Here is a 57,671-nt window from a genome sequence, read left to right as displayed (position 1 = left end):
CGCGCTGGCCAGCCGCTCGGCGGTCTCGCGCCGCGCCGCGGAGAGGCGGTCGGCGAGTTCCTGGTAGTGCGCCTGTCCAGCGGCGACGCGCGCGTCGAGCGCCGCCAGATCGGCAGCGTCACCGATCTCGGCCAGCCGCGCGCGGCCGCCGACCAGGAGCGCCGGCAGTTCCTCGGGCGCGACGCGGTACTTGCGTGCGCAGTCGAGGGTCGCCTCGATGCGCCGCTCGATCTCGGCCAGGCGCTGCGGGTCGAGGTCGATGCGGTCGGCGTAACGGCGCAGCTGCGAGGAGGCATCGGCCAGTTCTGCCTGCGCCGAGCGCAACAGACCGGCGATCTCGGCGAGCGCGGGATCGACCTCGACCAGCGCGTCGATGCGCTCGCTGGCGCGGTCGATCTGCCGCGTCGCTCCTTCGCCCGAGTCGTCGTCGGCGATCAGGGCGAGCGCGCCGCGCACGCCGTCGATCAGTCCGGTCGCGTGCGCGAGGCGCCGGTGTTCGTGGTTCAGTGCCTCCCACTCGTCGGCGGCGAAGCCGAGGCGTTCGAGTTCGCGCACCTGCCAGTCGAGCCGCTCGCGCTCGGCGATCAGCGCCTCGGCGTTTTCGAGCGCGGTCTGCCGCGCCGTGACCGCAGCGCGCCAGGCGCGATGCGCGGCAGCGACCTCGGCACGCAGCCCGTCGAGTCCGCCGTGCGCGTCGACCAGCGCGCGCTGCGCCTCGGCGCGCAGCAGCGACTGGTGCGCGTGCTGACCGTGGATGTCGACCAGCGATTCACCGACCTCGCGCAGTTGCTGCAGCGTCGCCGGCGAACCGTTGATGTAACCGCGCGAGCGACCGCCGGCGTCGATCAGGCGGCGCAGGAGCAGCGACTCGCCGACGTCGAAGTCGTTGGCGACGAGCCAGTCGGCGACTGGCGGCGAGAGGTCGAACTCGGCGCTGACCTCGGCGCGCTCGCAGCCGGAGCGGACGACGCCGCTGTCGACGCGCTCGCCGAGCGTGAACGCCAGCGCGTCGACCAGGATCGACTTGCCGGCGCCGGTCTCGCCGGTGAGCGCCCCGAAGCCCAGGTCGAATTCAAGGTCGAGCCTATCGACCAGGACAAAATCTCGAATCGTCAGACGATGCAGCATGATCTCGGCGAAGGATGAGAAGGTGGATCAGGAGTTCGGCGCCCGCCCCTGCGGGCTTTCGCTCCAGTGCAGCTTGGCGCGCAGCATCGCGAAATAGCTGTAGCCGGGCGGGTGCAGGAAACGGATCGAATGGCCGGAGCGGCGGATCAGCACGCGGTCGTCGGGCCGCAGATCGACGGTCAGCTGGGCGTCGAGGTGGGCGCGCGCCGACGAAGCCTGCGCGATGCGGATCGTGATCTCGGCGCTGTCGCCGATGATCACCGGCCGGTTGGTCAGCGCGTGCGGACAGAGCGGCACCAGTGCGATCCCGGAGACCTGCGGGTGCAGGATCGGACCGTTGGCCGACAGCGAATACGCGGTCGAACCGGTCGGCGTGGCGACGATCAGCCCGTCGGCGCGCAGGTTGTAGATGAACTCACCGTTGATGAACAACGCGAACTCGATCATGCGTCCGATCTCGCCCTTGTCCACCACGACCTCGTTGAGCGCGAGACCGCCGGCGACGCGCTCGCCGTCGCGCAGCACCTCGCACTCCAGCAACATGCGCGTCTCGGGGAGAAAGCGTCCGGCGAGCAGTTCGTCGATGCGCTCGATCATCTCGCTGCGCGCGATATCGGTCATGAAGCCGAGCCGGCCCTGGTTCACCCCGACCAGCGGCGTCGCGAAGGGCGCGAGCTCGCGCGCGGTGTGCAGCATCGTCCCGTCGCCGCCGAGGACGATCGCGAGGTCGGCTTCGGCGCCGATCGCGGTAAAATCGCGTTCCGGCCAGCCGGCAAGCTCGCCGCCGGCTGCCGAGCGCGCGGTGCCCGCCTCGACCAGGATCCTGATCCCGCGCGCTTCGAGGTAGCGGGCAAGGACCGCGAGCGAAGCCGAGGCTTCGGGAGTTGCAAACCTGCCGATCAGGGCGATGGTCTGCGGCGATTGGGGAGCGTCTGCGAGGGCTGAACCGGTTTCCATGCGCCGAATTAAACCACAAACGCATGCATGGGCCCCGCGGCAGGCACATTTTTTGTAGAATTCGGCCTCTATGCTCGACGATCGCTCGCGAATCCTTCTCAAAACGCTCATCGAGCGCTACATTGCCGACGGCCAGCCGGTCGGCTCGCGCGCGCTCTCGAAGTTCTCCGGGCTCGATCTTTCCGCGGCGACGGTGCGCAACGTGATGGCCGACCTCGAGGAGAGCGGCTTCATCGCCAGCCCGCACACCTCGGCCGGACGCGTGCCGACCGCGCGCGGTTACCGCTTCTTCGTCGACACCCTGCTCACCGTGCAGCCGCTCGAGCAGCACAAGATCGACGCCATCGAGGTCAAGCTGCACCCTTCGCCGCCGCAACAGCTGATCAGCAACGCCTCGCAGCTCCTCTCGGGACTCACCCACTTCGCCGGCATCGTCCTCGCGCCACGGCGCCTCTCGCCGCGCATCCGGCAGATCGAGTTCGTCAGCCTGTCCGAAAAGCGCATCTTGCTGATCCTCGTCACCGCCGACGGCGACGTGCAGAACCGCATCCTTTGCCCCGACCGTAGCTACTCGCAGGCCGAACTGGTCACCGCCGGCAATTACCTGAACCAGTATTTCGCCGGCCAGAACTTCGACGCGATCCGTAGCAAGATCAAGGACGAGATGCTGCAGCTGCGCGGCGACCTGCAGGGACTGATGGCTGCGGCACTGGCCGCTGGCGACGAGGCGCTCGCCGCCCCGGGTGGCGAGTACGTCCTCTCCGGCGAACGCAACCTGCTCGACGTCGAGGAATTCACCTCCAACATGAAGCGCCTGCGCGAGCTGTTCGACCTCTTCGAACAGCGCACGGCCTTGATGCAACTTCTCGATCTGTCGAGCCGTGCCGACGGCGTGCAGATCTTCATCAGCGGCGAGTCGGGCCTCGCACCGCTTGACGAATGCAGCGTCGTTACTGCACCCTATGAGGTTGACGGTCGTATCGTCGGCTCGGTCGGAGTCATCGGGCCAACCCGAATGGCATACGAGCGTGTCATTCCGATCGTCGATATCACGGCGCGGCTGCTGTCGTCCGCCCTTACACAACAGGCTTAAGCTGATGCCCCGCTACATGATCGAACCTCCCGCATGCCATGACGCACCGTCGAAGACGGCGGTCCTGCTGATCAACCTTGGCACGCCGGAAGCGCCCACGACCAAAGCGGTGCGCGTTTACCTTCGGGAATTCCTGTCCGACCCGCGCGTCGTCGAAACCTCGCGCCCGCTCTGGTTACTGATCCTGAACGGCATCGTCCTCAATCTGCGGCCGGCGCGTTCAGCCGTGAAGTACAAGGCGATCTGGACCGCACAGGGATCGCCGCTGCGCGTCCATACCGAGCAACAGACCCGGCTGCTCGGCGAGTTCTTCAAGGAACAGGGACTGAACGTACGCGTCGAACACGCGATGCGCTACGGTCGGCCGTCGATCGGCGACGCGCTGTCGAAGCTGAAGGCCGAGGGCTGCGACAAGATCCTGCTGCTGCCGCTCTATCCGCAGTACTCGGCGAGCACGACCGCGACCGCCTTCGACACCGCGTTTTCCTGGGCGCAGGCCTGCCGCAACCAGCCCGAACTGCGTACGGTGCGCAGCTACCCCGATCACCCCGGCTACATCGCCGCGCTCGCCGCGAACGTGCGCCGCCACTGGGCCAAACACGGCCGGCCCGAGAAAGGCTACCGCCTGGTGATGAGCTACCACGGCGTGCCGCGCTCGACGCTGGAAGTCGGCGACACGACCTTCTGCGAGTGCCACAAGACCAGCCGCCTGCTGGCCGAGGCACTCGGCCTCAGCAAGGACCAGTACGCAGTCTGCTTCCAGTCGCGCTTCGGCAGCGCGGCCTGGCTTGAGCCGTACACCACCGACACGCTGAAAGCGCTGGCGCATTCGAACGTGAAACGCGTCGACGTGATCTGCCCGGGCTTCGTCTCCGACTGCCTGGAAACCCTCGAGGAAATCTCGATCGAGGGCCGTGACGACTTCATCGGCGCCGGGGGCGAGGAGTTCCACTTCATCTCCTGCCTCAACGAGAGCGAGGACTGGATCCACGCGCTCGGCGAGATCGCCGCACGGCACCTGTCGGGCTGGCCGACCAAGGGCACCCAGTCGAGCGAGGAACTCGCCGAACGGCTGCGCCGCGCCCGCGAACTCGGCGCGGTGCGCTGACGAGCGTCCATTCGGGCCCTCCGGCCCTCCCACGAGAGCGGCCAGCCCGGGTTAACGTGAAGCTGCGAAGGGACGAGGTAAAGACGCGGCCCGGAGCAGCAGCCCGTCATCGCGAGCCCGCAGGGCGTGGCGATCCAGTGCCTAGGGCTGATATCGGCTCGCCCGTGGATAGCTGGAAAGGGCAAGGAGACAGAAGAACGAACTGGATTGCCACGGCGCTGCGCGCCTCGAAATGACGGGATGGCGACGCGTCATCGCGAGCCCGCAGGGCGTGGCGATCCAGGGCGTAGGTCTCGTTTCGGGTCGGCCGTGGAGGCGGCCAAGGGCGAGGAGACGGAGGAACGAACTGGATTGCCACGGCGCTGCGCGCCTCGCAATGACGGTAGCGAATGGCTGCGTTTCATGCTCAGGGGGGGCACGACTCGCCATGAGCGTCAGCGCAGCCTGACCCGACGCTTGAAGCGCGCGCGAATGCCCCGATATGCGGGCCATCCCCATCCGGAGCCCTGCCATGTCGAACGATTCGCTGCACCTCGTCTGCCCGCACTGCGCAGCCGTCAACCGTATTCCGTCGGCGCGACTGGCCGACACGCCGACTTGCGGCAAATGCAGACAGCCGCTGTTCACCGCCAAACCGCTCGAACTCGACGCTGCGAGCTTCGAACGCCACATCGGACGCAGCGACCTGCCCGTCCTGGTCGACTTCTGGGCACCGTGGTGCGCTCCCTGCCGGTCGATGGCGCCGGCCTTCGCCGCCGCAGCGGCGCAGCTCGAACCTGAGTTCCGCCTGGCGAAGCTCGACACCGAAGCGGAGCCCGCGATCGCTGCGCGCTTCGCCATCCGCAGCATCCCGACGCTGATCCTGTTCCGGGGCGGCCGAGAGATCGCGCGCCAGTCCGGCGCACTGGACACGGCCAGCATCGTGCGCTGGGCACGCAGCCAGCGCTGAAAAAAATATCGGCACGCCCCTTGAAAGCGGGTGGCCGCCCCCCATATTGCGCAAGTTCCTTTGGAGACCCGCTGACCATGCAAGAAAACGACACCCAGGACCCCACGCTCGCCACCCCTGCCGTCGACGAGACTCCGACCCAGCCCGCGGCTGAACCGACCGAGCCGGCGGAAACCACGCCGAGCCTCGAGGAATCGATCCGCCTCGCCGAACAGAAGGCCGCCGAGCACCACGACGCCTGGCTACGCGCCAAGGCCGAGACCGAGAACGTCCGCCGCCGCGCGCAGGAAGACATCGCCAAGGCCTCGCGCTACGCGATCGAGAAGTTTGCCGGCGAACTGCTGGCAGTGCGCGACAGCCTCGAAGCCGCGCTGGCGGTCGAGACGCCGAGCGTCGACAGCCTCAAGGAAGGCACCGAACTGACGCTGAAGCAACTCGCTGCCGCGTTCGAGAAGTCGGGCCTGCACCAGCTTGACCCCGTCGGCCAGAAGTTCGACCCACACCGCCATCAGGCGATCAGCATGCTCGAGTCCGAGCAGGAGCCGAACACGGTCATCACCGTGCTGCAGAAGGGCTACCTGATCGGCGATCGCGTGCTGCGTCCGGCGCTCGTCATCGTCGCCAAGGCCAAGGCTTGAAATCGGCCACGACCACCCCACATAACCGACAACGGTAAGCCACCGCTGACCAAACATCACAAGACATCACAAGGATTCTGAACATGGGCAAAATCATCGGCATCGACCTCGGCACCACCAACTCCTGCATCGCCATCATGGAAGGCGGCAAGACCAAGGTCATCGAAAACTCGGAAGGCGCGCGCACGACGCCGTCGATCGTCGCTTACGCCGACGACGGCGAGATCCTGTGCGGCGCACCGGCCAAGCGCCAGGCCGTCACCAACGCCAAGAACACGCTGTACGCGGTCAAGCGCCTGATCGGTCGCCGCTTCGAAGAGAAGGAAGTGCAGAAGGACATCGAACTGATGCCCTTCAAGATCGTCAAGGCCGACAACGGCGACGCCTGGGTCGAAGTGCGCGGTACCAAGACCGCACCGCAGCAGGTGTCGGCCGAAGTCCTGCGCAAGATGAAGAAGACTGCCGAAGACTACCTCGGCGAGGAAGTCACCGAAGCGGTCATCACCGTTCCGGCCTACTTCAACGACAGCCAGCGCCAGGCGACCAAGGACGCCGGCCGCATCGCCGGTCTCGAAGTCAAGCGCATCATCAACGAGCCGACCGCTGCCGCGCTCGCCTTCGGCATGGACAAGAAGCAGGGCGACAAGAAGATCGCCGTCTATGACCTGGGTGGCGGCACCTTCGACGTCTCGATCATCGAAATCGCCGAAATCGACGGCGAGCACCAGTTCGAAGTGCTGGCGACCAACGGCGACACCTTCCTCGGTGGCGAAGACTTCGACCAGCGCCTGATCGACTACATCATCGAAGAGTTCAAGAAGGAGTCGGGCGTCAACCTGAAGAACGACGTGCTCGCGCTGCAGCGCCTGAAGGAAGCTGCCGAAAAGGCGAAGATCGAGTTGTCCTCGGGCCAGCAGACCGAAATCAACCTGCCCTACATCACCGCCGACGCGACCGGTCCGAAGCACCTGGCGCTGAAGATCACGCGTGCCAAGTTCGAATCGCTGGTCGACGACCTGGTCGAGCGCACCATCGCCCCGTGCAAGATCGCGCTCAAGGACGCCGGCCTCAAGATCAGCGACATCGACGACGTGATCCTGGTCGGCGGCCAGACGCGCATGCCGAAGGTGCAGGACAAGGTCAAGGAATTCTTCGGCAAGGAACCGCGCAAGGACGTGAACCCCGATGAAGCCGTCGCCGTCGGCGCTGCCATCCAGGGCGGCGTGCTACAGGGCGAAGTCAAGGACGTGCTGCTGCTCGACGTGACCCCGCTGTCGCTCGGCATCGAAACGCTCGGCGGCGTCATGACCAAGCTGATCCAGAAGAACACGACGATCCCGACCAAGGCCTCGCAGGTCTTCTCGACCGCCGACGACAACCAGAGCGCGGTGACCATCCACGTGCTGCAGGGCGAGCGCGAAATGGCCTCGGGCAACAAGAGCCTCGGCCAGTTCAACCTGTCCGACATCCCGCCGGCGCCGCGCGGCATGCCGCAGATCGAAGTCACCTTCGACATCGACGCCAACGGCATCCTGCACGTCTCGGCCAAGGACAAGGCAACCGGCAAGGAAAACAAGATCAAGATCCAGGCGTCCTCCGGTCTGTCGGAGGAAGAAGTCCAGCGCATGGTCCGCGACGCGGAACTGCACGCCGAGGAAGACAAGAAGGCGCATGAACTCGCCGACGCGCGCAACCAGTGCGACTCGACCATCCACATGGTCAAGAAGTCGATGACCGAGTACGGCGCCGAACTGTCGGCCGACGAGAAGTCGGCGCTCGAAGCGGCGATCAAGGAAGCCGAAGACAGCATCCGCGGCAACGACATCGACGCCATCAAGGCGAAGATGGAAGCGCTCGGAACTGCGGCGCAGAAGCTCGGCGAGAAGGTCTACGCCAAGCAGCAGGCCGAAGCCGGTGCCGCCGGCGCGGCAGCTGGCGGCGAGGCGAAGAAGGACGACGGCGACGTCGTCGACGCCGAGTTCACCGAAGTCAAGGACAAGAAGTAAGAGCGGCCAGCGCGGGGCGGGACGTATAATCCCGCCCTTCGCCCCGACTGCACCATTTCCAACGGCTCACAATGGCTAAACGCGACTATTACCAGGTCCTCGGCGTCAACCGCGACGCCAGCGACGACGAGATCAAGAAGGCCTACCGCAAGCTGGCGATGAAGTACCATCCGGACCGCAATCCGGACAATCCCAAGGCCGAAGAGCAGTTCAAGGAAGCGAAGGAAGCCTACGAGATCCTCTCCGACGGTCAGAAGCGCGCGGCCTACGACCAGTACGGCCACGCTGGCGTCGACCAACAGGCCGGGATGGGCGGCGCCGGCATGGGCGGCTTCTCCGACGCCTTCGGCGGCATCTTCGACGAAATCTTCGGCGGCGGACGCGGTGGCGGCGGTCGTTCCAACATCTACCGCGGCGCCGACCTGCGCTACAACCTCGAGATCACCCTCGAACAGGCCGCTTTCGGCACCGAGACCAAGATCCGCATCCCAACCATGGAGGTGTGCGACTCCTGCGACGGATCCGGCGCCAAGAAGGGGACGCAGGCGAAAACCTGTCCGACCTGCCAGGGCAGCGGCCAGGTGCGCATGCAGCAAGGCTTCTTCTCGATCCAGCAGACCTGTCCGAAGTGCCACGGCACCGGCCGCTTCATTCCGGAGCCCTGCCCTTCGTGCCACGGCGCGGGTCGCATCAAGCAGCACAAGACCCTGTCAGTGAAGATTCCGGCGGGCGTCGACGAGGGCGATCGCATCCGGCTGTCCGGCGAAGGCGAGCACGGCATCAACGGCGGGCCTTCCGGCGACCTCTACGTACAGATCCACCTCAAGCCGCACGGTGTGTTCCAGCGCGAGCAGAACGACCTGCACTGCGAGATGCCGATCAGCTTCACCACGGCAGCGCTCGGCGGCGAGATCGAGATCCCGACGCTCGAAGGCGTCGCCAAGCTGAAGATTCCGGCCGAGACGCAATCGGGCAAGGTCTTCCGCCTGCGCGGCAAGGGCATCAAGGGCGTGCGCAGCAGCGGCTACGGCGACCTGCTCTGCCACGTCGTCGTCGAGACGCCGGTCAACCTGACCGAACGGCAGCGGGAACTGCTGCGCGAACTCGAGGAATCGAGCCAGGCCAACTCGAGCAAGCACAACCCACGCGCCAACTCGTGGATGGACCGGGTCAAGGACTTCTTCTCGACCAAGTAAGCTGGTCCGTACGCAGCGACAGGCGATGGCCGCAGAGGGATCTGCGGCCATTTTCTTTGTGCATTGCCCACGTCGCGCCCGCGCAGCTTCGTGGGTCGGGTTAACGTGAAACTACAACGGGCTGAGGGGAAGGCACCGTGCGCGACCAGCAGCTCGTCATCGCGAGCCCGCAGGGCGTGGTGATCCAGTGCGTGGGGCTCTTATCGGCTCGCCCGAGTTTGCGAGGCCGCGAAACTGGAAGAACGAACTGGATTGCCACGGCGCTGCGCGCCTCGCAATGACGGGATGGCGACTCGTCATCGCGAGCCCGCAGGGCGTGGCGATCCAGGGCGTGGGGCTCTTATCGGGTCGCCCGGGTTGGCGAGGCCGCGAAACTGGAAGAACGAACTCGATTGCCACGGCGCTGCGCGCCTCGCAATGGCGGGATGGCGATGCGTCATCGCGAGCCCGCAGGGCGTGGCGATCCAGTGCGTAGGGCTCTTATCGGCTCGCCCGAGTTGGCGAGGCCGCGAAACTGGAAGAACGAACTGGATTGCCACGGCGCTACGCGCCTCGCAATGACGGGATGGCGACTCGTCATCGCGATCCCGCAGGGCGTGGTGATCCAGTGCGTGGGGCTCTTATCGGCTCGCCCGAGTTGGCGAGGCCGCGAAACTGGAAGAACGAACTGGATTGCCACGGCGCTACGCGCCTCGCAATGACGGGATGGCGATGCGTCATCGCGAGACCGCAGGGCGTGGCGATCCAGTGCGTAGGGCTCTTATCGGCTCGCCCGAGTTGGAAAGGCTGCGCAACTGGAAGAACGAACTGGATTGCCACGGCGCTGCGCGCCTCGCAATGACGGATGGCGACTCGTCATCGCGAGCCCGCAGGGCGTGGCGATCCAGGGCGTGGGGCTCTTATCGGGTCGCCCGAGTTGGCGAGGCCGCGAAACTGGAAGAACGAACTGGATTGCCACGGCGCTACGCGCCTCGCAATGACGGGATAGCGATGCGTCATCGCGAGCCCGCAGGGCGTGGCGATCCAGTGCGTAGGGCTCTTATCGGCTCGCCCGAGTTGGAAAGGCTGCGCAACTGGAAGAACGAACTGGATTGCCACGGCGCTGCGCGCCTCGCAATGACGGGATGGCGATGCGTCATCGCGAGCCCGCAGGGCGTGGCGATCCAGGGCGTGGGGCTCTTATCGGGTCGCCCGAGTTGGCGAGGCCGCGAAACTGGAAGAACGAACTCGATTGCCGCGGCGCTACGCGCCTCGCAATGACGGGATGGCGATGTGTCATCGCGAGCCCGCAGGGCGTGGCGATCCAGGGCGTGGGGCTCTTATCGGGTCGCCCGGGTTGGCGAGGCCGCGCAACTGGAAGAAAGAACTCGATTGCCACGGCGCTGCGCGCCTCGCAATGGCGGAATGGCGATGCGCCATCGCGAGCCCGCAGGGCGTGGCGATCCAGTGCGTAGGGCTCTTATCGGCTCGCCCGAGTTGGCGAGGCCGCGAAACTGGAAGAAAGAACTCGATTGCCACGGCGCTGCGCGCCTTGCAATGACGGCAGCGAAGGGCTGCGTTTCATGCTCAGAGGTGACACGACTCGCCACGATCGTCAGCGCAGCGTAACCCGACCTGGCAGGATGCAGAGGCGGCGCCCTTCGGAGGGCTGTTATGATGAAGGGGAACGGCTGCGTAGCGAGCTTGCGCGACGCCACTTCCCGGAGCCCCAATGAAGCGCCTCTTCGTCGCCCTGCTCGTGCTTGTCTTCATCGGCGTTCCGCTTGCGCTGGGAACGGCCTTGTTCCTCGCGCTGCACGAGTCGCCCGCGGTACAGCGCAGCGCGCAATTCACGCCGGCCGATATCGAGCGCGCGAAGCGGATCCTGCAACAGAACGACCCACGGCTGGCGCCCGGCGAAACGGCTCCGGCCGAGGATCTGCGGACTCTCGTCCTGTCTGCCTCCGATCTCGACCTGCTCGTCAATTACTTCCTCAACCGCCTCGACCTCGGCAGTTCTCGCATCGCGCTGGAAGCGGGCAGGATCAGGATCGAGGCCACCATCACGCTGCCGGAAAACCCGCTGGCCCGCGTGGCGAACCTGCGCGCAGTGCTGCGCGAAAGCGCCGGCCTGCCCGAGATCGAGACGCTCAAGCTCGGTCGCCTTCCGCTGCCGGGCTGGCTGGCAAGGCTCGCCCTCAGGCGTGCGCAGCTGGCCATGATGGACAGCGACGAATACCGGCTGGCCGTCGATGCCATCCGCAGCGTCGCCATCACGCCGGATGGGCTGCGCATCACCTGGGCATGGAACGAAGACATCTCCGACCGCCTGCGCGCGCTGACACTGGGCGCGGCCGAGCGCGAGCGACTGCGCATCTACCATGAGCGGCTGGCACGACTGAGCGTCACCCTGCCGCCTACGGTGTCGCTGACCCGTCTGCTGCCACCGCTGATGGCCCTGGCTGGCGAACGCTCGACGCGTGGCGATGCTATCGCCGAGCAGCGGGCGCTGATCGCCGTACTCGCCTTCTACGTCAATGGCCGGCACTGGAGCGAGCTCATCCCCGAGGCCAGGATCTGGCGGCAGGCCGTGCCGCGACAGCTGACGCTGCGCGGGCGACACGATCTGGCACAGCACTTCAGCGTCTCGGCGCTGATCGCAGCCTTCGCCGGCAGCCCGCTGGCCGATGCCGTCGGCCTGCACAAGGAACTCGCAGACGCCCACGCCGGTAGCGGCTTCAGTTTCGCCGACCTTGCCGCCGATCGCGCCGGAACGCTGTTCGGGCAACGCGCAACCGGCCCCAACGCGCTCGCGCTTGTCGGCCGCGTCGCCGCCGGCATCGGCGAAGACGATCTCATCCCCGAAGTGTCCGACCTGCCGGAGTTCATGACCGAGTCCGAATTCAGGCAGCGCTTCGGCGGCGTCGGCGCACCGCGCTACGAGGAGATGATGCGCGAGATCGAGCAGCGCATCGCCGCCTGCGCGCTGTATCGGGAATGACTCGGATTTCGTCGGGTTACGCTACGCCAAATATCATGGCGACTCGTGCCACCTCTGTGCATGAAACGCAGCCATTCGCTATCCCGTCATTGCGACGCGCGTAGCGCCGTGGCAATCCAGATCGCTCTTCCAGTTGCGCAGCCTTTCCAACTCGGGCGCCCCAACAGCAAGCCCTACACACTGGATCGCCACGCCCTTCGGGCTCGCGATGACGCGTCGCTGTCCCGTCATTGCGAGGCGATTAGCGCCGTGGCAATCCAGATCGCTCTTCCAGTTGCGCAGCCTTTCCAACTCGGGCGACCCAACAGCAAGCCCTACGCACTGGATCGCCACGCCCTGCGGGCTCGCGATGACGCGTCGCTGTCCCGTCATTGCGAGGCGCTTAGCGCCGTGGTAATCCAGTTCGTTCTTCCAGTTGCGCGACCTTTCCAACTCGGGCGCGCCAACAGCAAGCCCTACGCACTGGATCGCCACGCCCTTCGGGCTCGCGATGACGCGTCGCTGTCCCGTCATTGCGAGGCGCGTAGCGCCGTGGCAATCCAGTTCGTTCTTCCAGTTTCGCGACCTTTACAACTCGAGCGACCCAACAGCAAGCCCTACGCACTGGATCGCCACGCCCTGCGGGCTCGCGATGACGCGTCGCTGTCCCGTCATTGCGAGGCGCTTAGCGCCGTGGCAATCCAGTTCGTTCTTCCAGTTGCGCGGCCTTTCCAACTCGGGCGCGCCAACAGCAAGCCCTACGCACTGGATCGCCACGCCCTGCGGGCTCGCGATGACGCGTCGCTGTCCCGTCATTGCGAGGCGCTTAGCGCCGTGGCAATCCAGTTCGTTCTTCCAGTTGCGCGGCCTTTCCAACTCGAGCGACCTGACAGCAAGCCCTACGCACTGGATCGCCACGCCCTTCGGGCTCGCGATGACGGGCTGCTGATCGCGTTCAGGGCTTCAGTGACTTCTTCGGATAGACGTCAAAACGGCTCGACTTGCCTTCGAGCGCGTAGCCCGGGGTCGCGCCGGCGACGCAGGGGGCCTTGCGCGGGCGCTTGACGACGACCCGGTGCGTCGCCAGTGCCAGCGCCGCTTCGAGGAGCGCGGGCGCGTCGTCGTCGCCGCCGACCAGCGCGCGGAAGACGCGCATTTCCTTCTTGACCAGCGCCGACTTGTCGCGGTGCGGGAACATCGGGTCGAGATAGATGACCTGCGGCGGCTCTTCCGGCCAGGCGCGCATCAGGCCGATTGCATCGCCAGGCAGGAGGCGCATACGCCCGATGATCAGTGCGACATCGGCGTCGAGCAGGCCGCGGCACAGACCGTCCGCGAGCAGGGCGGCCATCAGCGGCTGCCGCTCGATCAAGGTCAGCGAGCAGCCGAGCTGCGCCAGGACGAAGGCGTCGCGGCCGAGGCCGGCGGTCGCGTCGAGGATGCTCGGGCGGACGCCGGGCTGGATGCCGACCGCCTTGGCGATCATCTGCCCGCTGCCGCCGCCGTAGAGACGCCGGTGCGCCGCCGCACCGCCGACGAAATCGACACGCACTGCGCCGCCGGCCCCCGGCTCAAGGTCCTGGCACTGCAGACCGAGCGGGCCGAGCTGCAGCGCGAAGTCGGCGTCCCCGCCCTGCGGCAGGGACAATTCGGCGGCGAGGCGCCGCGCGTCTTCGGCGAACTCGTCGGCCAGCGCTTCGACGCGAACTCTGGTGTCGGACATCATCGCTTTTCAGCCGGTGAAAACGCGCAGGGGCGTCGGAGAATCAGGTGAGGAACTTTCAACCTTAAAACCTCTTTTCAGCCACGAAAGTCACGAAATAAAACATGAGCTTATAGTCGTTTGGCGGGTAACCCGACAGGTCATGGGTGCTCAGCCGCGAAGACTACGAATGATTTCGTGTTTTTTCGTGCATTTCGTGGCCAACTACTTTTTTCAGGTTCAAGGGCAGCACGGGAAGGAAGCGATCGAGAAAGTTTGCCATGCCGGACTATAGCCCAGTGCCGACATCCCGGGTATGGCCCAAGCGACTTCCCGCTCGCACCTGCAGGAGGTCGGTAAATTGTTCTCTGCCGGGCGCACGAAAAAAAGGCAAGGCGCTGAACACGCCTTGCCGGGTCAAGCTGAGCTCCGGGGAGAAACCCCTCCCCGGAAGCGTGGGTGACGATCAAGCCGCCGCCGGCCGGGCGAGCAGGATCGACACGTTCGGGTGATGACGGATCACCTGCTCGGCGACGCTGGCACGCAAGCCATGGCTGCCGAGGAATTCGTGTTCGAGGATCAGCAGGTCGACATCGTCGCTCTGCGCCCGCGCCAGGACCACGTCGGCAACGTCGTGCTCGGTCGCGCTCACCAGTTCGCCGTGCGCATCGACGCCGGCTGCGGCCAGCCGATCGACGACGTTCTGAACGAGGCTGCGGTCGATGCCTTCGACGTCCTCATCGGCGGTGGGAACGCCGAGCGAGGCGCCGGCGATGATGCTCCCGGGGACGACGTGCCCGTGCTGCACGAAGAGGACGTTCACCCGGCTCTTGCTCATCAGGCCGAACTGTTCGATCCGCTGCAGCGTCGACTCGCGGCTCTCGGACTGCGTCGCGTCGAGTGCGACCAGGATGCGCCGGTACATCGCGGGGGCTCCGGCTGCGACCGGGCGCGCGGGCTCGATCAGCGTCGTCTTCACTTCCATCGTCTTCGAGGCAGGGACCAGCAGCGTGATCACCACACCGATCACTGCGATGGCAGCGAGGATGTAGAAGATGGTTTCGAGGGCAAAACCGCCGCCCGCCAGGAAACCGCCGAGGATCGGGCCGACGACGCCGCCGATGCGACCGAAGCCGGCACACCAGGCGACACCCGCACCGCGAACGTTGGTGCGGTAGTAGTTGGCGACGAGGCCGTAGATCAGCACCTGCGTGCCACTGGTGCCGAGACCGACGACGGCGACGATGGCCAGCAGCGCCGCCAGCGGCAGGCTCAGCGTCAGCGCCGCGATCGACAGCGCGCCGATGGCGAAGCAGGCAGCGACGACCATCTTGGCTCCGAAGCGGTCGGCGAACTTCGACGCCGACAGTGCACCGATGATCGCACCGCCGTTGAGCACCATCAGGAAGGACAGCGATCCCTTGGCGTTGAAACCGGCACGCATCATCAGTTCGGGCAGCCAGGTGTTGAGCGAGTAGACCAGCATCAGACCGAGCGCGCTCATCATGCCAAGCAGCAGGGTCGCCAGCGGATAGGACTTGAACAGTCCCACGAAACCGGCCTTGTCTTCGGCAGTTTCCTTCGCCTTGTCGACGGGGACGATCTCGGGAATGTCGAAACCGGTCTGCTCGGCAACCCGGCGTGCCTCCTCCATGCGACCGCGTGCGGCCAGCCAGGACACGGACTCGGGCATCTTGAAGTAGGCCAGCGGCAGCAGCGTGACCAGCGGCAGCGCACCGATCATGAACAGTCCGCGCCAGCCGATGTCCGTGAGCAGCAGGATCGCCAGCAGGGCGGCCATCAGGCTACCGATCATGATCCCCGAGTAGACGACCGCGTTGAGCAGGTTTTTCTTGCCCTTCGGCGCATACTCGGAGACCAGCGCACCAGTTGTCGCCACCAAGGCGCCGACACCGAGGCCGGTGATGAAGCGCATGATGCCGAAGGCCGTCGTCGTCTCGGTCATCGCCGTGATCGCCATGCCGGCGGCGAACCAGGCGTAGGCAGTGAGCATGACCTTGCGCCGGCCGAGGATGTCGCCGACACTGCCGGCGAGCAACGCACCGACGAGAACGCCGAACAGCGCGTAACTGCCGAGCGCGCCGGCGATGGCCGGCGTCACCTCGCCGAGTTGGGTCGGATCACGCAGGAAGGTCGACACGCAAGCGCCGTAGACCACGAGATCGTAACCGTCGAAGATCAAGCCGAACAGCGAAAGCGAGGCGACCCACAGGACCGTCTTCCACTGTTTTGCTTCACGGGCGGCGTCGCTCGTTAGCGGCGAACCCATCGTCATTGTTGCTGCCATTGTTGTCTCCTCCGTCCCCGGAGCCGCTCTTCAGCAAGAAGAATCGGCCTTGACGGTGTTCATTGTGTGGAAAGGTGGGGATGGGCACGGCCCTTGTTGTTTTCACTGCTTCCCCGGTTGAAAACTTTGTTGCGCTTGCCGCTCACCCGGCACAGCCCTACTCGGGCGGACCGATGCCGAGATTGATCTCACCGACCCGCTCGATGTGCCCGGTGATGCGGTCGCCGACTTTCAGCGAGCCTATACCTTCGGGAGTGCCGGTCATGATCAGGTCGCCGGGCCGCAGGTGATAGAACCGGGACAGGTCGGCGATCAGTTCAGGGACCTCCCAGATCATCTTGTCGAGCCTGGAACTCTGCCGGGTGATGCCATTCACCTGCAGCTCGATCGCCCCGCTCTTGAGGACGCCGAGGTCGCCACGTGGAACGATCGGCGCAAACACCGCCGAGTTCTCGAAGTTCTTCCCGAGCTCCCACGGACGTCCGCTATCGCGGGCGATCAAGTGCAGGTCACGTCGCGTCATGTCGAGGCCGGCGCAGTAACCGTAGATCAGCTGCTCGGCGTCTGCCTCCTCGACGCGGAAGCCGTGGCCGCCGATGGCTACGACGAGTTCCATCTCGTAGTGGTAATCCTTGGTCCCCGGCGGATAGCCGACGGTGGCCCCCGACTCGACCACGGTCGAAGCGTCCTTGATGAAGTAGAAGGGGCGCATCGTCGCCTTGTCCACCGGACTGTTCAAGGCGATCGCGAGGGCGTGGTAGTTGCGACCGACGCAGAAAATTCGCCCGACCGGGAAACGCGCGTCACTGCCGATGATCGGCAGCGAACGGACTGCAGCGGGTTCGAAAACGTATCGCGTCACGGTGGACTCCTTCCGGATCAGCACGCAACTTCGACGACGAGGAGTCTGCGGCGGCGACTGATCTGCCCGGCGCTGAACGCGTCGATGTGAAACGCCGGCTCCTCTCCCTGGACTTCCCTGATCTCCAGCCAGCGTTTTGCACTGGCCGGGTCAGGCAATTGCGCTTTGTCGGCGCACGGCAATCTTAGGAGGCGCAGGCATTGCTGCAAAGACAAGGGATTTCATGTACCGTATTCGAAATTCGAATAGAACTTTCCGTCATGGCATCGATCGACACCCGCCTCCTCTCGGTGTTCGATGAAATCTATCGAACCCGCAGCGTCTCGGCCGCCGCCGAAGGGCTCGGACTCGGGCAGCCCGCAGTCAGTGTCGCGCTCTCGAAGCTGCGCCAGCATTTCGGCGATCCGCTCTTCGTGCGTACCTCGAGCGGCATGGAGCCGACGCCCTTCGCCGAAGGCCTGGCAGGCGGGGTGCGGACAGCTCTCGAAGCGGTGACCGCGGTTCTCGATCACACCAGCGAATTCGACCCGGCGACATCGGGACGTGCCTTCCGCGTCTGCATGACCGACATCAGCCAACTGGTCGTGCTACCCGGCCTCTGGAACCTGCTGCGTCTTTCGGCGCCGAACGTCCGCATCGAGGTCATGCCGATCTCCGCCGACACACCGCGAGCGCTCGAGAGCGGCGAGGCCGATCTGGCACTCGGCTACATGCCCAAACTGGAAGCCGGATTCTTCCAGCAGCTCCTGTTCAACCAGACCTTCGTGTGTGTGGTGAGCGCGAAGCACCCGCGCATCGGCGACAGTCTCGACATCGCGCAGTACCAGTCCGAGAAACACCTCGTCGTCCGTTCGTCGGGTTCTGCGCCGGCATTGGTCGACCACGAAATCGTCCGTCAAGGAATTCGGCGGCAGATCGGTCTGCACATCCCCACCTTCGTCGGCGCGGTCTTCATCGCCGCCAACACCGACCTGATCCTCACCGTTCCCAAGCTGCTCGGTGACCTGCTCGCCACCCGCGGCGAGCTGAAGACCTTCCCCGTGCCGTTCCCGCTACCCCAATACTCGGTGAGGCAGCACTGGCACCAACGCTTCCATCACGACCAGGGCAATCGCTGGCTGCGACAGACCATCTTCGAAATGCTGTCGGGCTGAGCTGGCCGGAACCACGCGCGAGTGCGCCCTGCCGGGCGCACAAAAAAAACGGCCTGACAAGAGTCAGACCGTTTTTCTGGAACCGGCAGCGCGGAGGGAACCGCGTTCGCCGCTTCGCTCTTGCAAGCCGCCGATCAGGCAGCCTGGATGTTGCTGGCTTGCTTGCCCTTCGGGCCGGTGGTGACGTCGAACGTCACACGCTGGCCTTCGGCCAGGCTCTTGAAGCCGGTGCCCTGGATTGCGGAAAAGTGAGCGAAGAGGTCTTCGCCGCCTTGATCCGGGGTGATGAAACCGAAACCTTTAGCGTCGTTGAACCACTTGACGGTACCTGCTGCCATGTCTTGAATCTCCGAAAAAAAATGACAAGGGGATTATCCCCTGGGTGGGACGATTGTCAAGACGGCGAGGTAAATCTGGGGGAATTGAGCCGCGGAGCGGCAACGCAACCAACAAAAAACAGCAGTGCTTGAAAAACGCCTGAACGCACTATGCCCGTGATCGGCGCGAATAGCAAATTTATTTTTGCGTTGCCAAGCCCGGCGCGTGCAAGGCCGGGCTCGGGGAGAGAGGGACGAGCGTCGCAAAAAGGCGACGCCGCCTCAGTTGCGGCGCCAGCGCGTTCCCTGCGGACCGTCTTCGAGGACGATGCCGGCAGCGAGCAGGTCGGCACGGATGCGATCGGCTGCAGCAAAGTCGCGCTCGCGCTTGGCGGTGGCGCGCGCGACGATCATCGCCTCGATCGCCTCCGGCGTGAGGCCCGCCTCCGCTTCGTCGCCCCCCGCCGGTACCGCCTGCAGGAAGGCTTCGGCGTCGCGCGCGAGCAGGCCGAGCACGCCGCCGAGCGAGCGCAGTTGCCGGGCCGCAGCAGGCGACTTGCCGCGGTTCACCTCGGCGGCGAGTTCGAAGAGGACGGCGCAGGCGGCGGGGGTATTGAAGTCGTCATCCATCGCCTGCCGGAAACGCTGCGCGTGTGCCTCGTTCCAGTCGGGATCGGCGACCTCGCCCGGCGGCAAGCCGCGCAGGGCGGTGTACAGCCGCGAAAGACCCTGGCGCGCGTCGTCCAGCGTCGAATCGGCGTAGTTGAGCGGGCTGCGGTAGTGCGCGCGCAGGATGAAGAAGCGGATGACTTCGCCGTCGTACTTCTGCAGCAGGTCGCGGATGGTGAGGAAGTTGCCGAGCGACTTCGACATCTTTTCCTCGTCGATGCGCACGAAGCCGTTGTGCATCCAGTAATTGACGAACTGGCAGCCGTGCGCGCCTTCCGACTGGGCGATCTCGTTCTCATGGTGCGGGAACTGCAGGTCCTGGCCGCCGCCGTGGATGTCGAAGTGCTTGCCGAGCAGATCCGAACTCATCGCCGAGCATTCGATGTGCCAGCCGGGACGCCCCTCGCCCCAGGGCGAAGGCCATGCCGGCTCGCCCGGCTTGGCGCGCTTCCAGAGGACGAAGTCGAGCGGGTCACGCTTGGCGGTATCGACCTCGACGCGCTCGCCGGCGCGCAGGTCGTCGAGCGACTTGCCCGACAGCTTGCCGTAGCCCGGGAAATCGCGGACCGCGAAATTGACGTCGCCGTCGGCCGCCTGATAAGCGAGCCCACGCCGCTCGAGTTCGCCGATCATCGCGATCATCTTGTCCACATAGCCGGTGGCGCGCGGCTCGAAGTCGGGCGCTTCGACGCCGAGCGCCGCGGAGTCCTCGTGCATGAAGTCGATGAAGCGCTGCGTCAGCTCGCCGATCGACTCGCCGTTCTCGGCCGCTCGACGGATGATCTTGTCGTCGATGTCGGTGATGTTGCGCACGTAGCTGACGTCGAAGCCACTCGCCTTCAGCCAGCGCCGCACCGCGTCGAAGACGACGAGGACGCGCGCGTGTCCGAGGTGGCAGTAGTCATAGACGGTCATGCCGCAGACGTACATGCGCGCGACGCCGGGCTCGATCGGGACAAATTCCTGCTTCTCCCGGGTGAGGGAGTTGTAAATCTTCAGCATTTCGAAACACTCGAGAGAACTCCGGAACGCCGCCCGGAGCGTGGGAATACTTGGGATTGGACGCGCTTCTTGCTAGAATCATGCGCCTTGAGCGCGTCCTCCGGATGTCTTTCGACTGCTCATGCGTCGTTCGCCAGTGCCCGGAGAGACCCCGGAACGAGCTTGTGCAGCCGCTTCTTTACCGCCCGTGCCTGATTTTTGCGCGATTTTGCCGTAGCCCATCCGCTTACCGGCTTGTTTTCTAGGCAAAGTATACCATACCGATGCACCCCGCCTCCCCGAAGCCGCGCCCGGCGCGCCCACTGGCCCTGTCCTCCCTCCTCGTCTGTCTCTGCCTCGCCGTCGCTGCCCCGATCGCGCAGGCCGACGACCTGTCGGATGCGCAGAAGCTGGTCAGACAGAAGCAGTTGCCGCAGGCGCTGGCCAAGATCGACGCCTACCTGGCGGTGAAGCCCAAGGATGCGCAGGGACGCTTCACGCGCGGGGTGATCCTCACCGAAATGGGCCGCAGCGCCGATGCGATCACGGTCTTCCAGCGCCTGACCGAGGACTACCCGGAACTGCCCGAGCCGTACAACAACCTCGCCGTCCTCTACGCGCAGCAGAAGCAGTACGAGAAGGCACGCACCGCGCTCGAGATGGCGATCCGCACCAACCCCAGTTACTCGGTCGCGCACGAGAACCTCGCCGACGTCTACGCCAAGCTGGCCAGTCAGGCCTACGGCAAGGCGCTGCAACTCGAATCGTCGAACCCCGGCACGCCGTCGCAGCTGGCGATGCTGCGCGATCTGAACGGCGCCACGGCAAAGCCGGCGGCCGCTGCGCCGGCCCAGCCTGCCCAGCCAGCGCAGGCGCCGGCCGCCAGCTCGATCACGCAGCCGGTCGTTGCCGGTCGCAGCGCCAGCGGTCCGGTGCGCGTCGCGGCCGGCGAAGTCGCGAGCCCGCCGCCGGTCGCGGAAAAACCCGCGGCCAAGGCGCCGCTCGCCGAGCCGGCCAAGACCGAGTCGGTGAAGACCGAAGCGACCAGGACCGAGTCGGCGAAGGCCGGTGACAAGGCAGCAGAAAAGAAGGAAGACAAGGCAGCGGACAAGTCGGGCAAGGTCGAAGCCGACATCGAACGCGCGCTGCGCAACTGGGCTGCCGCCTGGTCGCGCAAGGACGTGCGCGCCTACCTCGCCAGCTACGCGCCCGACTTCCAGACGCCGCGCGGTGTCTCGCGCAAGGCCTGGGAGGCCGAGCGCACGCAGCGCATCGACAAACCGGGCAAGATCGAGGTCATGGTCGAAGACGTCAGGATTTCGCTCAATGGCGACAAAGCGACCGTGCGCTTCCGGCAGTCCTACAAGTCGGCCACGATGAAGTCCTCGACCGGCAAGACACTCGTCTTCGTCCGCTCCGGTGGCGCGTGGCTGATCCAGCAGGAACGCGTCGGCTGATGCAGCGCAGCGGGCGGCACCTGCCGCGGCTTCCCTTCCTCGCCTTGGCGTTGTCCGGCGCACTGGCCCTGTCCACGCTGACCGCGACTGCCTCCGCGCAGACGGCGGGCGATGCAGGCCCGGAGGCGCAACTGAAGCAGGTCTTCAGCGACATCGAAGCGAGCCGTCTCGACAGCGCCCTGCAGAAGACCGAGGCGCTACTGCGCCAGTATCCGAACTTCCGTCTGGCACACCTGATCAAGGGCGACCTGCTGCTCGCGCGCGGCAAACCGATCAGGACCTTCGGTGCCGCCGAGAACGCGCCTGAGGACAGGATCGCCGACCTGCGCGCGGAGGCGATCGCCCGGCTGCGCGCCTACGACGACAAACCGTCGCCGAATGCGGTGCCGCGCTACCTGCTGCAGATGCCGGCCGACCAGCGCCATGCGATCGTCGTCGACACGCAGAAGTCACGCCTGTACCTCTACCAGAACGACACCCGCGACGGGCGGCCGCGTTTCGTCGCCGACTACTACGTCACGCACGGCAAGCTCGGGGCGGAGAAACTGCGCGAAGGCGACAAGAAGACCCCGATCGGTGTCTATCGCATCACCGCGAGCCTGCCGGCCAAGAAGCTCGGCGACCTCTACGGAAACGGCGCCTATCCGCTCGACTACCCGAACGAATGGGACCGCCGCCAGGGCCGCGGCGGCCACGGCATCTGGCTGCACGGAACGCCGTCGAACACCTACTCGCGACCGCCGCGGGCTTCCGACGGCTGCGTCGTCCTCGCCAACGCCGACCTCAGCGAGCTGTCGAAGAACCTGCAGATCGGGGTGACGCCGGTAATCATCAGCAACTCGGTCGAATGGCTGTCGCTCGACGACTGGCAGGCTGAGCGCAGCGCGCTCAACCGCAAGATCGAGGAATGGCGCGCCGACTGGGAGAGCCGTGACCTGCAGCGCTTCCTGCGCCACTACTCGAAGCATTTCGAGGCCGGCGGCCAGAAGTTCGAGCAGTTCGCGCGGCAGAAGCGCCAGGTCATTGCCGACAAGGAATGGATCAAGGTCAAGCTGTCCAACCAGTCGGTGTTCCGCAATCCGGGCAAGGAAGAATTCGTCGTCGTCAGTTTCGACCAAGACTACCGCAGCAACACCACGAGCAACCAGATGCGCAAGCGCCAGTACTGGATCCGCGAGGACGGCACCTGGAAAATCATCTACGAAGGGAGCGCATGATGCTACGCAAACTCGGCACCCTCGCCGCCGGACTGCTGCTCGCCGGCGCCGTCTGGGCAGGCCCACAGGTCGAACTGCAGACCAGCGAAGGCCGCATCGTCGTCGAACTCGACGACAAGCGCGCGCCGGCGACCGTAGACAACTTCGTCGGCTACGCCCGCTCCGGCTTCTACGACGGAACGATCTTCCACCGCGTCATCGCGGGCTTCATGATCCAGGGCGGCGGCTTTGCGCCCGGCATGAAGGAGAAGGAAACGCGCGCGCCGATCAGGAACGAGGCCGACAACGGCCTGAAGAACGAGAAGTACACGATCGCCATGGCGCGCACCAGCGACCCGCATTCGGCGAGCGCGCAGTTCTTCATCAACGTCGCCGACAACGCTTTCCTCAACCACCGCGCGCCGACCTCCTCGGGCTGGGGCTACGCCGTCTTCGGCAAGGTCGTCGAAGGCCGCGAGGTGGTCGACCGCATCGCCAGGGTGGCCACCGGCCGCTCGGGCTTCCACCAGGACGTGCCGAAGGAAGATGTCGTGATCCGCTCGGCCAAGATCCTCCCTGAAAAAAAGTAAGGACACACTCATGATCAAGCTGCACACCAACTTCGGCGTCATCGCCCTCGAACTCGACGCCGCCAAGGCGCCGGAAACCGTCGCCAACTTCATCGCCTACGTCGAAGCCGGCCACTACGACGGCACCATCTTCCACCGCGTCATCGACGGCTTCATGATCCAGGGCGGCGGCTTCGAAGCCGGCATGAAGCAGAAGGCGACGCGCGCGCCGATCAAGAACGAAGCCGACAACGGCCTGAAGAACGACAAGTACACGATCGCCATGGCGCGCACCAACGACCCGCACTCGGCGAGCGCGCAGTTCTTCATCAACGTCGCCGACAACGGCTTCCTCAACTTCAAGTCGCCGACGCCGAACGGCTGGGGCTACGCCGTCTTCGGCAAGGTCGTCGAAGGCAGCGAAGTCGTCGACAAGATCGCCAAGGTGAAGACCGGCCGTGCGGGCTTCCACGACGACGTGCCGAAGGAAGACGTCGTCATCGAACGCGCCGAAGTCGTCTGAAGCCCCCCAGCGCCGGCAGTCGACAGGTGAACACGCGTTGAACAGCCCGCTCCTGTTCATCGCCGACCTGCACCTGTCGGCGCACAGCCCGGCGATCACGCGCCGCTTCCTCGACTTCCTCGAAGGCGAGGCGCGCGCTGCCGCCGGGCTCTACATCCTCGGCGACCTGTTCGAAGCGTGGCCCGGTGACGACACGATCGACGCCGACCCCTGTCACCACGAAGTCGTCAGCGCGCTGCGCGCCTTCAGCGAGCACGGCGGCCGCCTCGCCATCATGCCCGGCAACCGCGACTTCCTGCTCGGCCCCGAGTTTGCACGCCGCAGCGGCGCCACCCTGCTCGCCGACCCGAGCGTCCTCGTCACCGACGGCGGCACGCTGATCCTCTCCCACGGCGACGCGCTCTGCACCGCCGACGCCGACTACCAGGCCTTCCGCCGCCAGGTGCGCGACCCCGCCTGGCAGGCCGCCTTCCTCGCCCGTCCGCTCGCCGAGCGCCAGGCTATCGCCGAAGGACTGCGCCGGCAGAGCGAGAACGTCAAACGCGACAAGACGCTGCAACTGATGGACGTGACCGGCGACGCTGCCGACAGTCTGTTGCGCGAGCGCGGCGCCGCCGACCGCCACGGCGCGGTCACGCTGATCCACGGCCACACCCACCGACCAGCTCGCCACGAACACGTGATCGACGGCCAAAAGGCCGAACGCTGGGTTGCCGCCGACTGGAGCGACAGCACCGGCGAGTATCTTTCCTGGGACGGCAAGGCGCTGACGCGGCATCGGCTCGACTGAAGCGATTCCCGCCTGGATGAACCCATTTACGGAGTGGCACATGGCCTCCCTGCAGGAACAGTTTTTGAAAGCCGGCCTGGTCAACAAGAACAAGGTCAAACAGGTCCACCAGGAAAAGACCAAGCAGAAGAAGCTCGAGCGCCAGACGGGCACCCAGAGCGTCGATGAGGCACGCCTCGCAGCCCTCGAGACCCAGCGCAGAAACGCCGAACGCGCCCGCGAACTCAACGCCCAGCGCGACGCAGCCGCCAGGCAGAAAGCCATCATGGCGCAAGTCGTCCAGATGGTGCAGCAGAACCGCCAGAGCAAGGGCAACGGCGACATCGCCTACAACTTCACCCACGACAACAAGATCAAGCGGGTCCATGTTTCGGCGAAGGTGCACGAGCACCTCAGCACCGGGCAACTGGCGATCGTCTGCCTCGGCGAGAGCATCGAGCTGGTCCCCAAGGTGATCGCCGACAAGATCGCCGAGCGCGAACCCACGCTCGTCGTGCAGATCAGGAAAACCGGCACCGAGGCCGACGCGGACGACCCTTATGCCGCGTTTCAGGTGCCGGATGACCTGATGTGGTGAGCGGCCACGGCAGCTAGATCAGGGTGTGGCGCCCGAGCGCTGCCGGGAATGATGGCGGCGCTCGTTCGAAGAGCGCCAATGCGGCACACAGGCAGGAAGTGGCCGCTGGACCGATGCCACGCTCCATCTGGTCCAAAATGAGCCTCAGGCAGAAGCTGGGACCATGGAGAGCGGGACGATCACCCAGCGGCGTCAAGGGGCCGGCGCGTCATGCAGGCCCCGCAAGTCATACAGCGAGCGCTTCCAGTACTCGGACTTCAACGCCTCACTGGCGCCATTACGCCGATCCGAATGTGGCTCCAATATGCCGATCACAGATCCTCTATGCCGCTCGCCGAAAGTCCCCGCTGGCGCGGGGAAACCCGGCCGTGGTATGCGCGAGTGACCGAAGAGCAGGGCCTATCCCCGCTGGCGCGGGGAAACCACCCCGGCCAGTCTCGGTACCGAGATGCTGCAGGGCCTATCCCCGCTGGCGCGGGGAAACCCAGCACTGCACCGAGCCGTCCGGGAGCTGGTAGGGCCTATCCCCGCTGACGCGGGGAAACCGGCTTTACCGGAACCAAGCCGGGCGCCCGCCCGGGCCTATCCCCGCTGGCGCGGGGAAACCATTTCGGACGAGGATTTGGCCGAAATGGCCGACGGCCTATCCCCGCTGGCGCGGGGAAACCCTATCCGTGGCACTGCGCCTGTTTCCGGCGCCGGGCCTATCCCCGCTGGCGCGGGGAAACCATGCGGCGGCGGCTGGTGAGCTTGAGCCGCAGGGGCCTATCCCCGCTGGCGCGGGGAAACCTGATGACGGCGTTCGACGGCTCGCCATTCACCGGGCCTATCCCCGCTGGCGCGGGGAAACCCGCCGGAAGCAATTCGTACCACCCCGTTCTTGGGGCCTATCCCCGCTGGCGCGGGGAAACCGCAGCGACAGAGGCGACATAGGCGGCGGTGTTGGGCCTATCCCCGCTGGCGCGGGGAAACCTTCTACCGTAACGCTGCTCGTGCGCCGACCTGGGGCCTATCCCCGCTGGCGCGGGGAAACCGTTCACGAACGCGCCGAACTCGCGCCCCTTGCGGGCCTATCCCCGCTGGCGCGGGGAAACCGCCGCGAAGCGCCGCCGGGGCGCATTCGGGCAAGGCCTATCCCCGCTGGCGCGGGGAAACCTGAGAGACTCCAAAAAGGATTGATCGGGCAGCGGGCCTATCCCCGCTGGCGCGGGGAAACCGCATCGGCGCCGATCGGGATCACCTGGCCCGAGGGCCTATCCCCGCTGGCGCGGGGAAACCGGGCGCAGATAGGCGGCGGTTCGCTGTCGTCGGGGCCTATCCCCGCTGGCGCGGGGAAACCGGATAGCCGAGCTTCCGAAGCTCGGCCCAATCGGGCCTATCCCCGCTGGCGCGGGGAAACCTTCGACAGCCGGCCCGCCCTTTGCACCCATTGCGGCCTATCCCCGCTGGCGCGGGGAAACCGCGCGGAACGGCCCCTCGGGGGCGCCCTGGCGGGGCCTATCCCCGCTGGCGCGGGGAAACCACCATAAAAAGGCCGGCGTCAAACGCCGGCCCGGGCCTATCCCCGCTGGCGCGGGGAAACCCTCGGCGGCGGCGGCCGGCAACTCGTCGCACAGGGCCTATCCCCGCTGGCGCGGGGAAACCAAAGGATGGTGCCGGAGGGGAGGGTTGCCATGGGGCCTATCCCCGCTGGCGCGGGGAAACCGGCGAGGAGTCGATGACGATGGACGCGGTAACGGGCCTATCCCCGCTGGCGCGGGGAAACCGCACGTTCGGTGCTTTCGGCGCCAGTCTCGGCGGGCCTATCCCCGCTGGCGCGGGGAAACCTCTTGAACGGCATTTGCTTCGAGGTCTTTGCGGGGCCTATCCCCGCTGGCGCGGGGAAACCCAGTAACCCACAGCGCGGGGAGCGAATCCGAGGGGCCTATCCCCGCTGGCGCGGGGAAACCAGGACCGCGTCGTCGCAGTACGCGCCCCATAAGGGCCTATCCCCGCTGGCGCGGGGAAACCGCCTCGTCGAATCCGAGCGCGTCGCCCCAGCTGGGCCTATCCCCGCTGGCGCGGGGAAACCGGGTTCCTGCTCTGCCTGCGCGACGCGCACCAGGGCCTATCCCCGCTGGCGCGGGGAAACCTCGCCGAAGCCGGCGAAGAAGCTGAGGATCTGGGGCCTATCCCCGCTGGCGCGGGGAAACCCGCAAGGAAGAAGACCCGGCGGAGCGCGCCAAGGGCCTATCCCCGCTGGCGCGGGGAAACCACCGACGAGGACAGGGTCGACAGGCGGTCGAGGGGCCTATCCCCGCTGGCGCGGGGAAACCCTTACTCCGTTGTTTGTGCAGACGTGTGCACGGGGCCTATCCCCGCTGGCGCGGGGAAACCGGAGCTTCATGGATCAGACTCCTAGCAGGTTGGGGCCTATCCCCGCTGGCGCGGGGAAACCCTTGCCGAGCTGCTCAAGCTGTGCGGTGGCACGGGCCTATCCCCGCTGGCGCGGGGAAACCTGGGCATTGCCCTCTGGGTCGGCAGTGAGTCGGGGCCTATCCCCGCTGGCGCGGGGAAACCACGCCGTTCGGGCTGGCGGAGGTCACGAACGCGGGCCTATCCCCGCTGGCGCGGGGAAACCCAATCGCAGCCTGACCGATGCGCTGCTGCGCGGGGCCTATCCCCGCTGGCGCGGGGAAACCAGGCCGTCTTGCTTGACCGTCGCGGCGGTCATGGGCCTATCCCCGCTGGCGCGGGGAAACCTCATGGAAGTCGAGATCGACCGACGCAGGTACTGGCCTATCCCCGCTGGCGCGGGGAAACCGCCGTGCTGCCGCGCGTGCCGACGACCAAGAAGGGCCTATCCCCGCTGGCGCGGGGAAACCTTTTTTCCGCAGCGATCCTCACGCCGCGGTCGGGGCCTATCCCCGCTGGCGCGGGGAAACCACGATGAACATCGAACTGCCCGAGAAGCTGCTGGGCCTATCCCCGCTGGCGCGGGGAAACCGTCGATCATGCTGCCTCCTGAAGCGCGGCGAAGGGCCTATCCCCGCTGGCGCGGGGAAACCGAGAATGCGACCGCTGAGACGGTAGATTCCGAGGGCCTATCCCCGCTGGCGCGGGGAAACCTCCTCGCTTCGACCTGGGACGAGACGAGGCAAGGGCCTATCCCCGCTGGCGCGGGGAAACCTAGCTTCGTCTGCTCAGGGGGTTGGCGGTGACGGGCCTATCCCCGCTGGCGCGGGGAAACCACCGATCATTTCCCGGACGTTTCGTAACGTCGGGGCCTATCCCCGCTGGCGCGGGGAAACCCACACGGCGCCGACGCGCTACGCTATCTGGCGGGGCCTATCCCCGCTGGCGCGGGGAAACCTTGGCGTCGTGCGGCAGCCAGTCCTTGCCCCAGGGCCTATCCCCGCTGGCGCGGGGAAACCAACAGGCGGTCATGGACGGGCGTATCGGCATGGGGCCTATCCCCGCTGGCGCGGGGAAACCGTGGCGGTGAAGGTGTCGCCTTCCTTGATGTAGGGCCTATCCCCGCTGGCGCGGGGAAACCGGAGCGGGCGCTGCTGCAAGCGCGCGGCAGGGGGGCCTATCCCCGCTGGCGCGGGGAAACCTGCGCTCGGGCTCACGCTCGTAACATGGCAGCGGGCCTATCCCCGCTGGCGCGGGGAAACCTTCGGCGCCGTCGACGCGGAGATTGGTGGCGAGGGCCTATCCCCGCTGGCGCGGGGAAACCCGACGCCGGCGACCTTGACGCGCGCCGGCAGCGGGCCTATCCCCGCTGGCGCGGGGAAACCGGTCTCTGGCCTCGCCGAGTGCAGTCAGGTCGGGGCCTATCCCCGCTGGCGCGGGGAAACCACCCGCTGGAGTCCGGAGATTTCCCGTACCACGGGCCTATCCCCGCTGGCGCGGGGAAACCCCGGTGCTGGACTCGGACGAGGTCTGGAAGCGGGGCCTATCCCCGCTGGCGCGGGGAAACCTCATTGCAGGCGTCGAAAATGCCTTTGATGACGGGCCTATCCCCGCTGGCGCGGGGAAACCTTCAGCGCGTAGCCCATCAACGGCCACAGCTCGGGCCTATCCCCGCTGGCGCGGGGAAACCATGCGCGGGGTCATCGCGTCACTGTGCGGGCCGGGCCTATCCCCGCTGGCGCGGGGAAACCAGTATGGCTGACGCGCAGGCCGTGCTTGATTGGGGCCTATCCCCGCTGGCGCGGGGAAACCGCGAGCACGTCGCGGCTTGCGGCCTGGGTCACGGGCCTATCCCCGCTGGCGCGGGGAAACCTCGTTGAGGCGGGTGAAGAAATCCCCGGCGTCGGGCCTATCCCCGCTGGCGCGGGGAAACCCGCTACCTGACCGCGACGGCTATGCCCGCATGGGGCCTATCCCCGCTGGCGCGGGGAAACCCCGCCCATGGCCTTGACGCGCTCGACAAGATAGGGCCTATCCCCGCTGGCGCGGGGAAACCTCTTGTAGATAGCCATATGATCTACAAAGGAAAAACGTTAAAGTCATACGAATTTTTAAAGAGCATTTTATAACATCCGTTTAACGAGCCAAAGGCCATCGACCTCGACGAGTTCTCGGGGAGGCTCCCCGAGCGTCTCGATACCGACCCCGCCAGTCTGGTTCAAATCTCGCCAGACCATCACCAAACTGCCCTTCGGCTCGGCAGAATACCAATCGGAAACGGTTTCCCAGACCCGTGCTCTGACACCTGGATTCATTCGCGGCGAGATGTAGACGGTCGGCGTAACCTCAAGCATTACCGAAGCGAGGAAGCCCCGGTATCTGTAGGTCACGTCACGCGTCACTATCACTACTAGCGCCATCGCTCTCCTCTGTCCTCAGCACCAGTTTGATCTTGTCGATCATCGTGGCGATCACATCCTGCTTCCGAAACACGGTGGATGCTTCACGCCTGACCAGCCGATCAATGCTGGTTTCGTCGCCATTGATGGATTTCTTTGCTGCCGCGAAGGCAATTTGGAGAGTGATGGTGTCGCGAAAGAGGTCGGCAATGTCGAGCACAAACGCCTGACCAGAATCCTCGTGGATGAACCCAAGCTGTGGGATCGCTGCCAACGACTGTACGGCAATCGCCGCCGCACCCTGCACTGCCGTTGCCGCGTGGTTGATCGCTTGATTTGGGACATCCGACGACTCTGGCTTGTCCCGGTCGTAGTGTCTGCCTTCCCACGGAATGTCGTACTTGTCTGCCATCAACCGGTACATCGCCTTGACACGTGAGCCCTCAATGCCTCGCAGCGTGTCAAGGTCGCGGTGGGGAAGGATTTCTCCCAGACGGAGTGCGTACATGTGTCGTGCAACACTGATCCGTCGGCGTGGACTTCCCCACAACTCGGCCTGACGCCGAGCAACGTCGGAACGATCCGGCAACAATGGCGGCGCGGTGTAGGTTCGAACGCCATCCTGCCCCACCGCTGCCATCAGGGTTCCATGCCGCGCAAGAAGGCGTAAGGCATCATGGGTCACGCTGCTGCCGGGTCCCAGCAGGATCATGGAAACAGCCTGATGCGGCACTTGCAGGACGTGCGGCGTCAACGAACCCTTGCCCGCCATGAAATGCAGGCACCCGTCGATTACACAAAGCTCGCCGCGTTCCAGCCAGATCAAGCCATGCCGGTCAGCATGAGGAACACGGGCTGTCTCCAGTCCGAGCCGCCCTTTCAGCATGCTCCGGCCGGCCGCAGTAGCAACATGCCAAAACCAAAGGCGCGGTGCCGCCCTACCCCGCGCGCAAGCAAGCGCTGGAACGCATCCGGGTCGCCGACCTCCAATTGCCCCTTGAAAACGACATCCGGCCCCGCTGTATTGCTGGTCTTTCGCCTGCCGTTTTCGCGCATACCGCCTTTGCGCAAGACACGGGTGAGACTGAAGGAATCCATGCGCGCTTCGATCAGTGAAGCTGCCCCATCAACGGCGAATTGCTTCGTCAGCCATTCCGAGTAGACAGCATGTCGCCGTGAAATGGTGCCGTGTTCGGAGGCTTTTTCAGGACAGCCTGCTTCACCCACCGCATGCAAGAAGGCATCCTGCTCTCTGCCATCTTTACAGCGCACTATCGGCCGAATTCGCACCTCGAACCCAAGGCATTGGCCCGTTTTCCAGACCGTAGGAAAGGCTCTGGCATCCAGCGTGTCCAATCCCAAGGCTCGCGCAACATCGGGGGGAGCCAGACTGGCGCTCAACCGCAGTTCGTCCAACTCCACGGAACTGTAGGCCAGGAGGCCTTGACGCCCACCGAAGTAGCGAAAAGGCTTGGGGGCCAGATTGCCAAAGGCGATGCAGAACAGGGCGTGCAGCGCATAGCCGTGATCGCCGTCCCGCGACAGCCCTCCGTTGCGGCTAGCCCAGTAGGCAAGGGCTTTGCTGTCGGGCTCCAGGCGCAAGAGTTGAAAATTCATGCGCTTGCTCCTGCAGGATAGAAACTACCTTCGCGAACCGGGCGCCAACCTCCGTGGACGCCGCTGCTCCAATTTCGCTCATCGCACAAGTCCAGAAGCCTGTCTCCCGCCAGAACGCCTTCGCCCTCCGGCCATTGCATGCGCAAGCGACCTGCCCCCTCAGGCAACTGCGCCGTCCGCAGGGCGTCAAGAACGTTCTCCGCATGCTGCCAGCCAGCGATTAGCCGTCGACTGGGGAGGCAGTTCTTGCGGCCGATGAACAGCGGGCGGGCAGGATGATCAATGGCTTGGGCCAGATCATCAAGGGAAGGCGACTCGTCTGCAGGTTCAAGGCGCAAGGCAACCAGCACATTCAGGCTGGCGTGATAGTCGCGGTAGCGCTGCCAAGTCAGCGACCGTCTACCGTCGGGCTGCGTCGTGTAACTTGGACTTTTTGCCCGCCCTTCAGGTTCTCCCGACGTAGTCCAGCCTTGATCGCTTTCAAAGAGCTGGGCCGTCTGATAGTCCCGCATGCGTTGCACCTCGCTATCCAACCTCGCACCCGCCACCAATCGTGCCTGCAAGCGATCATGCAATTCGCTATCTTCCCGCCGATAACCCAAGGCGTTGGCAAACATGCCGGTGAGCATGGACAGGGCGGGAAAGTCGCGGATTACGCCATAGTTGTCGATGGTCTCGCCGCCGAAAGCAATCAGGGGCGCTTCCAGTCGCAGCAATAGATGACGAGGCATGTCAGCAAGCCCCTTGCTCAATGATTTCTTTGGCCCAATCTGCCAGTTGGCCAAGATTCAAGCGCTCGGCTCCGGGAACAGTGACCGGATCGAGCGCAAGAAACCGACGGGACAAGGGGGCGCCATAGGCAGCGTCCATGGCAGCGATTTCCTGGCTCAGCCGTTCCACAGTCCGCAAACGGATACTGTTGCCGCTCTTGTCATCGAGAGGCAAGGCATTGTGGAACGCTCCGGCCAAGCTGCGCGGCTGCCAGTCACCGGCTTCCACCAATACGAACTTCGCCCAATCGAAGGGCGCAGTGGAACCACGCTTGGCACCGGGGCTGACGGTGGCAATCAGATGCAGCAGGTGCTGGACAACGCGGCCGGCGAGAGCGCGACGTTCGGCAGGGGTGTCGGGAGCAAAGCAATCCTTGAAATCGATACCTTCAAGGTTCTGGATCAGTTGCGGAACGTCGATCACCACGTAGCCATAGTACAGACCAGAGGCGAGTTCAGTGTCGAAGATGCCGGCGGAACCAAGCTCTCCTGCATCCTGCAAGAGATCGTCGACAACCGTGAAATAGTCGTTTTCTACCTGGGCTTGGTGCACCGTGAAAGCGTGGGCGACGTAAACGGCAGCCTCGCGGCTGGCCAACACGTCAGAAGTCACCATGCGCCCAAACAGGGCGGATTCCAATCCACTGCCGTGTTTCAAGGCTTCGATGTTCTTCTTTTCGTCCTTCAGTGCTTGGGCTATCGCAGTCTTGAGAGTCTTAACGTCTGTTTCAGCGGATGCCAGGTCGACACAGCGCTTGACCAGGTAATCGATTTCAGGCTTGCCCAGCAAAACAGCCTGCCCGGTCTTCAGTGCGTCCTCGCCTTTCTTGTCCTTCCCGCCCTTGTCGAGCAAGCCGGCATCCCGAAGAGCTTCGGCTGCTGCCTGCGCCAACGATTCCGAAATGCCCTCATCCTGAATCCGCTTGCTGATCAGTTCCAGGGTGCCACGAGACCGGATGGCCATCGGAACATCGAGCTTGGACAACGAAAACTGATCTTCAGTAACGCGCCAATGTCGCTTCAGGCATTGGGAAGAAATGCGGGTGCGAACGGCGTTGCCCAAAGGCAGGCGCTTGGCGAGGCCTGCGTCATCGCGATTCAACAAGGCGGCCGGATACGTGTGCAGGGTGTGAATCTGGATAAAGCGCGGGATAGGCATGATCAAGCTCCGGTCATTGGATTAGTGTTTGGGTTTCTTTGCTTCGGCTGAGAAAAAGCTGCTTGCGATTTTCAGGCGTGCGGCTTCCGCAGCCTCTTCGTTACGTTCCTGGTGGATGATCAAGTCGCCCATTTCGTACCAGTTGGGGGCTTGCGCCTTGCTGGCCAACAGTCGTAGAACACGGGGAACCAGTTGGCGGAAGGCATCGCCGCGGGATGTCAGCAATTTCGTCACCCGCGACTCGGAAACTCCGGCATCGCTCAGTTGCTGCCCCAGTCGCCGGCTGGAGTCATGCCCGGCCAGGGCCATGCCGTGGGCGATCAGCGCCCAACGCTGCCAAGTCTCCGGCAGCCAGTTCTCGGGCGAAAGATCGGCGTAAACCAATGCACGGGACAAGGCGGCAATTTGATGAGGGCGCAATTCGGCATCTGGATCAAGCCGGGCCAAGGCTGCCCGCTCACCGTTGTCCAAGCCATGGGCATCTCCTTCGAACCGCGAGGCCTGAGTAATGATGCGTGCCAATCGGGAAATCGGGCTTTCCTGCCTGGACGCAATTCGTTCGTCCGCTTGGCCCTCGGTGTCGGCATCATTGCTGATCATGCGAAAGTTCCTTGTTGATGGATTGTTGGCGAAGATGGTCGGCCAGGTCTGGAAGCGTCTTGGGGCTTCGCAAACCGCCGTGGAATCGAGACAGTGCAGCAGCCTGAGCTCGGTAACGCTGCTCGCCGCATTGCGGCCCGGCGGTAAACGCCTTCTTCAAAATGGCTTCGGCGCTGTCAGCCATCGACAGCAGCCACTGCATCCGTACTTCTTCTGGCTTATCGGATTCTATTTCATCGTTGAGTGCGTCGAAGAACCTCGCGTCTTCTCGCTGTTCAAAGGCAGTAGCCAACTTCACTGCCTTCTTGCTTAGGCTATCCGGAATATCCCTTGGGTTGTCTCTTCTCTTCCCACCATCCAGTAGTGTAAGAATTGAGTTCTTGAGTAGGTACGCAATCTGCGCTACCGCGTACACACGCTCTTCGGACAATTTCGCTAGACGATTCGTCTGCTTACCAAGAATTAGTTTGCGAGCACTTGGCGATATAACTATTCGTCGTTCATGATAACCATCGGTTGTACTTTGTCCTCCCGCAATGGCTTGGGCAACAAGCTCCAATCGTTCACCGTCATCTGTGCGATTAACGATTTGTGCAGGAGACTTCCTGTACTCGGAACCAAACGCGAGCATCGCCATGCGTTCGTAGTCGAAGCCACGGCTCGAAACCCCTAGGGACTTACCTTCCACAGCATGAACTGGCGTCCAAATATCCCCTGTATTTCCCTTGCGACTTTTTGCTTCATCCTTCGCCACACGAGGCCCTTTAGTTGTAGTTCGCAAGGCGAAAATTCTACTGCTCTTCTCTACTAGCCGCACCCTTCGACAAATCTCGACATAGTACGGTTCAAGCTGAGAAAATGACAAACCGTTTTCTCCATCCCAAGGCAAAACCCAGAGTAGCGCCACCCCAAATTTATCCTTGAAATCAATTTCCGCCAGGATATTCGCACGACAATCCAGGGAAACGCCAACATCTCTCCGCCACCTTTTACCAATATCTCCGCCTGGATCAATACCTAATCCTGGGCGACTGGAAGAACCACCATTCATTCGGGAAACACCATAATTCCCAGAACCAGGGAAAGGGGCCTGGGTCTGAAGACTTACCAGACTGAATATCCAATCATCTTTACCCGCGCTTCTTATACGCCCTAACTTCAAATCGTGGTTCTTGGACGTTACTAAGATATCGAGGCTATCAGGTGTCGGGCGATCATCTGACCAGTCCTCAAGGCTTCCGCCAGGCACAGGGGCCTGCATGAAGGCCGGCCGGTCGTGCGGAGTAATCAGGCACCATGCCGCCCCGTCAGGATCCTCAGGGGTAAGGTCGAGCAGTGCGTTTTTCCACGCAGCTTCGTTGTCGAAGGGCTCGCTTCTTCCTGCACGGTGGAGGGCGATGGCAGCGAGCTGCACCAGGAAAGCGTGCCACGGGTGGCGCTGATGAGGGCGCAGCGCCGGAAAGTCGCGCACGGCGTCCTGTCCCAGAGCAACCAACAGACCGGGCAAGCTGAACGCCTGGGGCTGACCGCCAGCCACCAGGCGGGTTCGGATAAGTGATTCCTCAAGCAGGTTGTAGCGCAATGTCACGGCGAATCTCCGGGAACGAGCCTGGTAGCTTGCCAGGCGAGCCACTCAATAATGCTAATCAATTTGATTGGTAATACGTTCGAGGCCAAGGCGGCTGTAGCGAAACACGCCTTCACCGAGATGGAACGTGGTGCATCCGTCGTTTTGCGTGATGCAAAAAGGGCTAGCATCAAGGGGTAAGTCCTTCGGCAAGAGGTGATGGCGAATTGGCAATTCCTTGAGTGGAAGGCCGAAGGGACCGTATAGATCATCAGGAAACTTCACCAACCAGTCTTGTGCTCCCAGGCGGGTTGCCAGTTTCTCACCCTCGGGGAATCCCTCCTTGCCGAATACCTGCTCCACATCCAAGGCATGGAGACGCCCGAGCGTCTTTTCAGCTCCGATATCGCCTTCCAACTTCACAGCCAGTTCCTTCCACGCGTCCCCGAGTTCTTCCTGCAATGCGTCGAGCTTGCTTGGATGCATTGCTGCCTCCACCAGATAGCGGTTGTCTTCCGGGATGACGACTTCGGGTTTTTCGAGGAGCAATCTGCGCGTGGCTTCGACAATACACAGGTTGTCATAGACCCCGCCGCCGTTCCGAAAACGTCCCAAGCCGTTGCGTGGCTGCGCCAACAGAGGCGTCAGGTCATCTCCGCTCGGAGTCAGTACGATCGCTCTGGCATTGCCGTACGACTCCGGACGTTTGTTCGCATGGCGATGGAGGCGGCCGATGCGTTGTAGCAGCACGTCCATCGGGCACAGATCGGTGATTAGGAAATCGGCGTCGATGTCCAGACTTTGCTCCAATGTCTGAGTGCCGACGACAATCAAGGGCCCCCCTGCCCTGCCTTTGCCAAGTCGTTTTTCTATGGCAGCATCCAGTTCGGGACGATCCTGACGGCTGAAGCGACTGTGATGCAGGGTTGCGACGCCGTCGATGTTGAACAGCCATGAACAATCCGGCACCAGCGTTTCCAGGGCCGAAAGGGTGGCGACGGCCGCAGGTACCGTATTACGCACGATCAGCACCTTTGCGCCGTGCGCCGCCGCATCGATCGCAAGACGAGCGACGCTTTCGGGATCATCGATGATGTCTTCGGCGCTCCAACGTACAGACTTTGACAGGCCTGTCCTCTCCATCGCGCGAATGCCCCGGCTATCCGCAAGTGACGGATAGGGCACTTGGCAGGCAACGTGGAAAGGCATGGCCTCAGACAAAGATGAGCGACTTTTCGGTGTCAAGGACAGGTAACGATCGCGCGCGACCGACCCGAGAGTGGCCGATAGCAGTAAGGCATGGCCACCACAGTTGAGATGCGCTGTGAGTAAGCGTTCGAGCAAGACGGTCATGTAGGCGTCGGAAGCGTGCACCTCGTCCACCACCAACAGACTGCGGGCCAGCGTGGCATGACGCAGGTGTGCATGGCGAACCTGCAACGCGCCCAGCAGCGCTTGATCGACTGTGCCAACGGCTACGGGTGCTGCCAGGAAGCGTTTGGAGTTCTCGGCAGCCCAGCGTTGATGCGCCTTCTGCTCATCCGGGTTGTCGCTCCACTGCACCTTGAAATCGGGCAAGGCCTTGGCTTCTTCACCATCCGCAGCAGCATAGCCGGGTAGCGCACGCAGGGCGAGGGGCGGGTTGTCGGGCCACAACTGTTTCAAGGTGTCTTGCACCCGTCGATAGATCTGCGTGGCCGCTACCCGCGTCGGCAAGGCGAAGTAGAGGCTATCGACCAATCCTGCCCGGAACAGATGCAGGTAGCGCCAAAGCGCGGCCTCGGTTTTCCCGCTGCCGGTTTCCGACTCCAGAATGAGCAAAGGCCCCAAGTCATCATCGTCCATGGCAGCCTGGATCGGCCTCGGATCGTATCCACCGAACACATCGGCAAATGTGGGCGCCATGGCGATCAGCTTGTCTCGCCAATCTTCAGTATCCAGCCCAAGCGCGGTGATCGCCTTGGCAGCCAGCAGCGGCGCTGTTGCGGCTCTGTTCTCCCCCGGCTTCGAATATTCGAAAAATCGGTCATCCGAGCCCAACCAGTCGGCGAGTTGAACCAGTCCAGCGAAAAGATGACCGAAGGGCTGCGAACTTGGCAACTCACGACCACCCGACTCGAATGCCTTGGGATAGTTGGTGAGGGCAGACTCGGCAATCTCCTTCAATACGGCAGCCGGGTCGTACTTGCCAGTTCGAGACTGCCATATTGCCGAACTGCCCTGCGGAGAAGCCTTCAAGGGTCGTCCATGATGGCTGATGCTGGCGATCAACAATGAGTCGCAGGCGTCACCCCAAGAACAAATTTGCTCGACGAGCGGCTGAATGGCATCGGCGCTTGCCTGCACTTCAAACAGAGCGAACGCCTCGATTCCATGTCCTGCCTTGTTCACCGGCCAGTCGTCCGCTACTTTCCCTTGCCAGCGCTTGGCCTGGAAACCGCTGTTGGCTTTGCCGACATCATGCAGGAAGGCGAGAACGGACAAGCGCGCAATATCTTGCTTGTCGAGCTCCCGTCTCGCGCTTCTTTCCATCGCACGCCGAATGGCGCGACAGCCAGCCAAGCTGGCGAAGCACGCTGCTACATCGGTCATATGGTCGACCAGGGAATGCCACTCCGTGATCCTCCCCCGATCGTCAAACCTGAGCTTCCCAAAAGCCTGTGTCGCCTTAAGCATTCCCGAGCCCTTGCATGCGTAGCATGGAGATTACCACTTCGGGTATGTCATTAGTAAGAGAGGATTGCATATTCATATGCCGGCAAACAGCCGGACATCATGCATCCGCCATCCAGGCCGTTCCCACGGCTTTTCCGCGGTGATTTCCCGCAGTGATTGACCCGCGCCGCCGCTTCCGGTAGATTCGCGCAACGCGTCCCACAAAGGGGAGTAGCTGAATCGCAACATCGTCAATACGGGAAGCCTGCTTCCCCGGTGTTGCGGGCGAACGGCGCGGCAGCATGCCGGCGTTCGCAAGCGAGACCTTTGCCGCCCCGGCAAAGGTCTTTTTTCGTTGACGACCGGCGCCGGCGAAGGGCCGTACCGATTCACGACACTCACCAAGGAGTCGCAATGTCCTTCCTCACCCTCCGCCTGCGCCAGTTCCTGGTCTCGCAACTGCTGCGCCTGGGCATGAAGCTGCTGCCGCTGTTGCTGGCCGCACTGCGCCGCGCCTTCGAGCAGCGTGCCGCGGCGCGCGCGGCGAGCGGTCCGCTGCGCGGCGCAGCTGACAACGGCCCGGCGTCGGGGCGTATTTTCGACGGCGAGTTCCGTCGCGAGTCGGCGTCGTCCTCGCACTCCGCGCACTCGTCGCGCTCCTCGCTGCGCTGAGCGCAGCCGGCGTACAGGCCCAACCCATTCCGTATCGAGCATCCGCATGAGTCACCCGCCCACCGGCACCGGGCGCAGCCCGGCGCAGGAGATCCTGCAGCGCGTCTTCGGCTATCCGGCCTTCCGCGGTCGGCAGGCCGAGATCATCGACCACGTCGTCGGCGGCGGCGACGCGCTGGTGCTGATGCCGACCGGTGGCGGCAAGTCGCTGTGCTACCAGATTCCGGCCCTGCTGCGCCCGGGCGTCGGCGTCGTCGTCTCGCCGCTGATCGCGCTGATGCAGGACCAGGTCGAGGCCTTGTTGCAGGCCGGCGTGCGCGCCGCCTTCCTCAACTCGACGCTCGCCTTCGACGCAGTGCTCGACACCGAGCGCCGGCTGCTGCGCGGCGAGCTCGACATGATCTACGTCGCGCCCGAGCGCCTGCTCACCGAGCGCTTCATCGGCCTCCTCGACACGCTGGCCGAGCGCGGGCAACTCGCGCTGTTCGCGATCGACGAGGCGCACTGCGTCTCGCAGTGGGGACACGACTTCCGTCCCGAGTACATCCAGCTCTCGATGCTGCACGAGCGCTACCCGCAGACGCCGCGGATCGCGCTGACCGCGACCGCCGACGCGCTGACGCGCGAGGAGATCGTCCTGCGGCTCGGGCTCGACAGCGCGCGCATCTTCGTCTCCAGCTTCGACCGGCCGAACATCCGCTACACGGTGGTCGAGCGCGACAACCCACGCCGGCAGCTGCTCGACTTCCTCGCCAGCCGGCGCGGCGAGGCGGGCATCGTCTATTGCCTGTCGCGGAAGAAGGTCGACGAGACCGCCGAATGGCTGAACACGCAGGGAATCACCGCCCTGCCCTACCACGCCGGCCTCGACGCGGCGACGCGCGCGCAGCATCAGCAGCGCTTCCTGCGCGAGGACGGGATCGTGATGACGGCGACGATCGCCTTCGGCATGGGCATCGACAAGCCCGACGTGCGCTTCGTCGCGCACTTCGACCTGCCGAAGAGCCTCGAAGCCTACTACCAGGAAACCGGCCGCGCCGGCCGCGACGGCGAGGCGGCCGAGGCGTGGATGACCTACGGCCTCAACGACGTGGTCATCCACCGCCAGCGCATCGACGAGTCGCCTTCGGACGACGAGCAGAAGCGCGTCGAGCGGCAGAAGCTCGATGCCATGCTCGGCTTCTGCGAGACCGCGCAGTGCCGGCGCGTGACGCTGCTCAACTACTTTGGCGAGGCCTCCGAGCCCTGTGGCAACTGCGACGTCTGCCTCGACCCGCCCGAGCTGTGGGACGCGACCACTGCCGCGCGCAAGGCGATGTCGGCGGTGCTGCGTACCGGCCAGCGCTTCGGCGCCGGCCACCTGATCGACCTCCTGCGCGGCAAGCGCACCGAGAAGATGACGCAGTACGGGCACGACGCGCTGCCGACCTTCGGCGTCGGCGCCGACATCGACGAATCGGGCTGGCGCGCGATCTTCCGCCAGCTGCTCGCGTCCGGACTGCTCGAAGCCGACGCTGCCGCCTACGGCGCGCTGCTGCTGACCGAAGCGGCACGGCCGGTGCTGCGCGGCGAAGCCGAACTGCGCCTGCGCCGGCCGCGACCGAAGACCAAGGGACGCGGCGGCCAGACACGGCGCACGCGCGAACCGGGGCCGGGACTCGACAGCAGCGACCCGCTGGTCGCGGCGCTACGCGCGTGGCGCGCCGAGAAGTCGCGCGAACAGGGCGTTCCCGCCTACATCATCCTGCTCGACCGCACGCTCGCCGAACTCGCCCTGCTGCGCCCGACCGACGCGGAGGAACTGCTCGACGTCCCCGGCATCGGTGTCGCCAAGGCCGAGCGCTACGGCGCCGACCTGCTCACTCTCGTCGCGCGCCACGCCGGGGGGAATGCTTAACCCGCCCTGAGAACTGTCATGGCGAGTTGCGCCGCCCCGGAGCATGAAACGCGCCCATTCACTACCGTCATTGCGGGCTCACGATGACGCGTCGCCATCCCGTCATTGCGAGGCGCTCAGCGCCGTGGCAATCCAGTTCGTTCCTCCGTCCCCTCACCCTTGCCAGCCATCCACGGGCAACCCGATATAGGGCCTACGCACTGGATCGCCACGCCCTACGGGCTCGCGATGACGCGCTATCTGGATTGCCACGCGCTGCGGGCTCGGATGACGCGCCGCTATCCCGTCATTGCGAGGCGCGTAGCGCCGTGGCAATCCAGTTCGTTCCTCTGTCTCGTCGCCCTTGCCAGCCATCCACGGGCAACCCGATATAGGCCCTACGCACTGGATCGCCACGCCCTTCGGGCTCGCGATGACGCGCCGTCTGGATCGCCACGCTTTGCCGGCTCGGATGACTGGCCGCTATCCCGTCATTGCGAGGCGCGTAGCGCCGTGGCAATCCAGTTCGTTTTTCTGTCTCCTCGCCCTTGGCAGCTATCCACGGGCGACCCGATACCAGCCCTGGCACTGGATCGCCACGCCCTTCGGGCTCGCGATGACGCGCCGTCTGGATCGCCACGCTTTGCCGACTCGGATGACGCGCCGCTATCCCGTCATTGCGAGGCGCGTAGCGCCGTAGCAATCCAGTTCGTTCCACTGTCTCGTCGCCCTTGCCAGCCATCCACGGGCAACCCGATATAGGCCCTACGCACTGGATCGCCACGCCCTACGGGCTCGCGATGACGCGTCGTCTGGATTGCCACGCGCTGCGGGCTCGGATGACGCGCCGCTATCCCGTCATTGCGAGGCGCGTAGCGCCGTGGCAGTCCAGTTCGTTCTTCTGTCTCGTCGCCCTTGGCAGCCATCCACGGGCAACCCGATATAGGCCCTACGCACTGGATCGCCACGCCCTTCGGGCTCGCGATGACGCGTCGTCTGGATCGCCACGCTTTGCCGGCTCGGATGACGCGCCGCTATCCCGTCATTGCGAGGCGCGTAGCGCCGTGGCAATCCAGTTCGTTCTTCTGTCTCCTCGCCCTTGGCAGCTATCCACGGGCGACCCGATACCAGCCCTGGCACTGGATCGCCACGCCCTTCGGGCTCGCGATGACGCGCCGTCTGGATCGCCACGCTTTGCCGGCTTGGATGACGCGCCGCTATCACGTCATTGCGAGGCGCGTAGCGCCGTGGCAATCCAGTTCGTTTTTCTGTCTCCTCGTCCTTGGCAGTTATCCACGGGCGACGCGATACCAGCCCTGGCACTGGATCGCCACGCCCTTCGGGCTCGCGATGACGCGTTGTCTGGATCGCCACGCTTTGCCGGCTCGGATGACGCGCCGCTATCACGTCATTGCGAGGCGCGTAGCGCCGTGGCAATCCAGTTCGTTCCGCTGTCTCGTCGCCCTTGCCAGCCATCCACGGGCAACCCGATATAGGCCCTACGCACTGGATCGCCACGCCCTTCGGGCTCGCGATGACGCGCTATCTGGATTGCCACGCGCTGCGGGCTCGGATGACGCGCCGCTATCCCGTCATTGCGAGGCGCGTAGCGCCGTGGCAATCCAGTTCGTTCTTCTGTCTCCTCGCCCTTGGCAGCTATCCACGGGCGACGCGATACCAGCCCTGGCACTGGATCGCCACGCCCTTCGGGCTCGCGACGACGCGCCGTCTGGATCGCCACGCTTTACCGGCTCGGATGACGCGCCGCTATCCCGTCATTGCGAGGCGCGTAGCGCCGTGGCAATCCAGTTCGTTCTTCTGTCTCCTCGCCCTTGGCAGCTATCCACGGGCGACGCGATACCAGCCCTGGCACTGGATCGCCACGCCCTTCGGGCTCGCGACGACGCGCCGTCTGGATCGCCACGCTTTACCGGCTCGGATGACGCGCCGCTATCCCGTCATTGCGAGGCGCGTAGCGCCGTGGCAATCCAGTTCGTTCCGCTATCTCGTCGCCCTTGCCAGCCATCCACGGGCAACCCGATATAGGCCCTACGCACTGGATCGCCACGCCCTACGGGCTCGCGATGACGCGTTGTCTGAATCGCCACGCCCTTCGGGCTCGCGATGACGGGGCACTGATCACGACTGCTTCCTCAGATCAGGTCGGCCGATGTTTCACGAAATTGTTCCACGTTTCACGTTAATCCATCGGGTCGTTTCCACTCCGCGTCGAACTCCATGAACGATTTCGTGCATTTCGTGGCCAACTGCTTTTTTCAGGTTGATCGTCGCGGCGCGCGAACGTCTCAGGAACGGCGGCGGCCCAGTCCGGAAATGCCGACGGCGATGCTCAGCAGCGCATAGGCGGCGCGGCGCAGCCAGCGGCGCGGCCAGGACTGGCTTTGCCAGACTCCCGGTGGCAACTCGCGCGCGCCTTCGGCCATGGCCGCGCGCAGGCTCCGGCGCAGTTCGTCGGTGAAGTTCGCGTCGCGTACGACGAGGTTGGCTTCGCGCGCCGCCAGCAGGCTGTAGGGGTCGATGTTCGACGAGCCGACGGTCGCCCAGTCGGCATCGACGACGGCGACCTTGGCGTGCAGGAAGCTCTTCTCGTAGAGGAAGATGCGCACGCCGGCGGCGAGCAGGTCGTCGTAGAGCGCCTGCGTCGCGTAGTGCACGAGGCGGAACTCGACGCGCCCCTGCAGCAGCAGACTGACGCCGACGCCGCGCGCGGCCGCCTCGCGCAGCGCGCGCAGGAAGCGCGTGCTCGGCAGGAAGTAGGCGCTGGCGATGATGATGTCGGCACTGGCGCCGGCGATGGCGGCCAGATAGGCCTTCTCGATCGCCCGCCGGTGGCGGAGGTTGTCGCGCACCACCAGCGCTGCCGTCTGCGTGCCGCAGGCGGCAGGCGCTGCCATCGGTGTCCACGACCGGTAGCGCCGGCGCCAGCTCACCCAGGCGACGATCTCCCAGACGCGGCGCAGCGCGCGCTCGAAGGCGAGCAGCACCGGCCCTTCGACGCGAACCGCGTAGTCGAAGCGCGGTGGCGTCTGCTCGGGCGTGTTCAGGTCGTCGATGACGTTGATCCCGCCGACGAAGCCGACCCTGCCGTCGATCAGGGCCAACTTGCGATGCATGCGGCGCAGGCGGTGACGGCGTGGCGGGAAGAGGGCGATGTCCGGGCGGTAGACGAGGGCCTGGACGCCGGCGGCGAGCAGGTCGGGGGCGAAGCTCGCGGCAAAGTTGGCGGCGCCGAAACCATCGACCAGCACGCGGACGCGCACGCCGCGCCCGGCTGCGCGCGCCAGTGCTGCGGCCACCGCGCGTCCGGTCGTGTCCTCGGCGAAGAGGTAGGTTTCGAGATGCACCTCGTGCCTGGCCGCGTCGATCGCCGCGAGCAGGGCCGGGAAGTACTCGCCACCGCTCTGCAGCAGCGTCAGACGGTTGCCGGCGACGAATTCGGGCGCCATGGCCGTCAGTCGCGCCGCAGACGGGCGGCCAGGGCGGCGTGATCGGAAAGGTGACCGCCGGGTTCGGCGAACTGGACGTCGGCGACTTCGACGGCAAAACCGCGCACGTAGATGCGGTCGAGGCGGAAGATCGGCAGTCGCGCCGGGAAACTCCGCGCCGGCAGCCCGTCGTCGCGGCTGAACACTTCGGTCAGCCCCAGCCTCGGCGCGAGCAGCGAATGCGCGCGGTTGTTCCAGTCGTTGAAGTCGCCGGCGATGATCAGCGGTGCGTCGGCAGCGATCTCGCCTTCGAGGTACTCGACCAGCGCCGCCATCTGTCGCCGGCGCGAGCGCGCGAACAGCGACAGGTGCACGCAGACGCAGTGCAGCGTCTCGCCGTCCGGCAGGCGCAAGGTGCAGTGCAGGAGGCCGCGGCGCTCGAAGCGCAGGTGGGTCACATCCTGGTTGTGCGCGTGCTCGATCGGAAAACGCGACAGGATCGCGTTGCCGTGGTGGCCGCGCTGATGGACCACGTTGCGACCGTAGGCGGCGTCTGCCCACATGTCCGCGGCGATGAACTCGTGCTGCGCCACCGCCGGCCAGTGCGCATGGCGCTCGGCGTGCCCGGAATGCGCACCCTGGACTTCCTGCAGGAAGACGATGTCGGGAGCGAGCCGGCGCAGGCGCTCGCGCAGTTCATGGACGGTCAGGCGCGCATTGAACGGCGAGAAACCCTTGTGGATGTTGAAGGTGGCAACGGTGAGCGCGTACGCCATGGTCGGCCTTGCCGGGAGGGGTTGGCGAACTTCATGATATCCGCAAACCCCCGCTGCGTCACGAGACCGCGAGCATGCGGTCGAGCGCGAGGCGAGCGCCGGCACGGTCGCGTTCGGCGACGCGGATGTGGTTCACGACATGCCCGGCGGCGAGGTTCTCCAGCGTCCACGCCAGGTGCTGCGGGTCGATCCGCTGCATGGTCGAGCACATGCACACCAGCGGCGACATGAACTCGACGATCTTGCCCTCGGCCTTCACTTCCTCGGCGAGGCGGCTGACCAGGTTGAGTTCGGTGCCGACCAGCCAGCGCGTCCCCGCGGGTGCTTCCTTGATCGTCTTCACGATGTGTTCGGTCGAGCCGACGTGGTCGGCGCGCAGGCAGACCTCGAAGTTGCACTCCGGGTGCGCGATGACGATGCCGTCGGGGTGCTTCTCGCGCCAGCGGTCGATGTGCTGCGGCTGGAACATCTGGTGCACCGAGCAGTGCCCCTTCCACAGCAGCACCTTGGCGCGGCGGATCTGCTCGGGGGTGAGGCCGCCGAGTTCGAGGTCGGGGTCCCACACCGGCATTTCGTCGAGCGGAATTCCAAGCTGGTGCCCGGTCCAGCGACCGAGGTGCTGGTCGGGGAAGAACAGCACCTTCGGACGCTGCGCGAACGCCCACTTGGCGATCGTGCCGGCGTTCGACGAAGTGCACACGATGCCGCCGCGTTCGCCGCAGAAGGCCTTGAGGTCGGCGGCCGAGTTGATGTAGGTGACCGGCGTCACTTCGGACTCGACGTCGATCACGCTCGCCAGCTCGCGCCAGCAGCGCTCGACCTTGGCCAGGTTGGCCATGTCGGCCATCGAACAGCCGGCGGCGAGGTCGGGCAGGATCGCGATCTGCTCGGAGCGCGACATGATGTCGGCGACCTCGGCCATGAAATGCACGCCGCAGAAGACGATGTACTCGGCGTCGGTCTGTGCCGCCAGTCGCGACAGCTTCAGCGAATCACCGGTCAGGTCGGCGTACTGGTAGACGTCGGCACGCTGATAGTGGTGGCAGAGCAGCGCGGCACGCGAGCCCAGGCGCGCACGCGCGGCGCGGATGCGCGCGTGACACTCGGCGTCGCTGAGACGGTTGAACTCGTCGAAGTCGAGAGGGGCGGATTGAGCGGCCAGAGGGGTGGCGGAAGCAGTCGGCATGATCTTGAATTCGTTGGCCGCGGCGGCGAGCAATCACCGCGCGCGGAAAGGGGGAAGGACGGCGGAGGAAAGACGCAGTCAGGGCGCGTGCAGTTCAGGCGGAAGCGAACCGTGTTACTTGGGGACGGAAGCGGCGAATGCAAGTCCGTGGCAGCCGCCGCCGAGACTTCAGCTCAGCCAGGGCAGGCCGGCGACTCGCCAGCCGCTGACCTTGCCGCGCTGGCCACGGGCATCGACCTCGCCCTCGAAGCCTTCGAGCACGTTGTAACAGTTGCCGAACCCCGCCTCGGTGGCGAGCAGCGCCGCGCGGTTCGAGCGCACGCCGCTACGGCAGATGAAGAGGATCAGATCGCCGGCGTCGGCCTGGTGACGCAACTGCTGCAGGAAGTGCGGGTTGATCTCGCCGTCGGGGTAGCCTTGCCACTCGATCTCGATGGCGCCGGGGATGCGACCGACCCAGTCGCGCTCGGCGCGCGTGCGCACATCGACGAGGCGGGCGCCGGGCGCCTGCTGCCAGACGCTGAAGGCCTCGCGCGGCGTCAGCGCTCCGGCGTAGGGGAGGCCGAGATCCCGGCCGCGGGTTTCGGCCAGTCTCAGGATGTCGTTGAGGGTGCCCATGTGCACGAGTCTCTTGTTGCGAAACAGGAAAGTATAAACTAGCTTGCACCTTACGGCGGTCGCATCGCCGCCCGCTTGTCGCGCTGCTGTGGGGCGCGCGAGCACCGCGATGGTGCGGTATGTGCGCCTTCGCACCAAGGCGGTGCGTCCGCTCGCCGTCGCCGTCGCCCGGACGCTTTGTGGCACAATGAACAGCTGACTGAAAGTAGGTTGGCACGCTTTCTGCTGACGACTCCAGCGTTGCGCTTTTGAATTTCGCCTCTGTCCATTCGCCGGGTCGTCCGGCACCTGCTCAGGAGACTTTGTACATGGCAAGCCCCCAAGACGTTCTGAAGATGATGCAGGAAAACGACGTCAAGTTCGTCGATTTCCGTTTTACCGATACCCGCGGCAAGGAACAGCACGTCAGCGTCCCTGCGCACACCGTCGATGAAGACAAGTTCGAAGAAGGCCACGCCTTCGACGGCTCGTCGATCGCCGGCTGGAAGGGTATCCAGGCGTCCGACATGCTCCTGATGCCGGACCCCAACACCGCCTACATCGACCCGTTCTTCGACGAGACGACCCTGGTCCTTTCCTGCGATGTCGTCGACCCGGCCGACGGCCGCGGCTACGACCGCGACCCGCGCTCGATCGCCAAGCGCGCCGAAGCCTACCTGAAGTCTTCCGGAATCGGCGACACCGCCTTCTTCGGTCCCGAACCCGAGTTCTTCATCTTCGACTCGGTCGAATGGAAGACCGACATGTCGGGCACCTTCGTCAAGATATTCTCCGAAGAAGCGGCATGGACCTCCGGCGAGAAGGTCGAAGGCGGCAACATCGGCCACCGTCCGCCGGTCAAGGGCGGCTACTTCCCGGTGCCGCCGGTCGACTCGTTCAACGACATCCGCGCCGCGATGTGTCTGGCGATGGAGCAGTGCGGCGTCGAAGTCGAAGTGCACCACCACGAAGTCGCGACCGCCGGCCAGAACGAAATCGGCACCAAGTTCGACACGCTGGTCCGCCGCGCCGACAAGACGCAGGTCCTGAAGTACATCGTGCACAACGTCGCGCACCAGTACGGCAAGACCGCGACCTTCATGCCGAAGCCGATCGTCGGCGACAACGGCTCGGGCATGCACGTGCACCAGTCGATCTGGAAGGACGGCAAGAACCTGTTCGCGGGCAACGGCTACGCCGGCCTGTCCGAGACCGCGCTCTACTACATCGGCGGCATCATCAAGCACGCCAAGGCGCTGAACGCGATCACCAACCCGGGCACCAACTCGTACAAGCGTCTCGTCCCGCACTACGAAGCGCCGGTCAAGCTGGCCTACTCGGCGAAGAACCGCTCGGCCTCGATCCGCATTCCCTTCGTCGCTTCCGACAAGGCGCGCCGCATCGAAGCCCGTTTCCCGGACCCGATCGCCAACCCCTACCTGTGCTTCGCCGCGCTCATGATGGCCGGTCTCGACGGTATCCAGAACAAGATTCATCCTGGTGACCCGGCCGACAAGAACCTCTACGACCTGCCGCCGGAAGAGGATGCAAAGATCCCGACCGTCTGCGCCAGCCTCGAAGAAGCTCTTGACGCACTCGACAAGGATCGCGAGTTCCTGACCCGCGGCGGCGTCTTCTCCAACGACTGGATCGATGCCTTCATCGACCTGAAGATGGAAGAAGTCACGCGCATCCGGATGACCACCCATCCGGTCGAGTTCGACATGTACTACAGCTGCTGATCCGGCGGCGAAGCAAAAAAGACGGGCGCAAGCCCGTCTTTTTTGTCCACCGTCCGCGGTCGCCGTCCTGCACGGGTTGCCAGGCGCGAGTTCACGGTGGTCCAATAGGCGCATGCCATCATTCGCCGACGGAGTGACGATGAGAATGACGCGGCTGCTTCACCTCCTGCCGCTCGGTTGTGCGCTGGTAGCAGCGCCGGTGCAGGCCGAACTCTACAAGTGCGTCGGCCGCGACGGTCACCTCACCTACACCAGCATCGCCGCGCGCGGCTGCAAGGTGCTCAAGCTCGAATCCAGCCGCCCGGCGGCCGGGGCGCCCTCGCGTCCGGCAGCGCAGTCGTCGGCAGGCACGACGCCGGCCGACTTTCCGCGCGTCGACCCCGCCACCCAGCGCGCGCGCGACAGCGACCGGCGGCGCATCCTGGAAAGCGAACTCGCCGCCGAACTGAAGCAGCTGGAGCAGGCGCAAGCGGCCGAACAGGCGGCCTTGCGCGCTCCCCAGGGGCAAGCGGGCCAGTCGCTCGCCGAGCGGCGCGCGTTGCACGAGCGCAACGTCGCGGCGATCCGCAGGGAAATCGCCAACCTGCGCTGAACGCCGGCGCAGTCGTCCCTCCAATCCCTGCCCAGCGAGCCAAGCATGCCGGAATCCTCGTTCAATCCATTCGCCGGTCTCGACCTGCTCTCGGTGTCGGTGATCATGCTCGACGCGGAGTTGAGGCTCGTGCACCTCAATCCGGCGGCCGAGAACCTGCTCGCCGGCAGTAGCAAGTCGCTGCTCGGCCGCTCGATCGGCGGCTTCATCGCCGCCTCGCCGACCCTGCGGCAGGCGCTCGCCAGTGTGCTGCGCCTGGGCTGGAGCCACAACGTCCAGAACATCGAACTGCGCCGCGGCGACGGTGAAGTCCTGCAACTCAACTGCACCGTCAGCCCGACTTCGGTCGCCGGCGCGAGCCTGCTGCTCGAACTCTGGCCGATCGAGCAGCAGCTGAAGGCGAGCCGCGAGGAGCAGATCGCCGCGCAGCAGCAGGCCAGCCGCGAGCTGATCCGCAACCTCGCGCACGAGATCAAGAACCCGCTCGGTGGCATCCGCGGCGCCGCGCAGCTGCTCGAACGCGAGCTCGACAAGCCCGAACTGCGCGAATACACCCAGGTCATCATCCAGGAGTCCGACCGGCTGCAGAACCTGATGCAGCGCCTCCTGTCGCCGAACCGCGCGATGATGCGTCCGGCCGAGGTGAACATCCACGAGATCCTCGAACGCGTGCGCAGCCTGCTCGTCGCCGAATTTCCGCAGATCAGCATCCGCCGTGACTACGACACCAGCCTGCCCGAGCTCGTCGGCGACCGCGAGCAGCTGATCCAGGCCATCCTCAACCTGGCGCGCAACTCCGCGCAGGCGATCTGCAGCCAGGGCCCGGAGGCACGCGGCGAGATCGTCCTGCGCACGCGCGTCGCGCGCCAGGTGACGCTGGCCAAGCGCCGCCACCGGCTGGCGCTCGAAGTCCAGGTCGTCGACGACGGGCCGGGAATCCCCGACGACATCCGCGGCCGCATGTTCTTCCCGCTGGTGTCCGGGCGTGACGGCGGCAGCGGACTCGGCCTGGCGCTGGTGCAGAGCTTCATCCAGCAGCACCAGGGGACGATCGACTGCGACAGCCGTCCCGGCTACACCTGTTTCACGCTGCGCCTGCCGCTGGCGGCCAAGGGCGCCCGCTGAGCTTGCCGGGTCGCTGGCAGGATTATTGCTAGGGAATGCCGGCGCCAACAATGACGAATGGGGAATCAATGAAGCCGGTCTGGATCGTCGACGACGACAACTCGATTCGCTGGGTACTGGAAAAGACGCTCTCGCGCGAGCGCATCGCCTTTCGCAGCTTTGCCTCGGCCAACGAGGCGCTGGCTGCCCTCGACGGCGAAAGCGAGCCGCCGCAGGTGCTCGTTTCCGACATCCGCATGCCCGGGCGCTCCGGGCTCGAGCTCCTGCAGCAGGTCAAGGAACGCTTCCCGGCGCTGCCGGTGATCATCATGACCGCGTATTCCGACCTCGACAGCGCGGTCGCCGCCTTCCAGGGCGGTGCCTTCGAATACCTGCCCAAGCCCTTCGACGTCGATCAGGCGCTCGAACTGATCCGGCGCGCGCTCGATGAAGGTTCGCGCCAGCGGCGCAGCGCCGAGGCGGTCGCCCTGACCCCGGAAATCCTCGGCCAGGCGCCGGCGATGCAGGAGCTGTTTCGCGCGATCGGCCGCCTCTCGCAGTCGAACGCGACCGTGCTGATCACCGGCGAGTCGGGCGCCGGCAAGGAACTCGTCGCGCGCGCGCTGCACCGCCACAGCCCGCGCGCCGCCGGTCCCTTCGTCGCCATCAACACCGCGGCCATCCCGAAGGACCTGCTCGAATCCGAACTCTTCGGCCACGAGCGCGGCGCCTTCACCGGCGCTGCTGCCCAGCGCCGCGGACGCTTCGAGCAGGCCGAGGGCGGCACGCTGTTCCTCGACGAGATCGGCGACATGCCGGCCGAGCTGCAGACCCGCCTGCTGCGCGTCCTCTCCGACGGCCACTACTACCGCGTCGGCGGCCACGCGCCCCTGAAGGCGAACGTGCGCATCATCGCCGCGACGCACCAGAACCTCGAGGCGCGCGTGCGCGAGGGACTGTTCCGCGAGGACCTCTTCCATCGCCTCAACGTCATCCGCATCCGCCTGCCGAGCCTGCGCGAACGGCCCGAGGACATCCCGCTGCTCAGTCGGCACTTCCTGCAGAAGAGCGCGCAGGAACTCGGCGTCGACAGCAAGCGCCTGTCCGAAGCGACCCTGCGCCACCTGTGCGGGCTCGACTTCCCCGGCAACGTGCGCCAGCTCGAAAACCTCTGCCACTGGCTGACGGTGATGGCGCCCGGGCAGACCATCGAGGTCGCCGACCTGCCGCCCGAACTGCGCGAGACGCGCCCGCCGGCACTCCCGCTCGACTGGGAGAACGGGCTGGCGAACGAGGTCGACCGCCTGCTGGCGAGCGCGCCCGGAACGGTCTTCGAGAAGCTCTCGCAGCGCTTCGAGCGCGTCCTCATCGCGCGCGCGCTCGCCCATACCAACGGCCGCCGCATCGAGGCCGCGACCGCGCTCGGCATCGGGCGCAACACGATCACGCGCAAGATCCAGGACCTCAGGATCGACGAGGTCGCCGACGGCGAGGCCGGCTGAGGGCCGGCGCTGCTGCCGAAAGCGCGCCGGCGCGGGCTTGCCGAGGGCAGGGATCCGGGGATAATGACGGATTGGGCGCCGATTCCGCGCCTGCCAACCTGACTTTCCCCGCGATGACCGCCTGCCTGATCGACCCCGTCCGCCTCGCCACCCTGCTCGGGCCGGCGCGCGTCCGCTTCGATGTCGATGCGCTCGCCGAATGCGATTCGACCAACAGCGTGCTGCTCGCGCGTGCAGCCGGCGGTGCTGCCTCGGGCAGCGTCGTCGTCGCCGATCGGCAAGCTGCCGGCCGCGGTCGCCGTGGCCGCGCCTGGCAGTCGGCGCCTGGCGACGCGCTCACCTTCTCGCTGCTGTGGCGCTTTGCCGGCGATCCCGGCCGGCTCGCCGGGCTGTCGCTGGCGGTCGGCGTCGCCGTCGCGCGAGCGCTCGCGGCCTGCGGCCTGCGCGGGGCGGCGCTCAAGTGGCCGAACGACCTCGTGCTCGACGGCGGCAAGCTCGGCGGCATACTGATCGAACTGGCCGCCGAGCGCGGCGCCATGGCGGCGGTCATCGGCATCGGCATCAACCTGCTGCCGCCGCCGCCCGGCGTGGGCTATTCCCTGCCGCCCGCGGCGCTGGCGCAGATGGGGACCGTGCCCGAGCGTCACCAGCTCTTGGCCGCCCTGCTCGAGTCGCTGGCGGCGACGCTCGACCTCTTCGCCGTCGCGGGCTTCGCCGCCCTGCGCGACGAATGGGGGCAACTGAATGCCTGGCAGGGGCAGCAGGTGCGCCTCTTCGACAGCGGCGCCGGCGGCGCGCCGACACTGCTCGCCGAGGGCCGCTGCGACGGTGCCGACGCCGACGGCGCCCTGCTGATCACCACCGCCGACGGCCGCTGCCAGCGCTTCCTCGTCGGCGACCTGTCGCTGCGTGCCGCATGATCGTCGCCATCGACGCCGGCAACACCCGCATCAAGTGGGGACTGCGCCACGCCGGCGAGTGGCTGGAGAAGGGCGCGCTGGCGACCAGCGACGCCCCCTGGCTGGTCGAGGCGGCCGAGGACTGGCCGGCCGACGCCACGATCGTCGTCTGCAACGTCGCCGGCGATGCGGTCGCCGCGGCCATTCGCCAGTCGCTCGGCACGCGTGCCGCGAGTGCCCGCTGGCTGCATCCGGGCGCCGCGCAGTGTGGCGTCGAGAACCGCTACCAGCCGCCGCAGCGCCTCGGTGCCGACCGCTGGGCCGCGCTGATCGGCGCCCGCGCGCTGGTCGGCGACGCCTGCCTCGTCGTCTGCGCCGGGACGGCGACGACCATCGACGTGCTCGACGGCGACGGCGTCTTCCAGGGCGGGGTGATCCTGCCGGGGCTCGACCTGATGCGCCGCTCGCTGGCCACGGCCACCGCGCAGCTGCCCTACGCCAACGGCGAGTTCCGCGAACTGCCGCGCTCGACCGACGACGCGATCGTCAGCGGCTGCCTGCATGCGCAAGCCGGCGCCATCGAACGCCTCCACCGGACGCTGCCGGCCGGCGCCCCCTGCCTGCTCACCGGCGGTTCGGCGCCGCTCCTTGCCGAGCGGCTTGCGCTGCCGCTGCGCTGTGTCGACAATCTCGTCCTCGAAGGGCTCGCCGAGTTCGCCGCGGAGGTCGCACCCGCCGATCAGTCCGAGTCCGCATGAACCCGCGCACGCCCGAGCGCATCCCCTTTCCCGCGTCGCAGGCGCGCAGTGCGCCGCTTGCCGCATAAGTCATTGCCTCATTTCGTTCAGGAAGCCCCCATGGAATCTCTGCGCATCAACCTCGAAGCGTCCGACATCCCGACGCACTGGTACAACGTCGTCGCCGACATGCCGAACCCGCCGCCGCCGCCGCTCGGCGCCGATGGCAAGCCGGTCACCCTGGAGCAGATGTCGGCGATCTTTCCGGTGAACATCCTCGAACAGGAGATGTCATCCGAGCGCTGGATCCCGATCCCCGAGCCGGTGCGCGAAATCTACCGCCTCTGGCGTCCGTCGCCGCTGTGCCGCGCGAAAAGGCTCGAAGAGGCGCTCGGCACGCCGGCGCGCATCTACTACAAGTACGAAGGCATCTCGCCGGCCGGTTCGCACAAGCCGAACTCGGCGGTGCCGCAGGCCTATTACAACCGCGAGGCCGGCATCCGCCGCCTGACCACCGAGACCGGCGCCGGGCAGTGGGGCTCGTCGATCGCCTTCGCCGGGCAGATGTTCGGCATCGACGTGCGCATCTACATGGTCAAGGTCAGCTACGACCAGAAGCCTTTCCGCCGCTCGATGATGAAGACCTGGGGCGCCGAAGTGTTCGCCAGCCCCTCGCAACTGACGCAGAGCGGCCGTGACGAACTGGCGCGCAACCCCGACAGCCAGGGCTCGCTCGGGCTGGCGATCTCGGAAGCGGTCGAGGAAGCCGCCGGCCGCGCCGACACCAACTACTCGCTCGGCTCGGTCCTGAACCACGTGATCCTGCACCAGTCGATCATCGGCCTCGAGGCGAAGAAGCAGTTCGAGCGCGCCGGCGACTGGCCCGACATCATCGTCGGCCCCTGCGGTGGTGGTTCCTCGTTCGGCGGCATCGCCTTCCCCTTCATCGCCGACAAGGCCTGCGGCAAGACGCCGGACTTGCGCCTCATCGCCGTCGAGCCGAGCTCGTGCCCGTCGCTGACGCGCGGCGCCTACGCCTACGACTACGGCGACCTGTCGGGCTTCACGCCGCTGATGAAGATGTACACGCTCGGCCACGACTTCATGCCGCCCGGCATCCACGCCGGCGGCCTGCGCTACCACGGCGCTTCGCAGCTCGTGTCGCAGCTTTACCGCGACGGCCTGATCGAGGCGCGGGCGCTGCCGCAGCTCGCCACCTTCGAGGCCGGCGTCATGTTCGCGCGCGCCGAGGGAATCATCCCGGCGCCCGAGTCCAACCACGCCATCCGCGGCGCGATCGACGAGGCGCTGCGCTGCAAGGAGACCGGCGAGGCGAAGACGATCTTCTTCAACCTGACCGGCCACGGCCACTTCGACATGGCTTCCTACGACCGCTACTTCGCCGGCCAGTTGGAAGACTACGAGTACCCGGCCGAGGCGGTCGCCGCCTCGCTCGCGCACCTGCCGAAGGTGGGGTGACCCGCTGCCCATGCGCGCGCTGCTGATCGCTCTCGTCGCCGCCAATCTGCTCCTGTTCGCCTGGGGGCAGGGCTGGTTTGCGCGCAGCGGGAGCGCCGACGCGGTGCGCCTGCAGCAGCAGGTCAATGCCGACAAGCTGAGGATCGTGCCGCCGGCAGCGGCCACGCCTGCGCCGGAGGCGGCCAGCCAGCCGGGGGAGGGGGAGGCATCTGCCTCGCCCCGGCTGCCAGATTCGCCCGCTCAGCCTGTACAGCCGCCGCCACCGCCCGCAGCACCTGCCACGGCGGTTACGGCACACGCACCTGCTTCCCCTGCATCCGCAGCGGCGCCCGCGCGAGTGGCGCCGGCGGAGCGCGCGCCGGCTGTGGCTGAACGGCAGGCTTGCCTGCGCTGGCACGACCTCGGCGCCGCCGACGGCGATCGTCTCGAAGCGCTCGTCGCCGCCCGCTTTCCCGAGTTGCAGCGTTCGCGCAGCGTCGGCGGCAAGAAGCTCTGGTGGGTGCATATTCCGCCGCAGGCGAGCCGCAGCGACGCCGAGCGCCGGGTCGGCGAACTCAGGCGCCAGGGCGTCAATGAATTGTTCATCAACGAGGTCCCCGGACCGAACCGCTTTGCCATCTCGCTCGGCGTTTTTTCCAGCCCGGCGGCGGCGCAGAAGCATCTCGATTCGCTGCGCCGCCAGGGCGTGGCGCAGGCGCGCGTGAGCGAACGCGAAAGCGCCGTGCTGGGCGGCAGCTTCGAGGTCAGGGGCACCCAGAATCGGGTGACAGCACTGCGCGACGCCGTCGCGCGCGCGCTGCCATCCATCAAGCCAACTGTTTGCGGGAGCAGAAAATGAGTCTTGTGGTCGGTTTGACCGGCGGTATCGGTTGCGGCAAGAGCGCCGTCGCCGATTGTTTCGTTGCCCTCGGCGTGCCGCTGGTCGACACCGACGCGATCGCGCACGAGCTGACCGGCCCCGGCGGCGCGGCCATGCCGGCGATCAGGAGCGCGTTCGGCGATGGCGTCGTGCGCGCCGACGGCTCGCTCGACCGCGCCGCGATGCGCAACATCGTCTTCTCCAATTTCGGCGCGCGCGTCCGCCTGGAGTCGATCCTGCACCCGCGCATCCGCACCGAGAGCCGGGCCCGGGTCGAGGCCGTGGCCGACGCGCCCTACGTCATCCTCGCCGTCCCGCTGCTGATCGAAGCCGGGGGCTGGCGCGACCGGGTCGACCGCATCCTGGTCGTCGATTGCGCCGAGGAAACGCAGATCGCGCGGGTCGTCGCGCGCAGCGGCATGAGCCCCGACGAGGTGCGCGCGATCATCGCCGCGCAGGCGACGCGCGGTCAGCGTTTCGCAGCTGCCGACGACATGCTGCACAATGACGGTGACCTTGCCGAGCTGCCGCCGCGCGTCGCGACGCTGCATCGGCGTTATCTCGAGCTCGCCACCGCGAAACTTGCTGCAGAGCATTGAGGTTTTGCAATAAACGGTTCAGAATTCCGCAAATTTTGCGACGGGCGGCGCAGCGTGATCACTTACGAATATCCCTTCAACGAACGCATCCGCACTCTGCTGCGTCTTGAGGATTTGTTCGACAAGGCCGGGCACTTCATCGAGTATGAAGGGGCCTACGAGCATCACGTCGCGATCACCACGCTGTTCGAAATCCTCGAGGTCGCCGGGCGTGCCGACCTCAAGATGGACCTCATCCAGGAACTCGAACGGCAGCGCCAGATCCTGCTCGCCTACCGCAACAACCCGGCCATCTCCGAGGACGCGCTCGCCGGCGCGCTCTACGAGATCGAGCAGGCCTCGGCCGCGCTGCTGGCGATGACCGGCAAGATCGGCCAGCACCTCCGCGACAACGACTGGCTGATGAGCGTGCGCAGCCGTGCCGCGATCCCCGGCGGACTGTGCGAGTTCGACCTGCCTTCGTATCACTACTGGCTGCATCACTCGCCCGAAACGCGGCGCGAGGCGCTGCTCGGCTGGCTGAAGCCGCTGCTGCCGCTGCGCGACGGCCTGCTCATCGTCCTGCGCCTGCTGCGCTCCAGCGGCAGGCCCGAGGGCCACGTCGCCAAGGGCGGCGCATTCCAGCTGATGCTCGGCGGCACCTCGACGCAGATGGTGCGCGTCTCGCTCAAGCTGGCAGGCGTGTGCGTTCCCGAGATCAGCGCCAACAAGTACGCGGTGAACATCCGCTTCGTACACGCCGACAGCGCGCACAAGCCGCATCATTGCAGCGCGGACATCGCGTTCGACATGACGCTGTGCAACCTCTAAGCAACCTCTAGTCCGCCCCGAGTCAGAACTTTTGCGAAAGGTCTGAGCCGATGTCCGAAGAACCCGATTCCGCCGCCCGCACCGTCCGCTGCCCGACCTGCGGCAAGGAAACCCCGTGGACGCCCGCCCACCGCTGGCGCCCGTTCTGCAGCGAACGCTGCCGCCTGATCGACCTCGGCGCCTGGGCGACCGAATCGTACCGCGTTCCGGAAGCGGAAGAAGCCGACCCCGGCGTCGCCACCGACACGCCCCCGCGCCACCCGTCCTGAGCGTCAGTCAATCTCTCGCGAGGTGCCTGCGGGATCCCGTGGGAGCGGCGTAAGCCGCGAACAACCGATGCCTGCCAAGCCGCCTCGCGCAGCCTCCACGATAGGGGTCGAGAAGGGGCAAGCCCCTCCCCGCCCTCCGAACCGTACGTGCAGTTTTCCCGCATACGGCTCTCCAGTCGGTGATTGTCCTCATCGGGATTGTCTCGCAGCAAGCCAAGCTGTGTGC

At 65.7% G+C, this 57,671-nt stretch carries 47 protein-coding genes and 1 CRISPR repeat array (1 of these 48 running past the window's edge); of the genes, 27 read left to right on the top strand and 20 right to left on the bottom strand.

Features of this window, described 5'->3' with window-relative positions; all coding sequences use genetic code 11:
* Positions 1-1,128, bottom strand: the 5' portion of a protein-coding gene (gene recN / locus CCR84_RS03760; RefSeq protein WP_201209805.1) for a DNA repair protein RecN. It extends 525 nt beyond the left edge of the window; the window shows 1,128 of its 1,653 coding nt (coding positions 1-1,128); it begins with the start codon at positions 1,126-1,128; the stop codon falls past the left edge of the window.
* A 27-nt stretch (positions 1,129-1,155) separates the two neighbouring features.
* Positions 1,156-2,085 (bottom strand): NAD kinase, encoded by a 930-nt coding sequence (locus CCR84_RS03755; protein WP_201209804.1) that lies wholly within the window; start codon positions 2,083-2,085, stop codon positions 1,156-1,158.
* A gap of 70 nt (positions 2,086-2,155) precedes the next feature.
* Here CCR84_RS03755 and hrcA point away from each other — a divergent pair, with 70 nt between their 5' ends.
* From hrcA to CCR84_RS03720, 7 genes are all read left to right on the top strand, one after another.
* Entirely contained in the window at positions 2,156-3,178 is a 1,023-nt protein-coding gene (gene hrcA, locus CCR84_RS03750; protein ID WP_201209803.1) for a heat-inducible transcriptional repressor HrcA, read from the top strand.
* A gap of 4 nt (positions 3,179-3,182) precedes the next feature.
* Entirely contained in the window at positions 3,183-4,286 is a 1,104-nt protein-coding gene (gene hemH, locus CCR84_RS03745; RefSeq protein ID WP_201209802.1) for a ferrochelatase, read from the top strand.
* Positions 4,287-4,797: 511 nt separating this feature from the next.
* Positions 4,798-5,235, top strand: coding sequence for a thioredoxin TrxC (gene trxC / locus CCR84_RS03740; protein WP_201209794.1), 438 nt, complete (start codon positions 4,798-4,800; stop codon positions 5,233-5,235).
* A 77-nt stretch (positions 5,236-5,312) separates the two neighbouring features.
* Complete coding sequence (gene grpE / locus CCR84_RS03735) at positions 5,313-5,873, top strand: nucleotide exchange factor GrpE (RefSeq protein ID WP_201209792.1); 561 nt, start codon at positions 5,313-5,315, stop codon at positions 5,871-5,873.
* Between the two features lie 83 nt (positions 5,874-5,956).
* Positions 5,957-7,879 carry a molecular chaperone DnaK gene (gene dnaK, locus CCR84_RS03730; protein ID WP_201209790.1) on the top strand — a complete coding sequence of 641 codons (1,923 nt, stop codon included), beginning with the start codon at positions 5,957-5,959 and terminating at the stop codon, positions 7,877-7,879.
* A gap of 71 nt (positions 7,880-7,950) precedes the next feature.
* The gene (dnaJ, locus tag CCR84_RS03725; RefSeq protein WP_201209787.1) at positions 7,951-9,075 is read left to right on the top strand and encodes a molecular chaperone DnaJ; all 1,125 of its coding nucleotides are present in this window, start codon (positions 7,951-7,953) and stop codon (positions 9,073-9,075) included.
* Positions 9,076-10,786: 1,711 nt separating this feature from the next.
* Positions 10,787-12,055 carry a YfiM family lipoprotein gene (locus CCR84_RS03720; RefSeq protein WP_201209785.1) on the top strand — a complete coding sequence of 423 codons (1,269 nt, stop codon included), beginning with the start codon at positions 10,787-10,789 and terminating at the stop codon, positions 12,053-12,055.
* A 78-nt stretch (positions 12,056-12,133) separates the two neighbouring features.
* On the opposite strand, the gene CCR84_RS03715 is transcribed toward CCR84_RS03720, so the two are convergent.
* From CCR84_RS03715 to CCR84_RS03700, 4 genes are all read right to left on the bottom strand, one after another.
* Positions 12,134-12,568, bottom strand: a complete 435-nt coding sequence (locus tag CCR84_RS03715) for a hypothetical protein (RefSeq protein ID WP_201209783.1) — start codon at positions 12,566-12,568, stop codon at positions 12,134-12,136.
* Between the two features lie 421 nt (positions 12,569-12,989).
* Positions 12,990-13,757, bottom strand: a complete 768-nt coding sequence (locus CCR84_RS03710) for a class I SAM-dependent methyltransferase (protein ID WP_201209781.1) — start codon at positions 13,755-13,757, stop codon at positions 12,990-12,992.
* Between the two features lie 445 nt (positions 13,758-14,202).
* Positions 14,203-16,044: an MFS transporter gene (locus tag CCR84_RS03705; RefSeq protein ID WP_201209779.1), complete on the bottom strand. Its 1,842-nt coding sequence runs from the start codon at positions 16,042-16,044 to the stop codon at positions 14,203-14,205.
* Positions 16,045-16,201: 157 nt separating this feature from the next.
* Positions 16,202-16,906, bottom strand: a complete 705-nt coding sequence (locus CCR84_RS03700; protein WP_338052558.1) for a fumarylacetoacetate hydrolase family protein — start codon at positions 16,904-16,906, stop codon at positions 16,202-16,204.
* 260 nt (positions 16,907-17,166) lie between these two features.
* Between CCR84_RS03700 and CCR84_RS03695 the strand changes: the two genes are divergently transcribed.
* The gene (locus CCR84_RS03695) at positions 17,167-18,060 is read left to right on the top strand and encodes a LysR family transcriptional regulator (RefSeq protein WP_201209778.1); all 894 of its coding nucleotides are present in this window, start codon (positions 17,167-17,169) and stop codon (positions 18,058-18,060) included.
* 134 nt (positions 18,061-18,194) lie between these two features.
* Here the strand turns inward: CCR84_RS03695 and CCR84_RS03690 are convergent, their stop codons facing one another.
* Both CCR84_RS03690 and cysS read right to left on the bottom strand, forming a co-directional pair.
* Positions 18,195-18,398 carry a cold-shock protein gene (locus CCR84_RS03690; protein WP_201209777.1) on the bottom strand — a complete coding sequence of 68 codons (204 nt, stop codon included), beginning with the start codon at positions 18,396-18,398 and terminating at the stop codon, positions 18,195-18,197.
* 261 nt (positions 18,399-18,659) lie between these two features.
* Positions 18,660-20,048: a cysteine--tRNA ligase gene (cysS, locus tag CCR84_RS03685; RefSeq protein WP_201209776.1), complete on the bottom strand. Its 1,389-nt coding sequence runs from the start codon at positions 20,046-20,048 to the stop codon at positions 18,660-18,662.
* A gap of 263 nt (positions 20,049-20,311) precedes the next feature.
* On the opposite strand from cysS, the gene CCR84_RS03680 reads away from it, so the two are divergent.
* From CCR84_RS03680 to CCR84_RS03655, 6 genes are read left to right on the top strand one after another with little or no spacing between them, the layout of a single operon-like run.
* The gene (locus CCR84_RS03680) at positions 20,312-21,484 is read left to right on the top strand and encodes a nuclear transport factor 2 family protein (RefSeq protein WP_201209775.1); all 1,173 of its coding nucleotides are present in this window, start codon (positions 20,312-20,314) and stop codon (positions 21,482-21,484) included.
* The gene (locus CCR84_RS03675; protein ID WP_201209886.1) at positions 21,484-22,701 is read left to right on the top strand and encodes a L,D-transpeptidase family protein; all 1,218 of its coding nucleotides are present in this window, start codon (positions 21,484-21,486) and stop codon (positions 22,699-22,701) included. Before CCR84_RS03680 ends, CCR84_RS03675 begins: the two co-directional genes overlap by 1 nt.
* A complete protein-coding gene (locus CCR84_RS03670; protein ID WP_201209885.1) occupies positions 22,701-23,270 on the top strand; it encodes a peptidylprolyl isomerase in 570 nt (189 codons plus the stop codon). The genes CCR84_RS03675 and CCR84_RS03670 overlap by 1 nt, the downstream gene beginning before the upstream one ends.
* A gap of 10 nt (positions 23,271-23,280) precedes the next feature.
* Positions 23,281-23,772, top strand: a complete 492-nt coding sequence (locus CCR84_RS03665) for a peptidylprolyl isomerase (protein ID WP_201209768.1) — start codon at positions 23,281-23,283, stop codon at positions 23,770-23,772.
* Positions 23,773-23,809: 37 nt separating this feature from the next.
* Positions 23,810-24,562, top strand: a complete 753-nt coding sequence (locus tag CCR84_RS03660) for a UDP-2,3-diacylglucosamine diphosphatase (protein ID WP_201209767.1) — start codon at positions 23,810-23,812, stop codon at positions 24,560-24,562.
* 40 nt (positions 24,563-24,602) lie between these two features.
* A complete protein-coding gene (locus tag CCR84_RS03655) occupies positions 24,603-25,139 on the top strand; it encodes a DUF2058 domain-containing protein (protein ID WP_201209765.1) in 537 nt (178 codons plus the stop codon).
* Between the two features lie 395 nt (positions 25,140-25,534).
* Positions 25,535-29,589: a CRISPR direct-repeat array (repeat unit 29 nt; unit sequence GGGCCTATCCCCGCTGGCGCGGGGAAACC).
* Positions 29,590-29,656: 67 nt separating this feature from the next.
* Here CCR84_RS03655 and cas2e read toward each other — a convergent pair.
* From cas2e to cas3, 8 genes are read right to left on the bottom strand one after another with little or no spacing between them, the layout of a single operon-like run.
* Positions 29,657-29,887 (bottom strand): type I-E CRISPR-associated endoribonuclease Cas2e, encoded by a 231-nt coding sequence (gene cas2e, locus CCR84_RS03650; protein WP_242508520.1) that lies wholly within the window; start codon positions 29,885-29,887, stop codon positions 29,657-29,659.
* Positions 29,888-29,924: 37 nt separating this feature from the next.
* The gene (cas1e, locus tag CCR84_RS03645) at positions 29,925-30,818 is read right to left on the bottom strand and encodes a type I-E CRISPR-associated endonuclease Cas1e (protein ID WP_201209756.1); all 894 of its coding nucleotides are present in this window, start codon (positions 30,816-30,818) and stop codon (positions 29,925-29,927) included.
* Entirely contained in the window at positions 30,812-31,549 is a 738-nt protein-coding gene (cas6e, locus tag CCR84_RS03640; RefSeq protein ID WP_201209754.1) for a type I-E CRISPR-associated protein Cas6/Cse3/CasE, read from the bottom strand. The genes cas1e and cas6e overlap by 7 nt, the downstream gene beginning before the upstream one ends.
* Entirely contained in the window at positions 31,546-32,301 is a 756-nt protein-coding gene (cas5e, locus tag CCR84_RS03635; protein ID WP_242508517.1) for a type I-E CRISPR-associated protein Cas5/CasD, read from the bottom strand. Before cas5e ends, cas6e begins: the two co-directional genes overlap by 4 nt.
* Positions 32,282-33,478, bottom strand: a complete 1,197-nt coding sequence (gene cas7e, locus CCR84_RS03630; RefSeq protein WP_201209745.1) for a type I-E CRISPR-associated protein Cas7/Cse4/CasC — start codon at positions 33,476-33,478, stop codon at positions 32,282-32,284. The genes cas5e and cas7e overlap by 20 nt, the downstream gene beginning before the upstream one ends.
* A gap of 21 nt (positions 33,479-33,499) precedes the next feature.
* Positions 33,500-34,078: a type I-E CRISPR-associated protein Cse2/CasB gene (locus CCR84_RS03625; RefSeq protein ID WP_201209743.1), complete on the bottom strand. Its 579-nt coding sequence runs from the start codon at positions 34,076-34,078 to the stop codon at positions 33,500-33,502.
* Positions 34,065-35,666 carry a type I-E CRISPR-associated protein Cse1/CasA gene (locus CCR84_RS03620; protein WP_201209741.1) on the bottom strand — a complete coding sequence of 534 codons (1,602 nt, stop codon included), beginning with the start codon at positions 35,664-35,666 and terminating at the stop codon, positions 34,065-34,067. The genes CCR84_RS03625 and CCR84_RS03620 overlap by 14 nt, the downstream gene beginning before the upstream one ends.
* Positions 35,667-35,720: 54 nt before the next feature.
* Positions 35,721-38,321: a CRISPR-associated helicase Cas3' gene (gene cas3, locus CCR84_RS03615; protein ID WP_201209739.1), complete on the bottom strand. Its 2,601-nt coding sequence runs from the start codon at positions 38,319-38,321 to the stop codon at positions 35,721-35,723.
* Positions 38,322-38,714: 393 nt separating this feature from the next.
* Between cas3 and CCR84_RS03610 the strand changes: the two genes are divergently transcribed.
* Together CCR84_RS03610 and recQ are read left to right on the top strand one after the other, a co-directional pair.
* Positions 38,715-38,972, top strand: a complete 258-nt coding sequence (locus CCR84_RS03610; protein WP_201209731.1) for a hypothetical protein — start codon at positions 38,715-38,717, stop codon at positions 38,970-38,972.
* A gap of 46 nt (positions 38,973-39,018) precedes the next feature.
* A complete protein-coding gene (gene recQ, locus CCR84_RS03605) occupies positions 39,019-40,869 on the top strand; it encodes a DNA helicase RecQ (protein ID WP_201209729.1) in 1,851 nt (616 codons plus the stop codon).
* 2,285 nt (positions 40,870-43,154) lie between these two features.
* Here recQ and clsB read toward each other — a convergent pair.
* The 4 genes from clsB to CCR84_RS03585 form a co-directional block, all read right to left on the bottom strand.
* Positions 43,155-44,315 carry a cardiolipin synthase ClsB gene (gene clsB / locus CCR84_RS03600; protein ID WP_201209727.1) on the bottom strand — a complete coding sequence of 387 codons (1,161 nt, stop codon included), beginning with the start codon at positions 44,313-44,315 and terminating at the stop codon, positions 43,155-43,157.
* A 5-nt stretch (positions 44,316-44,320) separates the two neighbouring features.
* Entirely contained in the window at positions 44,321-45,070 is a 750-nt protein-coding gene (locus CCR84_RS03595; RefSeq protein ID WP_201209725.1) for an endonuclease/exonuclease/phosphatase family protein, read from the bottom strand.
* A 58-nt stretch (positions 45,071-45,128) separates the two neighbouring features.
* Positions 45,129-46,256: a quinolinate synthase NadA gene (gene nadA / locus CCR84_RS03590; protein ID WP_201209717.1), complete on the bottom strand. Its 1,128-nt coding sequence runs from the start codon at positions 46,254-46,256 to the stop codon at positions 45,129-45,131.
* Positions 46,257-46,424: 168 nt separating this feature from the next.
* Positions 46,425-46,874: a rhodanese-like domain-containing protein gene (locus tag CCR84_RS03585; protein WP_201209715.1), complete on the bottom strand. Its 450-nt coding sequence runs from the start codon at positions 46,872-46,874 to the stop codon at positions 46,425-46,427.
* A 308-nt stretch (positions 46,875-47,182) separates the two neighbouring features.
* Here CCR84_RS03585 and glnA point away from each other — a divergent pair, with 308 nt between their 5' ends.
* The 11 genes from glnA (at position 47,183) to CCR84_RS03530 (ending at position 57,445) form a co-directional block, all read left to right on the top strand.
* Positions 47,183-48,595, top strand: coding sequence for a glutamate--ammonia ligase (glnA, locus tag CCR84_RS03580; RefSeq protein ID WP_201209713.1), 1,413 nt, complete (start codon positions 47,183-47,185; stop codon positions 48,593-48,595).
* 145 nt (positions 48,596-48,740) lie between these two features.
* Positions 48,741-49,187: a DUF4124 domain-containing protein gene (locus tag CCR84_RS03575; RefSeq protein WP_201209711.1), complete on the top strand. Its 447-nt coding sequence runs from the start codon at positions 48,741-48,743 to the stop codon at positions 49,185-49,187.
* A 45-nt stretch (positions 49,188-49,232) separates the two neighbouring features.
* A complete protein-coding gene (glnL, locus tag CCR84_RS03570) occupies positions 49,233-50,312 on the top strand; it encodes a nitrogen regulation protein NR(II) (RefSeq protein ID WP_201209709.1) in 1,080 nt (359 codons plus the stop codon).
* 68 nt (positions 50,313-50,380) lie between these two features.
* Positions 50,381-51,793 (top strand): nitrogen regulation protein NR(I), encoded by a 1,413-nt coding sequence (ntrC, locus tag CCR84_RS03565; protein ID WP_274610773.1) that lies wholly within the window; start codon positions 50,381-50,383, stop codon positions 51,791-51,793.
* Between the two features lie 71 nt (positions 51,794-51,864).
* Complete coding sequence (locus CCR84_RS03560; RefSeq protein WP_242508516.1) at positions 51,865-52,713, top strand: biotin--[acetyl-CoA-carboxylase] ligase; 849 nt, start codon at positions 51,865-51,867, stop codon at positions 52,711-52,713.
* A complete protein-coding gene (locus CCR84_RS03555; RefSeq protein WP_201209705.1) occupies positions 52,710-53,450 on the top strand; it encodes a type III pantothenate kinase in 741 nt (246 codons plus the stop codon). The genes CCR84_RS03560 and CCR84_RS03555 overlap by 4 nt, the downstream gene beginning before the upstream one ends.
* 99 nt (positions 53,451-53,549) lie before the next feature.
* A complete protein-coding gene (locus CCR84_RS03550) occupies positions 53,550-54,908 on the top strand; it encodes a TrpB-like pyridoxal phosphate-dependent enzyme (protein WP_201209703.1) in 1,359 nt (452 codons plus the stop codon).
* 10 nt (positions 54,909-54,918) lie between these two features.
* Positions 54,919-55,746 carry an SPOR domain-containing protein gene (locus tag CCR84_RS03545; RefSeq protein WP_201209701.1) on the top strand — a complete coding sequence of 276 codons (828 nt, stop codon included), beginning with the start codon at positions 54,919-54,921 and terminating at the stop codon, positions 55,744-55,746.
* Positions 55,743-56,366: a dephospho-CoA kinase gene (gene coaE, locus CCR84_RS03540; protein WP_201209699.1), complete on the top strand. Its 624-nt coding sequence runs from the start codon at positions 55,743-55,745 to the stop codon at positions 56,364-56,366. Before CCR84_RS03545 ends, coaE begins: the two co-directional genes overlap by 4 nt.
* Positions 56,367-56,420: 54 nt before the next feature.
* Positions 56,421-57,176, top strand: a complete 756-nt coding sequence (gene zapD / locus CCR84_RS03535) for a cell division protein ZapD (RefSeq protein ID WP_201209697.1) — start codon at positions 56,421-56,423, stop codon at positions 57,174-57,176.
* A 50-nt stretch (positions 57,177-57,226) separates the two neighbouring features.
* Positions 57,227-57,445, top strand: coding sequence for a DNA gyrase inhibitor YacG (locus CCR84_RS03530; protein ID WP_201209695.1), 219 nt, complete (start codon positions 57,227-57,229; stop codon positions 57,443-57,445).
* Positions 57,446-57,671 lie beyond the last annotated feature (226 nt).

It is taken from the genome of Rhodocyclus purpureus, assembly GCF_016653115.1.
Taxonomy (GTDB): domain Bacteria; phylum Pseudomonadota; class Gammaproteobacteria; order Burkholderiales; family Rhodocyclaceae; genus Rhodocyclus; species Rhodocyclus purpureus.
Note: the sequence above shows the minus strand (reverse complement) of the source record. Positions and strands in the feature narration are given on the sequence as shown.

Coding starts and splice junctions, on each gene's coding strand:
- CCR84_RS03755 (WP_201209804.1), bottom strand. CDS start 2,085: ATGGAAACCGGTTCAGCCCTCGCAGACGCTCCCCAATCGCCGCAGACC.
- hrcA (WP_201209803.1), top strand. CDS start 2,156: ATGCTCGACGATCGCTCGCGAATCCTTCTCAAAACGCTCATCGAGCGC.
- hemH (WP_201209802.1), top strand. CDS start 3,183: ATGCCCCGCTACATGATCGAACCTCCCGCATGCCATGACGCACCGTCG.
- trxC (WP_201209794.1), top strand. CDS start 4,798: ATGTCGAACGATTCGCTGCACCTCGTCTGCCCGCACTGCGCAGCCGTC.
- grpE (WP_201209792.1), top strand. CDS start 5,313: ATGCAAGAAAACGACACCCAGGACCCCACGCTCGCCACCCCTGCCGTC.
- dnaK (WP_201209790.1), top strand. CDS start 5,957: ATGGGCAAAATCATCGGCATCGACCTCGGCACCACCAACTCCTGCATC.
- dnaJ (WP_201209787.1), top strand. CDS start 7,951: ATGGCTAAACGCGACTATTACCAGGTCCTCGGCGTCAACCGCGACGCC.
- CCR84_RS03720 (WP_201209785.1), top strand. CDS start 10,787: ATGAAGCGCCTCTTCGTCGCCCTGCTCGTGCTTGTCTTCATCGGCGTT.
- CCR84_RS03715 (WP_201209783.1), bottom strand. CDS start 12,568: ATGACGGGACAGCGACGCGTCATCGCGAGCCCGAAGGGCGTGGCGATC.
- CCR84_RS03710 (WP_201209781.1), bottom strand. CDS start 13,757: ATGTCCGACACCAGAGTTCGCGTCGAAGCGCTGGCCGACGAGTTCGCC.
- CCR84_RS03705 (WP_201209779.1), bottom strand. CDS start 16,044: ATGGCAGCAACAATGACGATGGGTTCGCCGCTAACGAGCGACGCCGCC.
- CCR84_RS03695 (WP_201209778.1), top strand. CDS start 17,167: ATGGCATCGATCGACACCCGCCTCCTCTCGGTGTTCGATGAAATCTAT.
- CCR84_RS03690 (WP_201209777.1), bottom strand. CDS start 18,398: ATGGCAGCAGGTACCGTCAAGTGGTTCAACGACGCTAAAGGTTTCGGT.
- cysS (WP_201209776.1), bottom strand. CDS start 20,048: ATGCTGAAGATTTACAACTCCCTCACCCGGGAGAAGCAGGAATTTGTC.
- CCR84_RS03680 (WP_201209775.1), top strand. CDS start 20,312: ATGCACCCCGCCTCCCCGAAGCCGCGCCCGGCGCGCCCACTGGCCCTG.
- CCR84_RS03675 (WP_201209886.1), top strand. CDS start 21,484: ATGCAGCGCAGCGGGCGGCACCTGCCGCGGCTTCCCTTCCTCGCCTTG.
- CCR84_RS03670 (WP_201209885.1), top strand. CDS start 22,701: ATGCTACGCAAACTCGGCACCCTCGCCGCCGGACTGCTGCTCGCCGGC.
- CCR84_RS03665 (WP_201209768.1), top strand. CDS start 23,281: ATGATCAAGCTGCACACCAACTTCGGCGTCATCGCCCTCGAACTCGAC.
- CCR84_RS03655 (WP_201209765.1), top strand. CDS start 24,603: ATGGCCTCCCTGCAGGAACAGTTTTTGAAAGCCGGCCTGGTCAACAAG.
- cas2e (WP_242508520.1), bottom strand. CDS start 29,887: ATGCTTGAGGTTACGCCGACCGTCTACATCTCGCCGCGAATGAATCCA.
- cas1e (WP_201209756.1), bottom strand. CDS start 30,818: ATGCTGAAAGGGCGGCTCGGACTGGAGACAGCCCGTGTTCCTCATGCT.
- cas6e (WP_201209754.1), bottom strand. CDS start 31,549: ATGAATTTTCAACTCTTGCGCCTGGAGCCCGACAGCAAAGCCCTTGCC.
- cas7e (WP_201209745.1), bottom strand. CDS start 33,478: ATGCCTATCCCGCGCTTTATCCAGATTCACACCCTGCACACGTATCCG.
- CCR84_RS03625 (WP_201209743.1), bottom strand. CDS start 34,078: ATGATCAGCAATGATGCCGACACCGAGGGCCAAGCGGACGAACGAATT.
- cas3 (WP_201209739.1), bottom strand. CDS start 38,321: ATGCTTAAGGCGACACAGGCTTTTGGGAAGCTCAGGTTTGACGATCGG.
- CCR84_RS03610 (WP_201209731.1), top strand. CDS start 38,715: ATGTCCTTCCTCACCCTCCGCCTGCGCCAGTTCCTGGTCTCGCAACTG.
- recQ (WP_201209729.1), top strand. CDS start 39,019: ATGAGTCACCCGCCCACCGGCACCGGGCGCAGCCCGGCGCAGGAGATC.
- clsB (WP_201209727.1), bottom strand. CDS start 44,315: ATGGCGCCCGAATTCGTCGCCGGCAACCGTCTGACGCTGCTGCAGAGC.
- CCR84_RS03595 (WP_201209725.1), bottom strand. CDS start 45,070: ATGGCGTACGCGCTCACCGTTGCCACCTTCAACATCCACAAGGGTTTC.
- nadA (WP_201209717.1), bottom strand. CDS start 46,256: ATGCCGACTGCTTCCGCCACCCCTCTGGCCGCTCAATCCGCCCCTCTC.
- CCR84_RS03585 (WP_201209715.1), bottom strand. CDS start 46,874: ATGGGCACCCTCAACGACATCCTGAGACTGGCCGAAACCCGCGGCCGG.
- glnA (WP_201209713.1), top strand. CDS start 47,183: ATGGCAAGCCCCCAAGACGTTCTGAAGATGATGCAGGAAAACGACGTC.
- CCR84_RS03575 (WP_201209711.1), top strand. CDS start 48,741: ATGACGCGGCTGCTTCACCTCCTGCCGCTCGGTTGTGCGCTGGTAGCA.
- glnL (WP_201209709.1), top strand. CDS start 49,233: ATGCCGGAATCCTCGTTCAATCCATTCGCCGGTCTCGACCTGCTCTCG.
- ntrC (WP_274610773.1), top strand. CDS start 50,381: ATGAAGCCGGTCTGGATCGTCGACGACGACAACTCGATTCGCTGGGTA.
- CCR84_RS03555 (WP_201209705.1), top strand. CDS start 52,710: ATGATCGTCGCCATCGACGCCGGCAACACCCGCATCAAGTGGGGACTG.
- CCR84_RS03550 (WP_201209703.1), top strand. CDS start 53,550: ATGGAATCTCTGCGCATCAACCTCGAAGCGTCCGACATCCCGACGCAC.
- CCR84_RS03545 (WP_201209701.1), top strand. CDS start 54,919: ATGCGCGCGCTGCTGATCGCTCTCGTCGCCGCCAATCTGCTCCTGTTC.
- coaE (WP_201209699.1), top strand. CDS start 55,743: ATGAGTCTTGTGGTCGGTTTGACCGGCGGTATCGGTTGCGGCAAGAGC.
- CCR84_RS03530 (WP_201209695.1), top strand. CDS start 57,227: ATGTCCGAAGAACCCGATTCCGCCGCCCGCACCGTCCGCTGCCCGACC.